The sequence below is a fragment of the Thetidibacter halocola genome, from assembly GCF_018224955.1.
GTDB classification, from domain to species: Bacteria; Pseudomonadota; Alphaproteobacteria; order Rhodobacterales; family Rhodobacteraceae; genus Thetidibacter; species Thetidibacter halocola.
The window spans coordinates 230,039-287,163 of sequence record NZ_JAGTUU010000002.1 but is presented as its reverse complement, the minus strand read 5'-3'; the positions used below and the strand labels follow the sequence as shown (position 1 = coordinate 287,163).

55 protein-coding genes (2 of these 55 running past the window's edge) are annotated in these 57,125 nt (G+C 66.8%); 26 read left to right on the top strand and 29 right to left on the bottom strand.

Annotation, left to right across the window (positions count from 1 at the left end):
• From pufC to KB874_RS05550, 12 genes are all read right to left on the bottom strand, one after another.
• Positions 1–762 carry the 5' portion of a photosynthetic reaction center cytochrome PufC gene (gene pufC, locus KB874_RS05605; protein ID WP_212535573.1) on the bottom strand. 372 nt of this gene lie to the left of the window's left edge, so the window shows 762 of its 1,134 coding nt (coding positions 1–762); it begins with the start codon at positions 760–762; the stop codon falls past the left edge of the window.
• A 2-nt stretch (positions 763–764) separates the two neighbouring features.
• Positions 765–1,754 (bottom strand): photosynthetic reaction center subunit M, encoded by a 990-nt coding sequence (gene pufM / locus KB874_RS05600; RefSeq protein WP_212535572.1) that lies wholly within the window; start codon positions 1,752–1,754, stop codon positions 765–767.
• Positions 1,755–1,757: 3 nt separating this feature from the next.
• Positions 1,758–2,597 carry a photosynthetic reaction center subunit L gene (gene pufL / locus KB874_RS05595; protein ID WP_212535571.1) on the bottom strand — a complete coding sequence of 280 codons (840 nt, stop codon included), beginning with the start codon at positions 2,595–2,597 and terminating at the stop codon, positions 1,758–1,760.
• 115 nt (positions 2,598–2,712) lie between these two features.
• Positions 2,713–2,868 (bottom strand): light-harvesting antenna LH1, alpha subunit, encoded by a 156-nt coding sequence (gene pufA, locus KB874_RS05590; RefSeq protein WP_212535570.1) that lies wholly within the window; start codon positions 2,866–2,868, stop codon positions 2,713–2,715.
• A 14-nt stretch (positions 2,869–2,882) separates the two neighbouring features.
• Positions 2,883–3,032, bottom strand: a complete 150-nt coding sequence (pufB, locus tag KB874_RS05585) for a light-harvesting antenna LH1, beta subunit (RefSeq protein WP_114509227.1) — start codon at positions 3,030–3,032, stop codon at positions 2,883–2,885.
• A 156-nt stretch (positions 3,033–3,188) separates the two neighbouring features.
• A complete protein-coding gene (gene pufQ, locus KB874_RS05580; RefSeq protein ID WP_212535569.1) occupies positions 3,189–3,413 on the bottom strand; it encodes a cytochrome PufQ in 225 nt (74 codons plus the stop codon).
• 3 nt (positions 3,414–3,416) lie between these two features.
• Complete coding sequence (gene bchZ / locus KB874_RS05575) at positions 3,417–4,874, bottom strand: chlorophyllide a reductase subunit Z (RefSeq protein ID WP_212535568.1); 1,458 nt, start codon at positions 4,872–4,874, stop codon at positions 3,417–3,419.
• Positions 4,874–6,439 carry a chlorophyllide a reductase subunit Y gene (gene bchY, locus KB874_RS05570; RefSeq protein WP_212535567.1) on the bottom strand — a complete coding sequence of 522 codons (1,566 nt, stop codon included), beginning with the start codon at positions 6,437–6,439 and terminating at the stop codon, positions 4,874–4,876. The genes bchZ and bchY overlap by 1 nt, the downstream gene beginning before the upstream one ends.
• 62 nt (positions 6,440–6,501) lie before the next feature.
• Positions 6,502–7,500, bottom strand: a complete 999-nt coding sequence (locus tag KB874_RS05565) for a chlorophyllide a reductase iron protein subunit X (RefSeq protein WP_212535566.1) — start codon at positions 7,498–7,500, stop codon at positions 6,502–6,504.
• Positions 7,497–8,438 carry a chlorophyll synthesis pathway protein BchC gene (gene bchC / locus KB874_RS05560; RefSeq protein WP_212535565.1) on the bottom strand — a complete coding sequence of 314 codons (942 nt, stop codon included), beginning with the start codon at positions 8,436–8,438 and terminating at the stop codon, positions 7,497–7,499. The genes KB874_RS05565 and bchC overlap by 4 nt, the downstream gene beginning before the upstream one ends.
• A 134-nt stretch (positions 8,439–8,572) precedes the next feature.
• A complete protein-coding gene (locus tag KB874_RS05555) occupies positions 8,573–9,715 on the bottom strand; it encodes a methyltransferase (RefSeq protein ID WP_212535564.1) in 1,143 nt (380 codons plus the stop codon).
• Positions 9,716–9,718: 3 nt separating this feature from the next.
• Entirely contained in the window at positions 9,719–10,585 is an 867-nt protein-coding gene (locus KB874_RS05550; protein WP_212535563.1) for a polyprenyl synthetase family protein, read from the bottom strand.
• Positions 10,586–10,728: 143 nt separating this feature from the next.
• Here KB874_RS05550 and crtD point away from each other — a divergent pair, with 143 nt between their 5' ends.
• Both crtD and crtC read left to right on the top strand, forming a co-directional pair.
• On the top strand, positions 10,729–12,264 hold the full coding sequence (gene crtD / locus KB874_RS05545; RefSeq protein ID WP_346346514.1) for a 1-hydroxycarotenoid 3,4-desaturase CrtD: 1,536 nt from the start codon (positions 10,729–10,731) through the stop codon (positions 12,262–12,264).
• The gene (gene crtC / locus KB874_RS05540; RefSeq protein ID WP_212535853.1) at positions 12,252–13,088 is read left to right on the top strand and encodes a carotenoid 1,2-hydratase; all 837 of its coding nucleotides are present in this window, start codon (positions 12,252–12,254) and stop codon (positions 13,086–13,088) included. Before crtD ends, crtC begins: the two co-directional genes overlap by 13 nt.
• 52 nt (positions 13,089–13,140) lie before the next feature.
• Here the strand turns inward: crtC and KB874_RS05535 are convergent, their stop codons facing one another.
• Genes KB874_RS05535 through KB874_RS05505 form a run of 7 tightly spaced genes read right to left on the bottom strand, consistent with a single transcriptional unit; the run spans position 13,141 to position 21,447 of the window.
• Positions 13,141–13,680, bottom strand: coding sequence for a pyridoxamine 5'-phosphate oxidase family protein (locus KB874_RS05535; RefSeq protein WP_346346509.1), 540 nt, complete (start codon positions 13,678–13,680; stop codon positions 13,141–13,143).
• 2 nt (positions 13,681–13,682) lie between these two features.
• Positions 13,683–16,256, bottom strand: coding sequence for a DUF4175 domain-containing protein (locus tag KB874_RS05530; RefSeq protein WP_249200285.1), 2,574 nt, complete (start codon positions 16,254–16,256; stop codon positions 13,683–13,685).
• A gap of 39 nt (positions 16,257–16,295) precedes the next feature.
• Entirely contained in the window at positions 16,296–17,561 is a 1,266-nt protein-coding gene (gene lysA, locus KB874_RS05525) for a diaminopimelate decarboxylase (protein ID WP_212535561.1), read from the bottom strand.
• Between the two features lie 52 nt (positions 17,562–17,613).
• On the bottom strand, positions 17,614–17,856 hold the full coding sequence (locus KB874_RS05520; protein ID WP_212535560.1) for a MoaD/ThiS family protein: 243 nt from the start codon (positions 17,854–17,856) through the stop codon (positions 17,614–17,616).
• Complete coding sequence (locus KB874_RS05515) at positions 17,856–20,102, bottom strand: xanthine dehydrogenase family protein molybdopterin-binding subunit (protein WP_212535559.1); 2,247 nt, start codon at positions 20,100–20,102, stop codon at positions 17,856–17,858. Before KB874_RS05515 ends, KB874_RS05520 begins: the two co-directional genes overlap by 1 nt.
• Positions 20,102–20,584, bottom strand: coding sequence for a (2Fe-2S)-binding protein (locus tag KB874_RS05510; protein ID WP_212535558.1), 483 nt, complete (start codon positions 20,582–20,584; stop codon positions 20,102–20,104). Before KB874_RS05510 ends, KB874_RS05515 begins: the two co-directional genes overlap by 1 nt.
• A complete protein-coding gene (locus KB874_RS05505; RefSeq protein WP_212535557.1) occupies positions 20,581–21,447 on the bottom strand; it encodes an FAD binding domain-containing protein in 867 nt (288 codons plus the stop codon). The genes KB874_RS05510 and KB874_RS05505 overlap by 4 nt, the downstream gene beginning before the upstream one ends.
• Positions 21,448–21,572: 125 nt before the next feature.
• On the opposite strand from KB874_RS05505, the gene KB874_RS05500 reads away from it, so the two are divergent.
• Together KB874_RS05500 and KB874_RS05495 are read left to right on the top strand one after the other, a co-directional pair.
• On the top strand, positions 21,573–22,523 hold the full coding sequence (locus KB874_RS05500) for an amidoligase family protein (protein ID WP_212535556.1): 951 nt from the start codon (positions 21,573–21,575) through the stop codon (positions 22,521–22,523).
• Complete coding sequence (locus KB874_RS05495) at positions 22,520–23,236, top strand: gamma-glutamyl-gamma-aminobutyrate hydrolase family protein (protein ID WP_212535555.1); 717 nt, start codon at positions 22,520–22,522, stop codon at positions 23,234–23,236. Before KB874_RS05500 ends, KB874_RS05495 begins: the two co-directional genes overlap by 4 nt.
• 5 nt (positions 23,237–23,241) lie before the next feature.
• Here KB874_RS05495 and KB874_RS05490 read toward each other — a convergent pair whose 3' ends face one another.
• Genes KB874_RS05490 through KB874_RS05480 form a run of 3 tightly spaced genes read right to left on the bottom strand, consistent with a single transcriptional unit; the run spans position 23,242 to position 25,685 of the window.
• Positions 23,242–24,963, bottom strand: a complete 1,722-nt coding sequence (locus KB874_RS05490; protein WP_212535554.1) for a sensor histidine kinase — start codon at positions 24,961–24,963, stop codon at positions 23,242–23,244.
• 9 nt (positions 24,964–24,972) lie between these two features.
• Positions 24,973–25,524, bottom strand: coding sequence for an RNA polymerase sigma factor (locus KB874_RS05485; RefSeq protein WP_212535553.1), 552 nt, complete (start codon positions 25,522–25,524; stop codon positions 24,973–24,975).
• A complete protein-coding gene (locus KB874_RS05480) occupies positions 25,521–25,685 on the bottom strand; it encodes a NepR family anti-sigma factor (protein ID WP_212535552.1) in 165 nt (54 codons plus the stop codon). The genes KB874_RS05485 and KB874_RS05480 overlap by 4 nt, the downstream gene beginning before the upstream one ends.
• A gap of 90 nt (positions 25,686–25,775) precedes the next feature.
• Between KB874_RS05480 and KB874_RS05475 the strand changes: the two genes are divergently transcribed.
• Positions 25,776–26,585, top strand: a complete 810-nt coding sequence (locus KB874_RS05475; RefSeq protein WP_212535551.1) for a response regulator — start codon at positions 25,776–25,778, stop codon at positions 26,583–26,585.
• A 73-nt stretch (positions 26,586–26,658) separates the two neighbouring features.
• On the opposite strand, the gene KB874_RS05470 is transcribed toward KB874_RS05475, so the two are convergent.
• Entirely contained in the window at positions 26,659–26,820 is a 162-nt protein-coding gene (locus tag KB874_RS05470) for a DUF1328 domain-containing protein (RefSeq protein ID WP_212535550.1), read from the bottom strand.
• A gap of 86 nt (positions 26,821–26,906) precedes the next feature.
• Positions 26,907–27,086, bottom strand: coding sequence for a hypothetical protein (locus KB874_RS05465; protein WP_212535549.1), 180 nt, complete (start codon positions 27,084–27,086; stop codon positions 26,907–26,909).
• A gap of 148 nt (positions 27,087–27,234) precedes the next feature.
• Here KB874_RS05465 and KB874_RS05460 point away from each other — a divergent pair, with 148 nt between their 5' ends.
• Positions 27,235–29,415 (top strand): mechanosensitive ion channel domain-containing protein, encoded by a 2,181-nt coding sequence (locus tag KB874_RS05460; RefSeq protein WP_212535548.1) that lies wholly within the window; start codon positions 27,235–27,237, stop codon positions 29,413–29,415.
• Between the two features lie 4 nt (positions 29,416–29,419).
• On the opposite strand, the gene KB874_RS05455 is transcribed toward KB874_RS05460, so the two are convergent.
• Complete coding sequence (locus KB874_RS05455) at positions 29,420–30,073, bottom strand: GntR family transcriptional regulator (protein ID WP_212535547.1); 654 nt, start codon at positions 30,071–30,073, stop codon at positions 29,420–29,422.
• 133 nt (positions 30,074–30,206) lie between these two features.
• Here KB874_RS05455 and dctP point away from each other — a divergent pair, with 133 nt between their 5' ends.
• The 17 genes from dctP (at position 30,207) to KB874_RS05370 (ending at position 50,673) form a co-directional block, all read left to right on the top strand.
• Complete coding sequence (gene dctP / locus KB874_RS05450) at positions 30,207–31,184, top strand: TRAP transporter substrate-binding protein DctP (protein WP_212535546.1); 978 nt, start codon at positions 30,207–30,209, stop codon at positions 31,182–31,184.
• Positions 31,185–31,250: 66 nt separating this feature from the next.
• Positions 31,251–31,838, top strand: coding sequence for a TRAP transporter small permease subunit (locus tag KB874_RS05445; RefSeq protein ID WP_212535545.1), 588 nt, complete (start codon positions 31,251–31,253; stop codon positions 31,836–31,838).
• Positions 31,838–33,154: a TRAP transporter large permease gene (locus KB874_RS05440; RefSeq protein WP_212535544.1), complete on the top strand. Its 1,317-nt coding sequence runs from the start codon at positions 31,838–31,840 to the stop codon at positions 33,152–33,154. The genes KB874_RS05445 and KB874_RS05440 overlap by 1 nt, the downstream gene beginning before the upstream one ends.
• Positions 33,151–34,383: a malonyl-CoA decarboxylase gene (locus KB874_RS05435; protein ID WP_212535543.1), complete on the top strand. Its 1,233-nt coding sequence runs from the start codon at positions 33,151–33,153 to the stop codon at positions 34,381–34,383. The genes KB874_RS05440 and KB874_RS05435 overlap by 4 nt, the downstream gene beginning before the upstream one ends.
• A gap of 2 nt (positions 34,384–34,385) precedes the next feature.
• On the top strand, positions 34,386–35,903 hold the full coding sequence (locus KB874_RS05430) for a malonate--CoA ligase (protein WP_212535542.1): 1,518 nt from the start codon (positions 34,386–34,388) through the stop codon (positions 35,901–35,903).
• Position 35,904: 1 nt separating this feature from the next.
• Positions 35,905–36,888: an aldose epimerase family protein gene (locus KB874_RS05425; RefSeq protein WP_212535541.1), complete on the top strand. Its 984-nt coding sequence runs from the start codon at positions 35,905–35,907 to the stop codon at positions 36,886–36,888.
• A gap of 104 nt (positions 36,889–36,992) precedes the next feature.
• On the top strand, positions 36,993–37,607 hold the full coding sequence (locus KB874_RS05420; protein WP_212535540.1) for a DUF6931 family protein: 615 nt from the start codon (positions 36,993–36,995) through the stop codon (positions 37,605–37,607).
• 62 nt (positions 37,608–37,669) lie between these two features.
• Positions 37,670–39,247: a type VI secretion system-associated FHA domain protein TagH gene (tagH, locus tag KB874_RS05415; protein WP_212535539.1), complete on the top strand. Its 1,578-nt coding sequence runs from the start codon at positions 37,670–37,672 to the stop codon at positions 39,245–39,247.
• Between the two features lie 12 nt (positions 39,248–39,259).
• Positions 39,260–40,582 carry a type VI secretion system protein TssA gene (locus KB874_RS05410; RefSeq protein ID WP_212535538.1) on the top strand — a complete coding sequence of 441 codons (1,323 nt, stop codon included), beginning with the start codon at positions 39,260–39,262 and terminating at the stop codon, positions 40,580–40,582.
• Between the two features lie 118 nt (positions 40,583–40,700).
• Complete coding sequence (tssB, locus tag KB874_RS05405) at positions 40,701–41,210, top strand: type VI secretion system contractile sheath small subunit (RefSeq protein WP_212535537.1); 510 nt, start codon at positions 40,701–40,703, stop codon at positions 41,208–41,210.
• A gap of 34 nt (positions 41,211–41,244) precedes the next feature.
• Positions 41,245–42,747 carry a type VI secretion system contractile sheath large subunit gene (gene tssC, locus KB874_RS05400; protein WP_212535536.1) on the top strand — a complete coding sequence of 501 codons (1,503 nt, stop codon included), beginning with the start codon at positions 41,245–41,247 and terminating at the stop codon, positions 42,745–42,747.
• Between the two features lie 62 nt (positions 42,748–42,809).
• Entirely contained in the window at positions 42,810–43,307 is a 498-nt protein-coding gene (locus KB874_RS05395; protein ID WP_212535535.1) for an Hcp family type VI secretion system effector, read from the top strand.
• A gap of 128 nt (positions 43,308–43,435) precedes the next feature.
• On the top strand, positions 43,436–44,062 hold the full coding sequence (locus KB874_RS05390; RefSeq protein WP_212535534.1) for a type VI secretion system baseplate subunit TssE: 627 nt from the start codon (positions 43,436–43,438) through the stop codon (positions 44,060–44,062).
• Entirely contained in the window at positions 44,059–46,041 is a 1,983-nt protein-coding gene (locus KB874_RS05385; RefSeq protein WP_212535533.1) for a type VI secretion system baseplate subunit TssF, read from the top strand. The genes KB874_RS05390 and KB874_RS05385 overlap by 4 nt, the downstream gene beginning before the upstream one ends.
• The gene (tssG, locus tag KB874_RS05380) at positions 46,038–47,447 is read left to right on the top strand and encodes a type VI secretion system baseplate subunit TssG (RefSeq protein WP_212535532.1); all 1,410 of its coding nucleotides are present in this window, start codon (positions 46,038–46,040) and stop codon (positions 47,445–47,447) included. The genes KB874_RS05385 and tssG overlap by 4 nt, the downstream gene beginning before the upstream one ends.
• Positions 47,448–47,478: 31 nt before the next feature.
• Positions 47,479–50,181, top strand: a complete 2,703-nt coding sequence (gene tssH, locus KB874_RS05375) for a type VI secretion system ATPase TssH (RefSeq protein WP_212535531.1) — start codon at positions 47,479–47,481, stop codon at positions 50,179–50,181.
• 24 nt (positions 50,182–50,205) lie between these two features.
• Positions 50,206–50,673 carry a hypothetical protein gene (locus tag KB874_RS05370; RefSeq protein ID WP_212535530.1) on the top strand — a complete coding sequence of 156 codons (468 nt, stop codon included), beginning with the start codon at positions 50,206–50,208 and terminating at the stop codon, positions 50,671–50,673.
• A 130-nt stretch (positions 50,674–50,803) separates the two neighbouring features.
• Here the strand turns inward: KB874_RS05370 and KB874_RS05365 are convergent, their stop codons facing one another.
• Genes KB874_RS05365 through KB874_RS05350 form a run of 4 tightly spaced genes read right to left on the bottom strand, consistent with a single transcriptional unit; the run spans position 50,804 to position 55,908 of the window.
• A complete protein-coding gene (locus KB874_RS05365; RefSeq protein WP_212535529.1) occupies positions 50,804–53,158 on the bottom strand; it encodes a peptidoglycan DD-metalloendopeptidase family protein in 2,355 nt (784 codons plus the stop codon).
• A gap of 23 nt (positions 53,159–53,181) precedes the next feature.
• Positions 53,182–53,940 carry a hypothetical protein gene (locus KB874_RS05360; RefSeq protein WP_212535528.1) on the bottom strand — a complete coding sequence of 253 codons (759 nt, stop codon included), beginning with the start codon at positions 53,938–53,940 and terminating at the stop codon, positions 53,182–53,184.
• 45 nt (positions 53,941–53,985) lie between these two features.
• Positions 53,986–55,416, bottom strand: a complete 1,431-nt coding sequence (locus KB874_RS05355) for a hypothetical protein (protein WP_212535527.1) — start codon at positions 55,414–55,416, stop codon at positions 53,986–53,988.
• Positions 55,417–55,449: 33 nt separating this feature from the next.
• Positions 55,450–55,908 carry a DUF1036 domain-containing protein gene (locus KB874_RS05350; RefSeq protein WP_212535526.1) on the bottom strand — a complete coding sequence of 153 codons (459 nt, stop codon included), beginning with the start codon at positions 55,906–55,908 and terminating at the stop codon, positions 55,450–55,452.
• A gap of 54 nt (positions 55,909–55,962) precedes the next feature.
• On the opposite strand from KB874_RS05350, the gene KB874_RS05345 reads away from it, so the two are divergent.
• The 3 genes from KB874_RS05345 to KB874_RS05335 form a co-directional block, all read left to right on the top strand.
• Positions 55,963–56,454, top strand: a complete 492-nt coding sequence (locus KB874_RS05345) for a hypothetical protein (protein WP_212535525.1) — start codon at positions 55,963–55,965, stop codon at positions 56,452–56,454.
• Positions 56,455–56,555: 101 nt separating this feature from the next.
• Positions 56,556–56,990, top strand: a complete 435-nt coding sequence (locus KB874_RS05340) for a hypothetical protein (RefSeq protein WP_212535524.1) — start codon at positions 56,556–56,558, stop codon at positions 56,988–56,990.
• Between the two features lie 41 nt (positions 56,991–57,031).
• Positions 57,032–57,125, top strand: partial view of a MotA/TolQ/ExbB proton channel family protein gene (locus KB874_RS05335; RefSeq protein ID WP_249200284.1) — the 5' portion only. The gene runs 557 nt beyond the window's last position; only the first 94 of its 651 coding nucleotides appear in the window; it begins with the start codon at positions 57,032–57,034; its stop codon lies off the right edge, out of view.

The window sequence follows — 57,125 nt, the reverse complement described above, 5'->3', positions numbered from 1 at the left end:
ACCGTCCTGGTAGGGCTTTTCGTCCACATGCGCCTCGAGGCTGTGGACACCGATCACGCCGTAATCCAGCAGATAGGTCTCCAGCGCGTCGGAGGGCAGCGAGGTGAACTGCGACTGGACCGTGACGCGGTTCTGGTTGGCGCTCCAACCTTCCGCCGCACGGGCATGGACAGAACCCAGCTTGAACCAGATGTCCGACGGCACGTTCTGACCACGGTGGCAGGTAAAGCAGTTCACCCCCACCTCGGCATTCGCGTTCACGTGCCCGCCCCAGCCGTCGTTGATCGCCTGGGTCATCTGGATCATCTTGCGGGCAACGACCTTGGTATAGAGGTCGTCGTTGCCGTATTCCGCGATATCCACGTCGCCGTGGCAATAGGCACAGCCCTGATCGGGGGCAACCCAGTTGGTCATGGCGTTCATGACACGGTTGAAGTTGTCCTCGGTCAGATCGCCCAGCACCTGGACGTTCTGGTAGATGTCCTTGGCCAGCGGCTCTCCGCCGGCGGGAACATAGGGTTCTTCGGTGTAGTAGGCGTCGATCGTCGGATCGGGCGTTTCCACCTGGGCCACGAACTCGGGGACGGACATCCCCGTGCCGCGCGGGCCGGTCTGCATCGACTTGGTCTCGTAGGGCTGGCCGAACGTCATCAGGGCGATGAGAACGAACAGGGCCCCCCCGAGCGTGCCCACGAGGATCGCGGGCTTGTAGATGTCGACCGGGTTCTTGCTGTTCCAGTCATTGAACCACTTGGGTAGCATGGTCACTCTCCCTTGCCGATGAAGGCATCGTAGGAGCCGTATGCCTCGTAGCCGTAGCTGCCGTCATACATCGGAGCGAAACGATGCTCCTGCGCCCAGATGAACCAGTTGTCGACCACGGTGCCCGTCAGCAGGATCCCGATGCCACCGGTGATCGGCGTGAGCACGGCGAACCACCAGGCCCAGCGGTGAATCCCCTCCATCGTGGCGTTGAAGCCCATCGTCCAGCGCCAGAACAGGGCGGCGCGTTCGGATGCGGTGCCACGATCCACGATCTGTTCCAGTTCGCGGTCGCCGCCATAGCGGGTGACGGCCAGGATCGTCGCGCCATGCATCGCAAACAGCAGCACGGAGCCGTAGAGGAACACGATCGAAAGCGCGTGGAACGGGTTGTAATAGAGGTTGCCGTAGCGGATCGAGAAGGCGGTGGTCCAGTCGAGGTGCGGGAAGATGCCGTAGGGCACCGCCTCGGACCACGATCCCATCAGGATGGGACGGAACAGGCCCAGCACCAGGAACAGCCAGATGGCCGAGCCGAACGCCCAGAAGACGTGCTTGCCCATCTTGTGTTCCATCGCCAGCAGGTAGGTCCGCGCCCACCAGCTCATCACCGAGACCAGCAGGAAGAAGCTGGCAATGATGTACCAGCCGCCATCATAGAGCGGCGGGAAGCGCAGGCCGTATTCGGGCGACGGCGGCTCCAGCGCCAGCCAGAACAGCTGGCGGATGAATTCCGGGATCGACCAGTCGACCTGGGCCAGCATGTTCAGACCGATGATGTTCAGCGCCAGGATCCCGGTCAGGATCGAGACGATGCCGGTCCAGCCCAGGTAGACGGGACCCAACTGTGCGTTGCCCAGCCAACCGACCAGGACAGAGAACCGGGCCCAGGTGCCCCGTTCCTGACGGGCGGTCTCGGTCTCCATTCCCCATTCGGGATTGCCCTGGACCTGGACCTGCGTGAAGATGTTTTGATATTCAGGATACAGCATTGGTCACAGCCCCACGTTGGAGCCCCAGATGGGGAGCTCGAGCCACCAGTTCCACCACTCGGGCCAGCCCTTGGTCCAGACGGGGCCGGAGATGATGATACAGACGGCGCTGAAGAAGACGGCGTTGATCGCCAGCAGGAAACCGACGCGGTGGATGCCCAGCGTGCCCACCGAGTAGCCGATGAAATCGCGGAAGAACGTGTCCTCGTGATCCGGGGTCTTCATCTCCTCGCCCTTTTCGGGGTTGGCGGCGGACAGGATCAGGCCGCCATGCAGCGCAAGCGCCAGCGTGGTGGCAAAGAACAGGGACACGGCGATCATGTGTGCCGGGTTGTAGTGGAAGTGCAGGTAGGCGTAGCCGGTGTTGCTGACCCAATCGAGGTGGCTGAAGATGCCGTAGGGAAAACCATGCCCCCAGGCACCCATCAGAAGGGGCCGGAAGATGACCAGCGTGACATAGGCGAGGATCGCAAAGCTGAAGGCGAAGGGGACGTGATATCCCATGCCCAGCTTGCGGCAGATCTCGACCTCTCGCAGCGCCCAACTGATGAAGGCGCCGGTCGCGCAGATCGTGATGATCTGCCAGAGCCCACCTTCCATCAGGGGTGCCATGCCCAGACCGTAACTCAGGTCGGGCGGCGCGATGTTGATGAGCCAGGGGTTGAATGTGCCCTGATGCGCGGCGCCCCAAAGAATGAGGATCGTCCCGAGCAGGGCGAAAAAGGCGGTCGTGACCCCGAAGAAGCCGACATAGAATGGCCCCACCCAGAAGTCGAACAGATCGCCGCCGATCAGCGTCCCTCCGCGGACGCGATATTTCTTCTCGAAGCTGAGCAGCGCCATCTTCTCTCTCTCCGCGTTTGGCGGCGCGTCCTCGATTTCGAGGGGCCGTCATTTTCTTGTCCGTATGCTGCGGGCAACCCATGACGGGCCGCCCGCAGCTATCGCGCGGGCCGGCTTACATGCCGGCTGCGGCTGCCGTTTCGAACCAGTTGATGCCGTTGGACAGCACCACCATGTGGATCATCGCAGCCAGAAGGAACAGGAAGACGCCCTGGGCCACGAACACGCGGCGCGGGTCGAAAACCAGCCAGATCTTGTAGAACTTTGCCATTTTTCAGTGCTCCCTCAGAACCACGGACGCCAGATGAAGGTCGCCAGGTGTGCGACCACGGCAACCGCCGAGAACAGCCAAAGGCCGCTCATGTAGACGGAATGCAGTTCTTGCGCCTGCTCGTCTGTGAGACCCGTGAAGGACAGGTCGGAATTATCAGCCATGAACTTTCCTCCGGAATGTTAAGGACCGACGCCGCACACCCTGCGGCCGGGTTTCCCGTGGTCACACGGGATCTGTCCGCCGCCCTTCCGGGCAACGATCAGCTCTTGCTCCCCGTCTGTCGTCTCGCGTGGCCCACCCCGGCCACGGCGGAGAGGTCAGGCGGAGAAGATCAGCGGCGTGATCCGGTCAGCTTCGGCCCAGGCCCGGGCCAGCGGCCCGTGCAGCATCAGCGTCTGCTTCTGGAACACGTCCAGCACCCAGCCCACGGCGGCGAAGGGGATCGCCAGCACGAAGATGATGCTGAAGTAGACAAGGAATTCGGTTCCACGCTTGACGTGGTGCCCCCTGTGGCGCGGTACATTCGATGTGAAATCGGCCATCGGTCATCCTCCTTTTGAACGGTTCAGGGCCTGAACGGTCTCGAGCACGACACGCTCGGCCCCATCTTTCAGCGCGGCCGCCTCGGCGGCGTCGCGCAATTGCTTGGCTGCGGAAATCCGGGTCAGCACCGGATGCTGGGACACGATCCTGTCCAGCTCGGCCTGGGCATCGGTGTCCCACGGGAAGTCGCGGCGCAGCGGCGTCAGCGTCGCGTCGCCCGCATCCATCTGCGCGCCCAGCGGCAGAATGTGGAACAGCGCGTCGAACAGCCCGTTGCAGACCTCTTGCAGCATGTATGTTGCGCCGGCATAGCCCATGAAGGGCGTGCCGGTATGGCGCCGGATCGCGGCGCCGGGAAAGCCGGCCGGAATGAAATGCGGCTGCGGCCCGTGGCCGGCGCGCGTCTCGGCCAGGTACATCTTTTCGTTGATCGACCCCATCAGGATCAGCGGCCGCTTGTCGTGCACCATGGCGCGGACGCGGTCGTTATCCGTCTTTGTGCCGGCGCAGCGCGCCACGGCAAAGGCGCAAGGCAGGCCCAGGTCGGTTTCCAGGTAGTTGCGCACGCCGCGGGCATAGGTCTCGTTCGCGACAATACCGAAACTGGCGGTGGCAAAGAAATCCTGCGTCACGCTGCGCCACAGGTCCCAGACCGGCTTGAGCGTCGAATGCTTTTCCCGCTCGATGAACGGCTCGGGGTCAAGGCCCAGCATCTCGCCCAGCTTGCGCAGGAACCGCGTCGTGCTGTCCACGCCCATCGGCGCCTGGAGATAGGGCTTGCCCAGAACCTCGGCCAGGCCGCGGCCGAACTCGCGATACATCACGATGTTGACGTCGGCATTCACCAGGTTGCGCATCTCGGCCAGGTGCGCGCCCAGCGGCATGACCATGTTGACCTCGGCGCCGATCCCCTCTGCCAGGCGACGGATCTCGTGCAGGTCCGACGGCATGTTGAACGTGCCATACATCGGCCCGAGGATGTTGACGCGGGGCTTTGCCCCTTCCTCGCGCGGCTTCTCGGGCGGCATCCGGCCCTTGGTCATGCCGAACTCGGTGAAGATCCAGGTCATCGCGCGATCCGCGCTTTCCCACTGGTCCTCGTCGATGGTGCGCGGCAGGAAGCGCTGGATGTTGGTGCCCATCGGCGTCACGCCCCCGCCGATCATCTCGGCGATGGAACCCGTCACGACGACAGAAGGTAGAGCCGGGTCGAGCACACCCCAGGCGCGCTTCATCGCGCCTTCGGTCCCCTCCCGACCCAGCTCCTCCTCACCGAGGCCCGTGACCACGATGGGGAGTTCATGTGGTGGCAGTGCATCGGTGTAGTGCAGCACGGATGTCACCGGCAGGTTCTCACAGCCCACCGGGCCGTCGATCACCACCTGCAAACCCTTCACCGCCGTAAAGGCATAGACAGCGCCCCAGTATCCACCCGCGCGGTCATGATCCTGAATAAGCATCAGATCATCCTTTCCGCTTCGGCGGCGCGCCGCTGCTTGTCCAGTTTCTTCTGATGCTGGGCGCGGAAATCGGGGCGCAGGTTCGGCGACCCTTCCCAGATTCCGGCAGTGTCGCCTTCGCCGACACCGGCGAAGAAACCCTTCATCGTGTCCATCCGCGCCTTGCCAGCCATGGCGGCGTTCACCACCTCAGCGAGGCTGCCGGCACCGGCCGGACCCATCAACGGGCGGGCCGAGATCAGGTTGGTGTAATAGAGCGCCGGGATGCCCAGTTCCTTGGCCTTCTGCACGACCGGAGTCGTGCCGATGGCGAGGTCGGGGCGCACGCCTTCCATCGCGGCCAAGTCCTGTTCCAGACTGGCACGATAGGTCACCTTGATGCCGCGCGATTCAAGCCAGTCGCGGTCGGGTTCCGACCAGATCGTGCGCGGGCAGGCGGTGCCGACATAACGGACGTCCGCGCCGCTCTCGACCAGCAGGCGCGCCACCAGCAATTCGCTGCCCTCGTAGCCGGACAGGGTGATGACACCCTTGATCGGGTTCGCCGCCAGCGCCCCGGCGATCGCCCCGGCAAAGGCATTCTCGGCCGCCGAGATCCGCGCATCGGGAATGCCATAGGCGCGGCCCACCGCGCGCAGCCAATCGACGGTGCCATCGCGGCCCACCGGAGCGCTGCCGATCACCGTGCGGCCCGCCGCCTGGAACTCGCGGATGCTGGCTGTGTAGAATGGATGGATTGCCGCCACCACGTCGCTGTCCAGCGCGGCATACAGTTCGCGCCACTCGCGGCACGGCACCACAGGCCCTGCGGCCAGGCCCATCGGCGCCAGCATCGCGCCGATCATCATAGGATCGGCGGGGAACATCTCGCCCAGCAGCGTCACGGTCGGCCGGTCAGCCTTGCCACCATCGGGCGCCTGCACCGGACCCGCCGCCACTTCCTTGCGGGCATAGTTCAGCATCGCACCCGCCAGGATGTCCTTGGCCTCGGCATGGGTCGGCACACCGAAACCGGGCACGTCGATGCCGACGATCCGCACGCCGTCGATCTCGTCCGGCAGCAGGCGCAGCGGCACACCCGAGGCGGTCGGCACGCACAAGTTGGTCACAACGATCGCGTCATAGCGATCCGGATCGGCCATCTGGTGCACCGCCTCGCGGATGTCTTCGAAAAGCTTGCCTGTCACCAGCGTCTCGGAGTTGAACGGAACGTAACCGACAGACCGCCGTGCGCCGTAGAAATGGCTGACAAAGGTCAGGCCGTAAACGCAGCAGGCCGATCCCGACAGGATCGTGCCCACCCGTTTCATCCGCAGCCCCACGCGCAACGACCCGAAAGCCGGGCACATGCTTTGCGGCTGGTCGTGCGGGCCCGTGGGATAGTCGGCGGCGTAGCGGTCGAGCAGTTCGGAATTGCCGGCCATGCGGGCGGCCTTTTCCATCTCGGACCCGGAATGACAGCCAAGCCCGTCGACCCCGGCCGGTGCGTCACAGGTCTCGGTCCGGGTCTCGCCGCGGATCACCTCGACCTCTGCCGTCTCGTCGTATGTCTGTTCGTTGCTCACGTCTGTCTCTTCATCTTGCAGAATAAACTCCGGGGTCCGGGGCAGAGCCCCGGCGCCAACCGTCAGGCGTCGTCGTAGACCACTTCAAGCGAGGCCTTCGGCACCGCGTTCTTGCCGCGCATGTCGATGTCCGTCGCAGGCTCCAGCACCACCCCGGCACCGGTCGCCGACCCGTCGAACAGGGCCAGCAGACCGTCTTGGTCCAGCGGCCTCGGCCGGATCGGCGGCGCTTCGGAGACGTTGAGCCCCAGATCGGCGAACAGCGCGCCCCAGGGCGAGGCATCGGTGCCGACGATCTGGTAATTCGCGGATTTCTTGCGCAGGTCGTCGTCCTGCGGGATCGAGGCGAGAACCGGGATGCTGACCGCCTCGGCAAAGGCCTGCGCCTCGCCCGAGCCGTCATCCTTGTTGATCACCAGCCCGGCGACGCCGACATTGCCGCCCAGCTTGCGGAAGTACTCAACCGCCGAGCAGACGTTGTTTGCCACATACAGCGATTGCAGGTCGTTGGAGGCGACCAGGATCACCTTTTGCGCCATGTCCCGCGCGATCGGCAGGCCGAAGCCGCCACAGACCACGTCGCCCAGAAAGTCGAGCAGGACGAAATCGAAGTCCCAGTCGTGGAAACCCAACTTTTCCAGCAGCTCGAAGCCGTGGATGATGCCGCGCCCACCGCAGCCGCGGCCGACCTCGGGGCCGCCCAGCTCCATCGCGAACACGCCGCCCCGCTTGAAGCAGACGTCGCCGATCTTCACCTCTTCCCCGGCCAGCTTCTTCTTGGTCGAGGTTTCGATGATCGTCGGGCAGGCCTTGCCGCCGAACAGCAGGCTTGTCGTGTCGGATTTCGGATCGCAGCCGATCAGCAGCACGCGCTTGCCCTGCTCGGCCATCATGTGGCTGAGATTGGCCAGCGTGAAGGACTTGCCGATGCCGCCCTTGCCGTAGATGGCGATGATCTGCGTCTTCTTCGTCGGCTCGGTGACGGGGATTTCCATGTCCTCGGCAGCCTCGTCGCGCAGACGCTGGTCGTAGCCCTTGAGGTTCGGCACTTCGTCTTTCATGCGGCTTGCTCCCAGTTGAGGATCATTTTCAGGCAGGAGGGGTCCTCGAACGCCGTCGTATAGGCGTCCGGCGCATCCTCGGCGCTGGCCTGGTGGGTAATCAGACCGTCGAGGCTCAGCGCCCCGTTCTCGACCAGCGCGCGCGTGGCGGCGAGGTCGCTGCGGTCCCATTCGGCGGCGACGCGGAACCGCGCCTCCTTCATGAAGGCAGGCGGAAAGGCGAATTGCAGCGGCTGGGTGTAGAACCCGGCCAGCACGATCTCGCCGCCCTTGGCGATACGGCCGACCAAGTCGTTCAGCAGACCGCCATTGCCCGAGGCGTCGTAGATCGCGCGGTAGTCGCGGCGCGTGTCGGCCTCGGGGTGCATCACCTCGTAGCCCATCGCGCCGCTCGCGCGGCTGGCATCGATTTCCCAGACGGTCGGCGCAGGCGCACCGGCGGCAACGGTCAGCCGCGCCAGCAGGCGACCCAGGACGCCATGACCGACGATCAGGTCGGGCACGGCCTTGTCGAGGCCCGCCATCGCGTGGCGCGCCGTGGCGGCCAGCGCCAGCAACGCGCCCTGCGCACCATGGCCCCGGTCGATCCGGGTGACGCGCGCAGCGTCGGTAACGACCCGTGCTGCGGCCCCGCCGAACAGTCCGAACGCGCCGTCGTAACAGTTCGCACCGGGCACAAAAACTTGGTCGCCAACGGCAAAACCCGACTCCGACCCGGCATCGACCACCTCTCCCGCGGCCTCGTATCCAGGAACGAGCGGATACCCCATGCCTGGGAAGGGCGGCATCTGGCCGGACCAGAACAGCTTTTCGGTGCCGGTCGAGATGCCGGAATGGCGAATCTCGACGACCAGATCGCGCGGGCCGGGATCGGTCAGGCCAAGATTGGCCACGATCAGATCCCTGGGTCCATTCAGGAGAACGGCCGTTGTTTCCATGATGAGAGCCCCTCCTCGATCCGGGCCGGACCCGCCGCGGCGACTCACCGCGGCGTCAATCCGGCGTTACATTCTGTGTGTCAGTTTACGATTACACGACAGGGTGTCAACTAAAATGGACATTCATTTGCCGATCATTCCGGCCCACGGCGCGCCGTAACCACGGATGTGACAAAGGGCCGGGCGCTGCGCGGGCAGTCGATCTGCTCAAAGCCCGCCTCGACCAGCAAGGCGGCGATCCGCGCCTGGCTGCGCACGGTGCCGGTGCGCATCGCCATACAGTAGAAGGCGAAATAGACATCGCCCGCCGGTTCGGGCCGGGAACCGCCCGACATGGGCTCTGACACGACCAGTCGCCCACCCGGGGGCAAAGCGTCTCTGACACGGCGAAACAGTGTCCGAACCGTGTCGTCCTGGTGGTCATAGAGCACCCGGATCAGCGCCATCGCATCAGCCCCTTCGGGCAGCGGATCGTCGCGGAACGAGCCCGGATGCAGGGCGATGCGACCGCGCGCGGGTGACGTCTCCAGCCGCCTGCCGGCGGCCTCCATCACCGGCGGCAGATCGAACAGAGTCACACGCAGATCCGGCGCGGACAGCGCCGCCGCCTCGGCAAAGGCGCCAGAGCCGCCGCCTATGTCAACCAGGTGTGACACATCTTTCAGCGAGACCGCGCGCAGCGTGTCCTGCGCCACCAGCCCCTGGCTTTGCGCCATCAGGTCGGAATAGGTCGCCGTCACCTGCGGGTCGGACGCCCCGCCCGCGCCAAAGACGTAGGGCCAGAAATCGGCCAGCTCGGTCTGCACCTCGCCGCGCAGGAAGGCGACGGGATCGGACAGGTCGCGATACAGCACGTCGTGATGCCGGATCATCTGCTCCAGCCCGGGGACTCCCAGCAGCGCCGCGCCCTTGCGGGTGATGCCATAGCCTTCGCCGGACCGGCGGAACAGGCCCAGCGCCGCAGCGGCCTGCGCCAGCCGCGCCATGCGGTCGGGCGTAATGCCGGTGCCCTGCGCCAGCTGTCCAACCGTCAACGGACCGTCCACCAGGCGGTGCAACAGGCGCAATTCGACCACGGCGAACAGGACCTGGCTGGCGACAAAGCCCTGCACCAGGTCGAACAGCGCCTCGCCCTCTTTCCGGGCGATGCGGCGGGCAAAGGGGAAACCGGCGGCCCAGCGTTGAAACCCGGGGCTGGCGGCGATGCGGGCCAGTCGCGTGCGCAGGCCGGGGCGGTGCCGCCGTGCCTGATCCGATCCGTCCGCGGCCAGAGCCATGGCTCAGACCCGGGCCTTGACGGCAGCGGGGGTCAGGCGATCGGCATAGGCGGTGACCATCTGGGCCAGCTGCGCCTCGCCGGGACAGGAGGGGATCGAGGCGATGGCGCCGCCGAGGATGTCCTTCAGCCGCTTCACCGCGCCATCGACGCCCAGCAGGCTGACAGCGTTGGGGCGGCCATGCAGATCGTCCTGCCCCGCGGGTTTGCCCAGCTCTTCCTGCGAGCACAACGCATCGCGCAGGTCGTCGGCCACCTGGAACGCCTCGCCGATGCGGGCGCCCAGTTCATACCAGGGCTCAGCCTCCTGCCCGGCGGCCACGGCGCCCATCTGAGTCGCGGCAATGAACAGTGCGCCGGTCTTGGACCGGTGATAGGCGCCCAGGTCGATCTTGTCCTCGCTCTCCCAGCCCTGCCCGGCACAGATGCCATGCGGCATCCCGGTCTGGCGAGCCAGCAGGCGGATCAGTTCGATGGCGCGCTCGGGCGCGGCATGGGCCGCCCGCGCCAGCACGTCGAAGGCGAGGATGATCAGGGAATCGCCCGCCAGAACCGCCAGCGGCTGCGAATAGGCGCGATGAACCGCAGGCTTGCCGCGCCGGATCTCGGCATCGTCGAAACAGGGCAGGTCGTCATGCACGAGGCTGGCGCAATGGATCAGCTCCAGCGCCGCCGCTGCCGCATCGGCGAGGCCCGGCCGATCGTCGCCGCAGGCCATCGCGACAGAGACGAGGATGGTCGGCCTGATCCGCGCCCCACCGGGCGTGCAGGCGTAATGCAGGGCCGAGGCCAACCGGGCCGGCGCAGCGCCCCCCTGCCCCAGCGCAATAGCGCGTTCTACGGCGGAATCGATCCGAGTGTGCAATCCCATGTGACGCTCCTGCGCTGCGGCTGTCATGTTTGTTTGACAACAATGTGTAAATCATACTGGACAGTTCGCCATCACGAGTCAACTATCGCCTTATGGAAACTTCGCCCCAAGCCGCGCAGAGTCGCCGTCTTGAACCCGTCGTCGTGATCGGCGCCGGAATCGGTGGGCTGGCCGCCGCCCTGCCGCTGGCCCATGCCGGGCTGGACGTCACCGTGGTCGATGCCGCCGCCAGGCCCGGAGGCAAGATGCGGCAGGTCGACGGGGTTGATGCCGGGCCAACGGTGCTGACCCTTCGGACGGTGTTTGACGCGCTGTTCGAGGGGGTGGGCGAGCGGCTGGACGATCACGTGACGTTGCACCGCCAGGCGGTGCTGGCGCGGCACTGGTGGCCCGATGGCAGCTCGGTGGATCTGCATGCCGATCCTGCCCTGAACGCCGAAGCGATAGAGACCTTTGCTGGCCACCGCGCTCGCCGGCAATTCGAGGCATTTTGTGCAAGAACAGAGACGCTTTTTGCCGCCTTTCGCGCCCCGATGATGGAGGCGGCCGAACCGGACGTGGCGGCGATGACCCGGATGGTTCTGGCCCACCCCACCCTGTTGCGCGCCATGGCGCCAGGCCGCACGATGGCAGGCCTGTTGCGCGCCAGTTTCGAAGATCCGCGACTGCGCCAGTTGTTCGGCCGCTACGCCACCTATGTCGGCGGCTCGCCCCATCGCGCGCCCGCGTTGCTGTCGCTGGTCTGGCGCGCAGAGGCCGCGGGCGTCTGGGTGCCCGAGGGCGGCATGCACGCGCTGGCCCGCGCTATCACCGGGCTGATCGAGGCACGCGGCGCGCAGTTCCGCATGCACAGCATGGTCACAAGAATCCTGACCGACTCCGACGGCGTGTCGGGCGTCGCCCTGCGCGACGGATCGGTCCTGCCCGCGCGAACCGTGATCTTCAACGGTGATCCGCGCGCTCTGGCACTGGGCAAACTGGGTGACGCCATGCGCCCGGCCGCGCCCCGCGCCGCCCGGGCCGCGCGCAGCATGTCGGCCCATGTCTGGGCCTTTCGCGCCCGTACCACGGGACTCGACCTGGCGCATCACAACGTGTTTTTCTGCGCCGACGCGCAGGCCGATTTCCGGGCGCTCGAAGCCGGGCGCTTGCCCGCCGATACCACGCTCTATCTTTGTGCCGAGGATCGCGGGCATCCAACCCCGCCGGCGCATGAGGAACGGTTCGAGATCATCCTGAACGCCCCGCCCCTGACCCAGAGGCAACCCGATGACAAGGAGCACGCAACATGTCACCAACGGACATTCCCGACGCTGGCGCGCTTCGGCCTGACCTTCGACCGGCTTCCGGGCAAAGCTGCGCTGACGACACCAGGCGGATTCGAAACGCTCTTTCCCGGCAGCGCCGGGTCGCTCTACGGGCAGAGCCCGCATGGGACCTTCGCGGCGCTGAGCCGGCCCCGGGCACGGACGCCGGTGCCGGGCCTGTATCTGGCCGGCGGCGGCTGTCACCCGGGGGCGGGGGTGCCGATGGCTGCGCTCTCCGGCCGGCACGCGGCCGAGGCGATCTTGACGGACCGAACTTCCACCTCGCCGTCCCGCCGGACGGCTATGCGTGGTGGTATGTCGATGCGGTCTCGGATTGCGGCACCCGCGCGCTCTCCGTCATCGGGTTCATAGGATCGGTCTTTTCACCCTGGTATGCGTGGTCGGGCCGCAAGGACCCGGAAAACCACGTCTGCATCAACGTTGCCACCTACGGGCCCGGCGGGCGGTTCACCATGACCGACAGGGGGCGTGACGCGTTGCGGCAAAGCCCGCGCAAGTTCGAGGTCGGCCCCTCGTCCTTGACGTGGGAACGCGGCGAGCTGGTGATCGACATCAACGAGATATCGGCCCCGCCGGTGATTGGACGGGTGCGCGGCAAGATCCGCGTGACGCCCAGCGCCATCACGGGCGTCGAACTGCCTCTGACGCCGGATGGCGCGCATGTCTGGCGGCCCTTCGCCCCGGTCTCGACCGTGACCTGCGATCTCGAGGCGCCCGGCTGGCAATGGACCGGCCACGGCTATTTCGACGCGAATTTCGGCACCCGTGCGCTGGAGGCGGACTTCGCCTATTGGACTTGGGGCCGCTATCCCACCGCCAGCGGCGCCACCTGTTTCTACGACGCGACGCGGCTGGACGGGTCGGAACTGGGCGCGGGATTTCATTTCGACCGGGACGGCAGCGCGCGGGCGATCGACCTGCCGCAAAAGCGCGCCTTGCCGCGCTCATTGTGGCAGGTCCGGCGCGAGACGCGCGGTGACGGACCGGCGCGCCAGGTGATGCCGATGCTGGACGCGCCTTTCTACACCCGGGCGATGGTGGAAACGCAACTCGAAGGCCAGCCCAGCATAGGCGTGCACGAGGCGCTCGATCTGCGACGCTTTCGGTCTCCGCTTCTGAAGCCGATGCTGGCGGTACGGGTGCCGCGCCGGGCCAGGTGGAACTTCGGCATCTAGACCGAGGCGACACCGGAACAGCCCGACCTGGCAAACTCAGGCATGCGAGAGTCTAGGGCGCGACCCAACCGCCGGTCCAGCCGTCCGCGCCACGGCCCAGGATTGCCCGACGGTGCATGTCGGCCCCCAAGTGCACCAGGTCGGCGCGGGTAATCGAAAGGCGCAGCACCGCGAAGCGCCCGAAATCGCGCCCGGGCCGGAAATCCTCGGCCGCGTGCAGCGGCACGCCCGGGGTCGGATCGCCGCCATAGACGATGCGTGCGCCCTCGGGGATGCGCGTCCAGCGGTCAGCATCGTTCAGGACGATCCCGACCGTGGCGGACAGCCGGATCTGCATGTCCTGTTTCGGCAGCCAGACATGGAGCGCGGCGCGCGGATCGGCGCGCAGTTCCGCCAGCTTGGCCGAGGCGGCGTCGGTATGCACCTCGGCCACGTCACCGGCCCAGCCGCGCAGCACGACCGTTCGCGCCTGCGGCCCGTCCGGGCCGATCGTGGCCAGGGTCGGATGCCGCGCGGGGCTGCGCCGGTCGGCAACGCCGCGCGCCATGGCCTGCCAGGCGGCGGCCCGCATCGCCTCGGGGCTGTCGAACACGGTCAGAACCGGTCGAGCAGGCGTTCGAGGTAATCCAGTTCGGCGGTCGGGCGTTCGCCCTCGCCCGAGCGGCGGCGGATCTCGTCCAGCAACTCGCGGGCGCGGCGATACACGTCCTCACCTTGCAGCAGCGACTCGTCCGTGCCGACCTGGCCGTTGGACCCCGCGTTGCGGCCCAGCGGGTCGCGCTGCTCGGTCGGGTCGCCGCCATCGGCCATGCCCTGCTGGCCCTGGTTCTGTTGTTGCTGCTGCGCCAGGGCCTCGCCCAGGTTTCGCATCCCCTCGCGCAGCGCCTCCATCGCATCGGCCTGGTCGCCGATGGCACCCGGCAGGTCGCCGTCGCGGAGCGAGCGTTCGGCGCGGTCCATCGCGCCCTCGGCCCGACCCAGCGCCTCGGCGGCGCGGTCGCCCGCCTCGGAACCTTGTCCGGGAAGGTTCTGCCTTTGGCGGTTCAGTTCGTTGCGCAGGGCACGCTGACGGTCTGAAAGGCTGTCTTCGAGGCTCTGGCCGTCCTGACCATTCTGCCCTTGCTGCTGGCCTTGCTGACCTTGGCCCTGTTGACCCTGCCCTTGCTGTTGACCCTGTTGCTGACCCTGGCCCTGCTGCTGGCCTTGCTGGCCGGGGTTGAACTGCTCCTGAAGGTCGCGGAACGCCTCGTCGGACAGGCCCTGCTGCTCGCGCAGTGTTTCCGACAGGCCCTCCATCGCCTGTTCGCCGGGCGACTGGCCCTGACCGCCCTGGCCCTGCGTGACCTGCATGTTCTCCATCATTTCCTGGAGCTGGCGCAGCGCTTCCATCGCTTCGGCCATGCGGCCCTGCTCCATCAGTTCCTGGATGCGGTCCATCATGCGCTGAAGGTCGTCCTGCGACATCTCCATCATGTCCTGCGGATCGCCCATCTCGGGGTTCTGCTGGGCCTGCTGCTGTTGCTGGCGGGACAGTTGGCGCAGGTAATCGTCCGTCGCCTCGCGCAGTTCCTGCATCAGTTCGGCGATTTCCTGGTCGGAGGCGCCGTTCTTCATCGCCTCTTCCAGCCGCTCCTGCGCGCGGCGCAGGCGTTCCATGGCGTCGGCGAGGTCGCCCTCTTCCATGGTGATCGCCAAGTCCCACAGGTCCTGGGCGATGCCGTCGCGCAGATCATCCGTCATGCTGTCAAAGCGCGCCAGCGTCTCGATCTTGCGGGTGATCGCCATCAGCTGCTCGCCGTGGATCTGCTTGCGGAACAGGGCGTCTCCCTCATGCGCCACGGCGCGCAGGATCAGCGCGACCTCGGCGGCGTTCGCGCGGTTCCAAAGCAGCGCCTGCCGCTGTTCGATTACCGCCGCGGCGATCGGATCGAAAAACCGGCGACCCGGCAGGGTCAGCAACTCCGGCTGCGTCAGGCCACGTTGTCCGCGGGCATCCTCGACCTCGAGTTCCAGTCGGACGGGGAGGTTGGCCCAGGGATGCAGCGAGAAATTCTCGACCATGTTTTCCGAGAAATCGGCCCGGTCGCCCGAAATCGGCATCGGCAGCGGAACCTCGAGCGCGGGCAGCGGCTCCGGGTCGATCAGGCGATGATAGCGGCGATCGACCTGATCGAGTGCCAGAACGATGCGCGCGGTTCCGGCGACCACGCCATGATCGTCGCTGGCGGCGTAGGGAATCGTCGCCTCGCCGTCATAGGTGACGTCGATATCGCCCTCGCGCAGGACCTCCGGCGCCTGGTCGGGGATCATCGCGATCTCCCAGATCCGGCCACCCGGCCCGTCGATGGCGATGCGGCCGGATTGCGCCACGGCGAATTCCTGCGCCGTTTCCTGCGCCTGACCTTCGTCCAGCGGACGACCCGACACGGATTCCTCGACGCTGAGCGCGCCGACCTCGCCATACATGCGCAAGGTGATCTGTGCGCCCTCGGGCACATCGAACCCCGGCGCGATGATGTCGTTCAGGTAGACCGACGGCAGACGGGTGTAACCCGGCGGTTCCATCCAACCTTCCCAGGCTGGACCTTGTGCCAGTTCGTTGCCGCCGACGCCGATATTGGTGATCGACTCGACCCGCATGAAGGAGCCGAAGAGAAAGGCCGTCGACAGCATCAGCAGCGCGACGTAGCGCAACGCGAAAGGATCGGCGCGGGACACGCGCAGGTCAGGCTCGACCGCCCGCGCCTCAGCCAGGCGGGCGCGCATCCGCGCCTGGTGGGCCTGCCACACGGCGTTCGAAGCCGTGTCGCCCGCGCCCACCGCCTGCCGGTCAAGCGCCGCCTGGATCGGGTTGCCCTTCATCGTGGAATCGAGACGCACCAGCGCCTCTTCAATCCGGGGAAGGTGAAAGCTGCGGATGCCGCGTGCCAGTGCCCAGATTCCGAGCAGACCGAAGCCGGCCGCGATGGCCCAGACCCATTCGACGGCCATCATGTCCTGCACGCCCAGCATCAAGAGTGCCAGGGTCGCGAAGACAACCGACCAGAGAGGCCAGAAGGCGCGCGTCACGCGTTCTGCCGCCATGCCCCACAGCGTCAGCCGAAGGGGCCAGCGGATTTCGCCGTAAACACCCGAGATATCGCTGTTTTCCCTGTCGGCGCGCGCCATGCATCGCTCCTTGTCAGCCGGGGCTGCAAGGAGGATGCCCTACAACCATTGCGGAATGGTATCCCGATTGATGATTTCGTCAAAGGTCGGTCGCGCACGAATAACCGCGAATTGATCGCCCTTCACGAGAACCTCGGGCACCAGCGGGCGCGTGTTGTATTCGCTGCTCATCACTGCGCCATAGGCGCCCGCCCCTCGGAAGGCCAGCAGGTCGCCCTCGGCGGTTGGCGGCATCAGGCGGCCCTTGGCGAATGTATCGCCCGTCTCGCAGACCGGGCCGACGATGTCGAAAGGTGCGAGATCCACCCCGGCATCGGGTTCGACCACCGGCACGATCTCGTGGTGGGCGTCATACATGGCGGGGCGGATCAGATCGTTCATCGCGGCGTCGAGGATCAGGAAATCCCGTCCCTCGCCCTGCTTCACGTAGATCACCTGCGACACGAGAATGCCCGCGTTGCCGACGATCAGGCGGCCTGGCTCGATCTCGATCTCGCAGCCCAGGTGGCCCACGGTCTCGCGGATCAGGTCGCCGTAATCGGATGGCAGCGGCGGCGCCTCGTTCGAGCGGGTATAGGGGATGCCGAGGCCGCCGCCCAGGTCCAGCCGCGTGATCTGATGCCCGTCGGCGCGCAGCTGTTCGGTCAGTTCCGCGACCTTCTGATAGGCTTGGCGGAAGGGCTCCAGCTGGGTCAGCTGGCTGCCGATATGCACGTCGATGCCGATCACCTTGAGACCCGACAGGGCGGCGGCCTCGGCATAGACGGCGCGGGCCTTGGCGATGGGGATGCCGAACTTGTTTTCCGACTTGCCGGTGGCGATCTTGGCGTGGGTCTTTGCGTCGACGTCGGGGTTCACACGGATCGTGATCGGCGCGACCACGCCCAGCGCCGTGGCCACCTCGGAAATCGCCCGCATCTCGGGTTCGGATTCGACGTTGAACTGGCGGATTCCGCCGATCAGCGCGGCGCGGATTTCCTCATGCGTCTTGCCGACGCCGGAAAAGACGATCCGCTCTCCCGGCACGCCCGCCGCCCTAGCCCGGGCATATTCGCCGCCCGAGACCACGTCCATGCCCGCGCCCGCCTGCGCCAGCGTCTTCAGGATCGCCTGGTTGCTGGCGGCCTTCATCGCGTAACAGACAAGGTGCGGACCCCAGTCCAGCGCATCATCGAACAGCGTGAAATGGCGCAGCAGCGTGGCGGTGGAATAGACGTAGAACGGCGTGCCGACCGCGGCCGCGATTTCGGCCACGGGAACATTCTCGGCGTGAAGCCGGCCGTCGCGATAGATGAAATGATCCAAGACCGCCTCCGCGCTGGGTTTGCTGCGCCTTAGCGCAAGCAGGGGGTCTGGGCTAGCCCCCCTTGAGCCGCTGCATCAGGTAGACCTCGGCGCCGTCAGGGACAGGCGTGTGCAGGCTGGGGGCGATGGCGTCGTCGATGACCACCGACACGCCCCCGTCCAGCACCGGGCCAAGACCGGGATAGGCGGCCTTGAGCCCGGACAGGAGTTCGCCCGCCGTCACGCCCGGAACCTCAACCACCCGCTTCCCGTCGGTAAAGCGGGTGAGGCTCGACCAGAGGTGCACGGCGACCATCAGCCCGCCTTCGCCGCCTTGATCGCCGCCAGCACGCGCGGCGGGTTCATCGGCAACTCGGTCAGGCGGGCGCCGGTGGCCGCCTGGATCGCGTTGGCGATGGCGGGTAGCGGCGGGGTGATACCCGTCTCGCCCACGCCGCGCACGCCGTAGGGGTGGCCGGGGTTCGGCACCTCGACGATCACCGTGTCGATCATCGGCAGGTCCGAGGCGACGGGCACGCGGTAGTCGAGGAAGACCGGGTTCTGCAACCGGCCGTCCTCGCCGTAGATATACCCCTCGTTCAGCGCCCAGCCGATGCCCTGCGCCGCGCCGCCTTGGTATTGGCCCTCGACGTAAGAGGGATGGATCGCGCGGCCCGCGTCCTGCACCACGAGATAGCGCAGGATCTTGACGCCCCCGGTTTCCGGATCGACCTCGACATCGACGACGTGACAGCCAAAGCTTTCGCCCACGCCGCCCGGCACCGATTCATGGTGGCCGGAGATCGGACCGCCCGTGCTGCCCATCTTGCCCGCGATCTCGGCAATGGTCATGGGCGGAAATTTACCGGCATTGGGGCCCGCAGGCTGCGCGGCACCGTCGACCCATTCCACCGCTTCGGGTTCGATCCCCCATTCGGCGGCGGCGCGGCGGCACATTTCCTTGATGGCGTGCTGCGCCGCCTCGACTGCGGCCTTGCCGCTGGCAAAGGTGGCGCGGCTGCCATGGGTCGGCTCGTTCACGCCCAGCGCGCCGGTCTCGACCACGTTCACGCGCACGTCCTCGTAAGGAATGCCCAACGTTTCCGCCGTCATCAGCGCGATGGAGGCGCGGCTGCCGCCGATATCCGGCGTGCCGACCGAGACCTGCGCGGTGCCGTCCTCGGAAATCGCCATGCTGACCGAGGTCTCTCCGCCATGGTTGAACCAGTAACCGCTGGCGATGCCGCGCCCCTGGTTCAGACCCAGCGGGATCGACAGGTTCGGATGCGCGCGGGTTGCCTCCAGCACCTCGACCAGCCCGATCGAGCCGAATTTCGGCCCGTAGGCGGCGCGGTCGCCCTCGCGCACGGCGTTCTTCATGCGCATGTCCATCGGGTCGATGCCCAGCTTGCGGCACATCTCGTCCAGCAGGCTTTCGACGGCAAAGGCCCCCATGGGCGAGCCCGGCGCACGATAGGCGGCGCATTTCGGGCGGTTGGCCAGCACGTCGAAACCCTCGCACTCGACCGCCGGCATCTTGTAGGGCGCAAAGGCGCAATACAGCGCCATGTCCACGGGCGCGCCGGGAAAGGCGCCGCCCTGCATGCGGAACGTGGCCTTGCCGGCGGTGATGGTGCCGTCCTTCTTCATGCCGATCTTGACGTCCATCGACGCGGACGCGGTCGGCCCGGTGGCGCGCAGCACCTCGGACCGGCTCATCACGATCTTGACCGGGCGCCCGCCCGCCTTGCGCGACAGCGCGAGGCTGAGCGGTTCCATGAAGATCGTCGTCTTGCCGCCGAACCCGCCACCGATCTCGGAGGGGGTCACGCGCAGTTGCGCGGCCTCGATGCCCACGACGGCGGCGCACATGCGGCGGATGAACCACTGGCCTTGGGTGCAGACCCACATCTCGCCCTTGCCGTCAGAGCCAAGCTGGCCAAGGCAGGCATGCGGTTCGATATAGCCCTGATGCGTCGCCTCGGTCTTATAGGTGCGCTCCATCACGAGGTCGGCCTGCGCGAAACCCGCCTCGACGTCGCCGTGATCGAAGGCAAAGTACTTCACCACGTTGGGATGCATGCCTTCCGGCACGGTCGGGTCGGCGGCACCCTCGCGGATCACCGGTGCGTCGGGGGCCATCGCGGCGTCCACATCGGTGACATGCGGCAGCACCTCGTAGTCTACCTCGACCAGCCGCGCGGCCTCCTGCGCGATCAACGCCGAGGTGGCGGCGACGGCGGCGACCGCGTGGCCGTCATACAGCGCCCGCTCGCCCGCCAGCGTGTTTTCCTGCAGGTCCCAATCCTCGCCCGTCAGGCCGGTGGGCAGGTCGGCGCGCGTCACCACGGCCTTCACGCCTTCCAGCGCCTCGGCCTTGCTGGTGTCGATCTTCACGATCCGCGCATGGGCATGCGGGCTGCGCACCACTGCGCCCCACAGCATCCCCGGCGCGGTCATGTCGGCGCCATAGCGTGCACGGCCCGTCACCTTGTCGAGTCCATCGGGTCGGTCGGGGCGCGTGCCGACCAGCCGGAATTCGCGATACTCGTCCTTCGCCATCACGCAGCCTCCCCGCGCAGTTCCGCCGCCGCATCCATCACGGCGCGAATGATCTTGTCATAGCCGGTGCAACGGCAGAGATTCCCCGCCAGCCAATAGCGCACCTCGGTCTCGGTCGGGTCCGGGTTCGTCTCCAGCAGCGCCTTTGCCGCCACGAGGATTCCCGGCGTGCAGAACCCGCATTGCAGCGCGGCATGTTCGATGAACTTGCGTTGCAGCGGGTGCAGGTCTTCGCCCTGCGCCATGCCCTCGATGGTTTCGACGGCCTTGCCCTGCGCCTCGACTCCCAGCACGAGGCAGGAACAGACCAGACGCCCATCGAGAATGACGGAACAGGCACCGCAATCACCGGTGCCGCAGCCCTCTTTCGACCCCGTGAGGCCCAGCCGGTCGCGCAGGCAGTCGAGCAGCGTCTCGCGCGGGTCTGCGAGGAATTCGACCGGGTCGCCGTTGACCTTGGTGGTGACGTGGATCTTGCTCATGCGGTGTCTCCCTTGGCGCGGGCGAATGCGATACGGGCGGCGCGCTTGGCCAGCACGCCCGCGACCTCGCGCCGGAACTCGGCGGTGCCGCGCTTGTCGCTGATGGGCTTGGCAGCAGCGGTGGCGGCCTGCGCCAGCGCCTCTTCGGCGGCGGCGTCCAGCGCGGTGCCGACGATGGCGGCGGCGGCCTCGGGCACCAGCATCACGGTGGGGGCCACGGCGCCCAGCGCGACACGGGCCTCGGCGATCACGCCGCCCTTCAGCCGCAGGTTCACGGCGCAGCCGACCACGGCGATGTCCATCTCGGTGCGCGGGATGAAGCGCAGGTAACAGTCGCCACCATAATCCCCGCGCGGCGGCAGGATGATGGCCGAGACCAGCTCTCCGGGCTTCAACGCGGTGCGGCCCGGCCCCTGCGGCACATCCTCGACCGGCAGGGTACGGGTGCCAGCGGGCCCGGTGATCTCGACGACGGCGCCGGCAGTGATCAGGCCCGGCACGCTGTCGGCGGCGGGCGAGCCGTTGCAGAGGTTCCCCGCCAGCGTGGCGCGGCCCTGGATCTGGGTCGAGCCGACCAGTTCCATCCCCTCGACCACGCCGGGCCAGTCGGCGCACAGCGCCTCATGCCCGCCCAGCGCGATTCCCGGCACGGCGATGCCGATGCGCCAGCCGCCGTCCTCGGTGCGGGCAATGTCTTGCGTGCCAGGAATGTGTTTCAGGTCGATCAGATCGTCGGGCTGAACCATGCCGGCCCGCATCTGCACCAGAACGTCAGTGCCCCCCGCCAGAAAGCGTGTCACGCCCTGCGCCGCCGCCGCGATGCGGGCGGCATCCTCGAATGTCTGCGGTGTATGGTATCGCATCGGATGCCCTTTTGTCGTGTTTCGCCGGATTGCTCGCAGGCTGATCCTTTGCGCGGCAAAGGTCAACCGATGCGCCGCGCACTGTGACGCGGGAACTCTTTCGCTTCGACAGAGGTTCCCTCTGCATGACACAGTTTTCCCCTTTTCCGCGGCTGGACACCGCGCCGCGGCTTTGCGGCGTCGAGATCGAGTTCTCCGGCCTGACCGAAACGCAGACCGCCGAGATCGCGCAGCAGGCGCTCGGCGGTCAGATCGCCCGTAGCGGCCCACATGACCTGCGCCTGACCGACAGTGCCCTGGGCACGCTCGGGATCGAACTGGATACCGCCCTGCGCAAGGCTGATGGCCTGCCGGGGCTGGACAAGGGACTCGACTTGGCGCGCGGGCTGGTGCCGGTCGAGATCGTGACCGAACCGCTGCCGCCCGGCCGGATGCCACAACTCTCGGCCTTGTGCGACGCGCTGCGCGAGGCGGGGGCCGAAGGGTCGCGCGCCGGGCTCCTGCTGGGCTTTGGCGTGCACCTGAACCCGGCCCGGATCGAGGGCGACGCGACACATCCGGGCCGCATCGCACTGGCCTATGGCCTTTCCGAGGACTGGCTGCGGCGCGACGGGCGCATCGACCCGACCCGCCGCCTGCTGCCCTTCGTCGATCCCTGGCCGCGCGGCCTGACCGACGCGCTGGAGCGCGAGCGGCCTGCCGACACGGATGCGCTGGCGCAGGTCTATGCCGAGCATACCCAAAGCCGCAATCACGGGCTCGACCTGCTACCGCTGCTCAAGGATGCCGATCCCGAATCCTTTGCCCGGCTGTTCCCCGATGGCGGCGCGATCAAGCCACGCCCAGCCTATCATTTCCGCCTGCCCGATTGCCGGATCGACGAACCCGACTGGTCGCTGGCGCAGCCTTGGCGCGACTGGATGGCGGTCGAACGGCTGGCCGAGGACACCGACCGGCTGGAGGCGCTGTGCGCCGAATGGGCCGCACATCGTGACCGGCTGCTGGGCGGATCGCGCGACGGCTGGACCGGAATCGTGGCCGGGCACATGGAGGCAGGCGCGGAGGTCACGGCATGACCCGCCCGACCATTGCCGTCACCACCTCGACCCGGTCGGGCTGGCGCATCTTTCCGCTGGTCGCGCTGAACCTGTGGCTGGCCGGCGCGCGCGCCGTGCGCTGGGGCGTCGGGCGGCCGGCCGACCTCGACGCGGTCGACGGCCTGATCATCGGCGGCGGCGACGACATCTCGCCCGAGCTTTACGGCATGACGCTGCGCGTCGCTGCCCAGCTGGACCCTGACCGCGATCGTTTCGAACGAAAGCTGGCAGAGGCGGCGCTGGCGCGCGGCATGCCGGTTCTGGGCATCTGCCGGGGCGCACAGATGCTGAACGTGGCGCTGGGCGGCACGCTGGACCAGGACGCCTGGGCCACCTTCGGGATGGAGCGCAAGGTCAAGACCATCCTGCCCCGCCGCAGCGTGGCCGTGGCGCCGGACACCTGGCTGGCCGGGATCACCGGCACCGCGCCGATGCGCGTGAACGCGCTGCACAGCCAGGCGGTGGATCGCCTGGGCGCGGACCTGCGCGTCGCCGCGCGGGACGAGGGCGGCATGATCCAAGCTATCGAACGCCAGAGCGCGCCGTTCGCGCTGGGTGTCCAGTGGCATCCCGAACACCTGTTCTATGCCCGCCGCCAAAGGGCGCTGTTCCGGGCGCTGGCGCAGGCGGCCTGCCTGCATTCCGAAGGCCGCAAGGCGGACCCGGACAAGGCGCTGGCGCGCCCCGCCTGAGCGGCTCAGTCCGCACCCGGCTCGAAGTCGCGCCGCTCGAAGCGCAGGCTGTAGACATAGCGGTCGGGCAGGTCCTCGACGGTCGAAACGCCACCCAACTGCCGTTCGAAGGCGGTCATCAGTGTCTGTCCCAGCCCATCACCGATTGACGCGTCGTCATCATTGGGCATCAACGGGCGGCCGCGCGTGTTCTCGATCCGCAACTCGACCATCGCGCTGGCGGGATCGCAGGCCAGCGTCACCGCGATGCGGGCCGACGAACCGTCTCCGGGACGGCCGCAATACTTGACCGCATTGGTCATCGCTTCGGCGAGAATCATCGACAGCGGCACCGCCTGGTCCGGGAACAGGTCGACGGGGCACAGATCGCTTTCCACGGTCAGATCGCGCATGCGGGTGCCCTGCGTCACGTCGCCGATCAGGGCGCGCAGCATCTCGGCGCCGTCGACCGTGGTCATCTCGGGCGTGGTGTAAAGCGTGCGGTGCAGCATGGCGAGGCCGCGCACCCGTCGTTGCAGGCTCTCAAGCATGCGCCGCGCCTCGGGGGTGCGGGCGTTGCGCGCCATCATGTTCATGATGGATCCGACAAGCTGGAGGTTGTTCTTGACCCGGTGATGCACCTCGCGCAGCAGCACCTCCTTGTCGCGCAGGTCCTGTTCCTGCTGGGCCTCGGCCTGCGCCAGCAGCAGAACCATCCGATTGAAGGCGCGTTCCGTCTCGCGCAGTTCCTCGGGCGGATCGTCCATCTCGATCCGGCCACCATGCAGCGCGCCCAGCGCATACTGCCGCATCGCAGAGCGCAGTTGCGTGATGTGGCGGATCACCAGGCGCTGCACGCCGAAATAGGCGACCAGCATCCCGGTCAGCCACATCACCACCGGAAAGGTCAGCGGCGCCCAGGCCCGCAGCCTCGACCCGCCGTCCAGCGCCACCTCGGCAGGCCAACTGCCCACCACCACCGCGCTGCCGGAGATCATCGTGCCGACGGCGAAGATCCGCGGCTCTCCCGTGCCCGAGTCAGCCTCGAAGGTGCGCCCCTCGAGGTTGGCCAGCGCGGCGGGGCCAATGCTGGCCGGCAGGAAATCGACCGCCTCGCCCGCCCCGCCGGTCGCGGTCAGGATTGCGCCATCGGTATTGATGACGGCCAGGTGCAGGCCGTCTGCGCGCTCGGCCTCGCCGATCAGGTCGTTGGCCAGGTGCAGCGGGATCGAGATGGCCATATAGCCCAGCCTGACGCCCGCGCGATCGACCGGGTAGAACACGATCACCACCGGCTGGCCCGTCACCGCACCCGAGGCGGTGACCTGCACCGTCGGCCCTTCGGCGGCGATGGCGCGGCGGAACCGGTCCTGCCCCGACAGGTCCATCGTCACCCCGCGTGATGAACAGCGCAACTCGCCGCTGGCCAGCGTGTAGCCGACAAAGATGAAATCGTCCTGGCTGTCGATGAAGTCGCGCAGCGCCTCAGTGCAGGCCGCCTGCGGGATCGACTGGACGACGGCGCCCAGCGCCCGCGCCGCGCCCAGCGCGTGCTGGATCAGCTCGCGTTCCTCGGCGGCGGCGGCGACGGTGCGTTCCATCAGCGAGGCGCGGTTGATCATGCGCGCCTCCTCCAGAAGCTTGTCGGTCTGATACAGCGCGATCAGCCCCAGCGGAAACAGCGCGAGGCTGAGAAGCGCGATCAGCCGGACGGGCAGACGCCGGAATTGCGCGCGCAGTCGGTCCAAGGGGCGTCCTCAGGCAGCGCTGGGTTTCGAGGCGACAAGCGCCTGCGTCACGGCGTCGGTCGCCTCCAGCGGGCCGTCGCCGTCGATCTGCATCAGTTCGGCCAGGCGGGCACGCGCGCGGTTCACGCGGCTCTTGATGGTGCCCACGGCGACGCCGCAGGTCTCGGCCGCCTCCTCGTAGGAAAAGCCGCCCGCGCCGATCAGGATCAGCGCCTCGCGCTGTTCCTCGTTCAGCTGGTCGAAGGCAGCGTTGAAATCGCGCATCTGAAGCCGCCCGTCATGGTCGGGCTTGGCTGCCAGCTGGGCGGAATGCACACCGTCCACGTCTTCGACCTCGCGGCGGCGCTTGCGGTAATGCGAGTAGAATGTGTTGCGCAGGATCGTGAACAGCCAGGCGCGCATGTTGGTGCCGGGCGTAAAGCTGTCGATGTTGGACCACGCCTTGATCAGCGCGTCCTGCACCATGTCGTCGGCCAGCGCCGAGTTGCGCGTCAGGCTCATGGCGAAGGCGCGCATGGAGCCCAGGTGCTCGACGATCTCGTCGCGCGGATCGACTGTCATTCCGCGTTGCTCCCCCGTTTGCCGCTGTCGGCGGCCTTCAGCCGTGCCAGCAAATCGGTGAAACGATCGGGAACCTGTTCGTCCGCGACATCTTGATAGACTCGCCGCAAATTCGCGTCGATCTCGCGCTCGATCCTTGATGCGTGTTTATCTTGCGTCATTTGGTCTACCAGTTTTGTGCGTGTGCCCGGGAACCGAACGCCCCTTTTCGAGTTTGGTTCCCGGAGACGCAAAAAAAAGGATAAAAGGACATGACGGACGCAATTGGCGCAGACCTGTCGGCCGACGTGGGCGCGAACCTGCCATACCTGCGGCGCTATGCGCGTGCCCTGACCGGATCGCAGGCGCGGGGCGATACCTATGCCATGGCCACGCTCGAGGCGATCCTGAACGATCCCGACAGCTACAGTCGCGCGCTGGCGCCCAAGGTCGCGCTGTTCAAGGTGTTCCACGGCATCTGGGCCAGTTCGGGCGCACCGCTCGACGCCGAGGATGGCGGGCCGGCCGCCCGCGCGCAGGAACATCTCGGCCGCCTGACCTTCGGCACGCGCGAGGCGCTGCTGCTGCACACGATCGAGGAGATGAGCTTTGACCAGATCGGTGAGGTGATGGAACTGACTGCGACCGAGGCCGGAGAACTGGTCGACATCGCTTATGCCGAGATGGCCAAGTCGGTATCGGGCCGGGTCATGATCATCGAGGACGAGGCGATCATTGCCGTCGACCTCGAGGCCATCGTGAGCGAGATGGGCCATCGCGTGACCGGCGTGGCGCGAACCGAAAAGGGCGCGCTGGACCTGGCCGCGCGCGAGGTGCCCGACCTGATCCTGTCCGACATCCAACTTGCCGACAATTCCAGCGGCATCGACGCGGTGAACGGCATCCTGCAACAGACCCCCGGCATCCCGGTGATCTTCATCACCGCCTTCCCGGAGCGTCTTCTGACCGGCGAGGGGCCGGAACCGGCCTTCCTGATCTCGAAACCCTATACGGAAGAACAGGTGCGCTCGGCCGTCAGCCAGGCGATGTTCTTTGCCTCGACCGAGACGCTGCGCGCCTGAAAAGGAGAGCGTTGCAAAAAGAAACGGCTCCGATCGTCGGAGCCGTTTTTCCTGTCTTGCTCGTGTGTTTCACTCATTGCCTGACCAGCCGCGCCAGCACCGCGGCGACGAACAGGATGAGGAACAGGAAGAACAGGACCTGCGCGATCCCGGCAGAGGTGGCGGCGATCCCGCCAAAACCGAAGACACCGGCGATCAATGCGACGATCAGGAATACGGCAGCCCAGTAAAGCATGGTCGATCCTTTCCGTTTGGCTGTGATGGGAGGAGAACCGGGGTGGGCCGGAAAGGTTCCGGCTTTCCCCGTGCGGATGATCCGCGTCAGTTCGTGGCTGGCGCCGTGATGGCAGGTTCCTCGCCCGGCGTGTTGCCACGCTCGGCCAAGATGATAAGGTAGCCAGCCAGCATGAGGCCCGCGACGGCCACGGCCAGCGCGATCCCGGCCAGTGCGGGACGGTGACGGCGCGTTTGCTTGTCGAGATTGGTGTCGGGTGCGGACATCGTGATCTCCATTCATGGTTGCTTCGGTTTATCAACGCCGCGTCACCGATGGCGTTCCATCACGACACTGTTTGCGCGGCTGCCACCTTGCCCGGGAACCGCATTCCCGGTGACGCGTTGCCCGCGAAACGAAAGGACCGAAGACCCGATGACCCTGCTTTCCCGCCTTGCGGCCGCCTTCCTCGTCGTTCTGATGATGGGGTTGTCCGGACCCGGATCGGCGCAGACCATGCAGAGCCCGCCAGCCGAGACCGTGTCGCAGGATGCCGCCGTTCAGGCGCTGTTGGACGTGCTGAACGATCCCGCCGCGCGCGAGGCGCTGATCGCCCGTCTCCAGGCAACAGAGACCGCAGCGCCAGAGCCAGAGCCGGAAACCCCGCCCACCTTTGCCGAGCGCCTGGCGACGGCGACCTCGGGCGCTGCCGGGCTTGCGATTGACGAAATTGGGCGACTGTTCCAACTGATGACCAACCTGAATGGCCTTGCCGAGGTGGTTCAACTGGCCGGTGTCGACCGCGCCGCGCTGCTCGACTTGTTGATGACCATCGCCGCGACACTGGGCGCCTATGTCGTGCTGGGCGGTGTCGGACGCAGCCTCGGCCGCCGCTGGCGTCAGCCGCGCGCATCCGGCCTGGCGGCGACGCTCTGGCCGCTGGCGGGACTGACGGCGATCCGGCTGGTGGTGGTGATCTTCAGCTGGGCGATCGGCTATCTCGTCAGTTCCACCCTGTTCAGCGACGGGTCGGGGCCGTCGCGGGCTCAGGGCCTTTATCTGAACGCCTTCGCCGGTTTCGGGCTGTTCCGCGTGGTGCTGCGAGCGATCTTCACCCCAGACGCCGAGCATGAGCCCGGGCTCAGCGATGCCGCGCCGCGCGCGCAGGAACGCATCTACCAGGAATTGCGCCTGCTGGGTGGGCTGACGATCCAGACCACGCTGTTCATCGTGCCGCTGGTGCAACTGTGGATCGGCTTTGTCGAGGCGCGCTCTGTGCGGGTGATCCTCGCGACTGTCACCGCCCTCCTTGCCATGCGCGCGATCCAGGCGATCCGCCACGTCCTGCGCGCCTCGCGCGGGCATCGCGGCACCGGCACCGGCGACACGGCGGGAGACCGGGTGGCCCGGGGCGCGCAAACCCTGTGGCTGGGCGTCTGGCCGCCGCTGGCGATGCTTTATGTCGGCTTTGCCTGGTTCATCGCCCTGACCCGGCCGTTGGCGTTGACCGACACGATCCTCGGCGGCACTGCCTTTACCCTTCTGGGCCTCGGGTTGATGTTCGTCGCGGCCCGGCTGGTGCACATGGCCGGCAAGGCGAAAAGCCCGCTGGCCGGCTGGTTCGGCGGCCTCGTTCCGCAACTGGGCAGCCGGGCGGCCAACATCGTCGCTTCGGTGGTCTGGGGCGTGGCCGTGGCTTTGTTCCTGGCCGCTTTCGGGACGATCCTGCACGGCTGGGGCATCGTGGACATGACCGCCGTCATGGCGCGTGAGGGTGTGCAAACAGTGCTCTGGGGCCTGATTTCGGCAGCGCTGGTGGTGCTTCTGGCCGCCATCGTCTGGGCCGTCGTGGCCTCGTGGATCGACTACCAGCTTGCAGCGACCCTGACCGGGGCTGACAGCTCGGCCCGGCGCCGGACGCTGCTGGCGCTGTTCCGGTCGGGCTTTGCCATCGTGCTGATCACCATGACGGTGATGGTCGTGCTCAGCCAGTTGGGCATCAACATCGGCCCGCTGATCGCCGGTGCAGGGGTCGTCGGCCTGGCCGTCGGCTTTGGCGCGCAGAAGCTGGTGCAGGACGTCATCACCGGCATCTTCATCCAGGTCGAGAACGCCATGAACGAGGGCGACGTGGTCGGCGTCGCAGGCATCACGGGCTCGGTCGAGAAGATCTCGATCCGGTCGGTCCGCCTGCGCACCATCGACGGCGCGGCGCATGTGATTCCATTCTCGTCCGTTGATCTGGTCAGCAACATGACCCGCGACTTCGGCTATCACGTGGCCGAGATCGGCGCCGCCTACAAGGAGAACGTCGAGACCGTCAAGGCCGCCATGTTCGAGGCCTTCGACCGGGTGAAGGAGGAATACGGCAACGACATCCTGGAACCGCTGGAGATGCACGGCGTCACCATGTTGGGCGACAGCGCCGTGGTCGTCCGGGCGCGAATCAAGACGCGCGCCGGCAAGCAATGGGGCATCGGCCGCACCTATACCCAGCGGGTGAAAGAGGTGATGGACGAGCGCGGGATCGAGATTCCCTTCCCGCATCGCCAGCTGATCATCAGCCAGCCAGAGGCAAAGCCGCTGCTTGAGCCGCCGAAACCCGCGGGGGCGTGACCGGCTATTCGGCGGCCTTCAGGCTGGCGATCAGGTGGTGGAACTTTTCGCCCTGCACCGCCACGTGCTGCCGCGCCTCGCGCGCGGCAGCGTCTGCATCGCCGGCGGCCAGCGCCGCGATCACGGCGCCATGCTCGGTCAGAGACTGCCGCATCCGGCCCCGCAGGCGCAGCTGCAAGCGTCGGAACGGCTTGAGCCGGCGTTGCAGGCGGCGGCACTCGCCTTCCAGAAAGCTGTTGCCGGAGTCGTGATACAGCAAATGATGAAAGCGTTCGTTTTCAGCGTAATAGCCGTCTGAATCGCCGTTCTCCATGGCCTCGGCGCAACGGGCGTTGGTGTCACGCAGGGCTGCCAGCGCCTTGTCGCTGATGCGCGATGCGGCCAGCCGGGCGCAGGTCGCCTCAAGCTCGGCCATGACCTCGAACATCTCCAGCAATTCGACCGGGCCGGGCTGTTTCACGAAGACGCCGCGGCGGGGTTGCTGCTCGACCAGGCCGGACAGGATCAGGCGTTGCAGCGCCTCGCGCAGCGGCGTCCTTGACACGCCGAACCGTGCCGCCAGTTGCACCTCGTCGAGGCGGGCGCCGTCGGCGAAAGTGCCGTCAAGGATCATCGCCTCCAGCTCGTCAGCGATGATATCGGCGCGTTTTCTTTCCATGACGACTGCCCTGTATGGCTGGCGCAGCCTACAAGACTGCCATTCTTGTATACAAAACATTTGACCTGAAACACAAGCCATGACAGCAAGGGGCAGCATCCGAATCCGAATCGGACTGCCAAGGGAGGTAGATATGAAAAACGTGCTTATGGCGGCCGCGGCTGCCCTGATGGTGGGTGGTGTCGCCAGCGCCGAGGAATTGCGTCTGTCGCACCAGTTCTCGACCAGCGACGTGCGCCACAAGGTGGCCCAGATCGTGGCCGACGAGGTTGCCGCCGCGGGTGTCGATCTGGAGATCCAGATCTTCCCGTCCGAGTCGCTCTTCAAGGCGCGCGAGCAATACAAGCCGCTGTCGCGCGGCCAGGTCGACATGATCGTGTTCCCGCTGTCCTACGCGGGCGGCCTGCGCAACGCCTACAACCTGACCCTGATGCCCGGCCTGGTGAAGAATCATGACCACGCGGCGCGCCTCAACGAGTCGCCCTTCATGGAAGCCGTCGAGGGGATCATGGCCGAGGACGACATCATGGTCCTGGTGCACGGCTACCTGGCAGGCGGTTTCGCTGGCAAGGACAAGTGCATCGCGTCCCCCGCGGACGTGCAGGGCCTGCAGATGCGCGCCGCCGGCAAGTCGTTCGAGGAAATGCTGGCCGGTGCCGGCGCCTCGATCGCGTCGATGGCCTCGTCCGAAGTCTACAACGCGATGCAGACCGGCGTTCTGGACGCGGTGAACACCTCGTCCTCGTCCTTCGTCAGCTTCCGCCTGTATGAGCAGACCAAGTGCTTTACCCCGGCGGGCGACTATGCGCTGTGGTTCATGTATCAGCCGCTGATGATGAACAAGTCCAAGTTCGAAAGCCTGACCGAGGCGCAGCAGCAGGCCCTTTTGGCCGGTGCCGCCAAGGCCGAGGCCTTCTACCTGGAAGAGGCCAAGAAAGAGGACGCCGAGGCGGCCAAGGTCTTTGCCGACAATGGTGTCGAGATCGCCCAGATGACCGAAGAGCAGTTCAACGCCTGGCGGACGCTGGCGCAGGAAACGGCCTACAAGTCGTTCCTCGAAGGCGGCGCCGAGGGCCAGGCCCTTCTGGATCTCGCGCTGAGCGTCGAGTGATCCGCGCGCGGGCCGGGGAACACCCTGGCCCGCATCCCAATTCCCCGCACCGACCGAGAGGCACCGATGTCCGGTTCCGTCCATGCCACCGCCGCCGCGAAACACGGCGGCAACCCGGTTCTGCGCGCAATCGGCTGGCTCAGCCAGCTGTGCGGGATCGTGTCCGCGACGATGATCGTCGCCTCCGTCGCCATCACCTGCCAGATGATCTTCATCCGCTTCGTGCTGGAAGGATCGACCGTCTGGCAGACCGAGGGCGTCACCTACCTGATGATCGCCGCGACCATGCTGGGCCTGCCTTACGTCCAGTATCTGCGCGGCCACGTAAACGTCGACCTGCTGCCGCTGATGCTGCCGCCGCGCCTGCGCATGGCGCTGGCCGCCCTGGTGCTGACGCTGACGCTGGCGGTGGTGGGCCTCATGCTGTGGCACGGCTACGAGTTCTGGCACGAGGCCTGGGACTGGGGCGAGACCTCGAACACGCCGTGGAACCCCAAGCTCTGGGTGCCCTACCTGGCGCTGCCCGTGGGCTTTGGCATCTACGCACTGCAACTGGCCGCTGATTTCTACGCCATGGCCACCGGCATCGACCACCCGTTCGGGCTCGACCCTGACACAAGCCTGATCGACCACACCGCAGAAAGGGCCGACTGATGGATCCGCTGGTTCTGGGCGCGCTGGTCGCGCTGTTCACCATCCTCGTCCTGTTTTCCGGGATTTCCGTCGCCGCCGGCCTGCTGGTCGTTTCGGCGGGCTTCCTGATCGTCTTCGACGGGCTGCGTTCGCTGTCGCTGATGCCCGAGATCTTCTTCGGCAAGCTGGACAATTTCGCGCTGCTCTCGATCCCGATGTTCATCATCATGGGCGCGTCCATCGCCTCGACCCGCGCGGGCGCAGACCTCTATGAGGCGCTGGAGCGTTGGCTGACCCGCGTGCCGGGCGGCCTTGTCGTGTCGAACCTCGGCGCCTGCGCCCTGTTCGCCGCGATGAGCGGATCCAGCCCCGCAACCTGCGCCGCCATCGGCAAGATGGGCATCCCCGAGATGCGCAAGCGCGGCTATCCCGACGGCGTCGCCGCTGGGAGCATCGCGGCGGGCGGCACACTGGGCATCCTGATCCCGCCCTCGGTGACGATGATCGTCTACGGCATCGCGACCGAAACCTCGATCGGCCGGCTGTTTCTTGCGGGCGTGATTCCCGGCCTGCTGCTGGTGGGCCTGTTCATGGCCTGGTCGCTCTATTCGACGTGGCGCTCGGGCGACGCGCATGTGCTGTCCTCGGGCAGCTACACCTGGCGCGAAAAATTCGAGATCCTGCCGCGCGTCGTGCCCTTCCTGCTGATCATCATCGGCGTGCTCTATGCCATGTATGGCGGCATCGCCACGCCATCGGAAACCGCCGCGGTGGGCGCGCTGCTGTGCATCGTCATCGCCGTGGTGATCTACCGGCTGTGGAACCCGCGCGACCTGTGGGTGGTTCTGCGCGACAGCACGCGCGAGTCGGTGATGATCCTGTTCATCATCGCTGCCGCGGGCGTGTTCAGCTACATGCTGTCGAGCCTGTTCATCACCCAGGCGATCGCCGAATGGATCGGCACGCTTGACGTGAACCGCTGGGTTCTGATGGGCGCGATCAACCTCTTCCTGCTGGTTGCGGGCTTCTTCCTGCCGCCGGTCGCGGTGATCCTGATGGCTGCGCCGATCCTGCTGCCGATCATCACCACAGCCGGTTTCGACCCGATCTGGTTCGCGGTGATCCTGACGATCAACATGGAAATCGGCCTGATCTCTCCGCCGGTCGGCCTGAACCTCTATGTGATCAACGGCATCGCGCCGGACATCTCGCTGCGCACGATCCTCGTCGGCTCGCTGCCCTTCGTGCTGTGCATGGTTGTGGCGATCGTTCTGCTGTGCTTCTTCCCGTGGCTGGCGACCGGCCTGCCCGACATGGTGATGGGCCCGGTGCAATGAGCCTGTTCGCAGACATCCTGTCCACCGTGTTCGAGCGGCGTTACGTGCCGTTCGGCCTGGGCCGGGTGGACAGCCGCCCGTTGCCCGACCTGACCGCCGAACTGATCGGCGCCTCGGGCGAAGTGACGGGGCAGGCGGCGGCGCGCGCCATCCTGGATCGCTATGCCGGGATGGACGACGCGGCCAAGCGCGCCTTCTTCACCCACTTGGCAAGGGAACGCACCATCGACCCCGCTGCCCTGCGCGCCGCGCTAGAGGTCTATGAAAAGGGCGAGGACAAGGCGAGTTACCGCGCCCTGATGCAGGCCGCAGAGCCGCCCCGGCAGGAACTGATCCGCCGCCTCAATCAGGTGCCGGGCGCGACCCGCGCGCTGGTCGCCATGCGCGCCGACCTGCTGCGGCTGGGGCGGGGCGACGATGCGCTGATGGCGCTGGACATGGATTTCCGACACCTCTTTGCCAGCTGGTTCAACCGCGGCTTTCTGGTGCTGCGGCCGATCAGCTGGGAAAGCCCGGCGCATATCCTGGAAAAGATCATCGCCTACGAGGCCGTGCACGCCATCGACAGCTGGGACGACCTGCGCCGACGCCTGCAACCGGCGGACCGGCGCTGTTTCGCCTTCTTTCACCCCGCCATGCCGGATGAACCGCTGATCTTCGTCGAGGTCGCGCTGACCGACGGCGTGCCCGGCTCGATCCAGGCGCTGCTAGCCGAGGATCGCAAGGCGATGCACGCGAGGGACGCGAAATGCGCCGTGTTCTACTCGATCTCGAACTGCCAGGCGGGGCTGGCCAGCATCTCGTTCGGCAATTCGCTGATCAAGCAGGTCGCGGCCGACCTGTCCGCCGAACTGCCGGCGCTGAAAACCTTCGTCACGCTTTCGCCCATCCCGGGCCTGTCCCGCTGGATGGAGGCCGAAGGGTTGAAGGCCAAGGACGACGAGGCGCTCCGCCGCCTCGCTGCGCGCTACCTCGTCAAGGCCAAGCGCCCCGACGGCTCGCCGCTGGACCCGGTGGCGCGGTTCCACCTGGGCAACGGCGCGCAGGTGCACGCGGTCCATGCCGGGGCCGACACCTCGGACAAGGGGCGCAAGCAGTCTGGCGGGGCGATGGTGAATTACCTATACGACCTGTCGAAAGCCGCCCAGAACCATGAACGTTTCGCCACCGCGCAGGAGGTCGCCCAGTCGGCCGAGATCCGCGCGCTGGCCGCCGAAAAGGGACAGTGACGATGCCCAACCCGCTTTACGACCGCCTCTTTGGAAAACATGCCGGCCGGCAGGACGCCTTCCTGCACCGGCCGGGTGCCGAAGCGATCAGCTATGACGCCTTCCTGAAGATGGCCGCGCGGATCGCCCATGCGCTGACGGAATGCGGCTTGCAGCCCGGTGATCGCCTCGCCGTGCAGGTGCAGAAATCGCCCGAGGCGCTGGCGATCTACGCCGCCTGCGCGCAATCCGGCGTGATCTTTCTGCCGCTCAATACCGCCTACACCGTTGATGAACTGACCTATTTCATCGAGAACAGCGGCGCGAAACTGGTGGTCTGCGACCCCTCGGGCGCCGACGGGCTGCGCCCGGTGGCCCAAGGCCTTGGCGCACGGCTGGAGACGCTGGCCGCCAATGGCTCGGGCAGCCTGACAGACATCGCGGCGGGCCAGTCCGACGCCTTCGACACGGTAGATCGCAGCGGCGGCGACCTGGCCGCGTTCCTCTATACCTCCGGCACCACGGGGCGGTCCAAGGGCGCGATGCTGACGCAGGACAACCTGCTGTCCAATGCCGAGACGTTGGCGGAACACTGGCGCTTTTCCGACGCTGACATTCTGCTGCACGCGCTGCCGATCTTCCACACGCACGGGCTGTTCGTGGCGACCAACGTCACGCTGTCGGCGGGCGGGTCGATGATCTTCCTGCCGAAATTCGACCTCGACACGATCATCGCCGAGATGCCCCGCGCCACGACCATGATGGGCGTGCCGACCTTCTACACCCGCCTGCTGGACGATCCGCGCTTTACCCGCGATTTGACCGGTCACATGCGTTTGTTCATCTCGGGGTCCGCGCCGCTGCTGGCCGAAACGCACATCCGGTTCGAGGAACGCACCGGCCACCGCATCCTCGAACGCTACGGGATGACGGAAACCAACATGAACACCTCGAACCCCTATGACGGCGAGCGCCGCGCGGGCACCGTGGGCTTCCCGCTGCCGGGCGTTGACCTGAAGATCACCGACCCGCAGACCGGGGCGACCCTGCCGCAGGGCGCAGTCGGCCAGATCGAGGTGCGCGGCCCCAACGTGTTCAAGGGCTACTGGCAGATGCCGGAAAAGACCGCCGCCGAACTGCGCGCGGACGGGTTTTTCATAACCGGCGATCTTGGCCGGATCGACGAGGACGGATACGTCGTGATCGTCGGCCGCAACAAAGATCTCATAATCTCGGGCGGCTACAACATCTATCCCAAGGAAATCGAACTGGTTCTCGACGACCAGCCCGGCGTGATGGAATCCGCCGTGGTCGGCGTGCCGCACCCGGATTTCGGCGAAACCGTGCTGGGCGTATTGGTGGCGGAACCGGGTGCGACGCCCGACCTGGACGCGATCCAGAAAGCCGCCTCGCAGAGGCTTGCGCGGTTCAAGCATCCCCGCAAGCTGATCGTGGTGGACGAGTTGCCGCGCAACACGATGGGCAAGGTGCAGAAGAACATCCTGCGCGACCGCTACAAAGACCTGTTCGCGCCCGCCTGACATGACTGATCGCTTCGGCACCGCCCCCGATGGCAGCCCGGTTCAGTGCGTGCAATTGCGCGCGGACTGGGGAAATGCGGCGGTGATGACCTGGGGCGCCAGCCTTCAGGACTTCCGGCTAAGCGCGGTCGATCGCAGCCTGCTCCTGGGCAGCCCTGACTTCGACGCCTATCCGCAGGCGATGCGCTATTACGGCGCCATTGTCGGCCCGGTGGCGAACCGCATCGCGGGCGGGCGCTTTACACTGAACGGGCAGGTTTGCGAGCTGGACCGCAACGAGGGCGGCGCCACCACACTGCATGGCGGATCAACGGGCCTCTCACAGCGGAACTGGCGGATCACCGAGGCGTCCGAAACCAGCGTGACGCTGGAGATCGACCATCCGTACGGGCTGGGCGGCTTTCCCGGCCCGATCGCGGTGTCGGCGACCTATGCGCTGCGCGACGAGGCCACGCTGGAAATCACGATTCGCGGGCAGGCGGCCGCGCCCTGCCTGTTCAACCCGGCGTTCCACGGATACTGGAACCTCGACGGCACGGCAGACCTGTCGCGCCACAGGCTGACGATCCATGCCGACCGTTACCTGCCCGTCGATGCGCGGATGATCCCGACCAACCCGGTGTCGCTGGACGGCAGCGACTTCGACCACCGCCAACCTCGCGCGCCGCATCCCGACGTCGATCACAACTTCTGCATCGCCGAAACGCGCGGGCCTCTGCGGCCCCACGCGGTGCTGGAGGCAGGTGGCATCCGGATGGACCTGCAATCGACCGAGCCGGGACTCCAGGTCTATTCCGCCGCCCGGATGGACACCGCGCCCTGGCCCGGCCACACGGGCCGCCCCTATGGCCACAACGCCGGGCTGGCGCTTGAACCGCAGGGCTGGCCCGACGCGCCGAACCGCGCCGATTTCCCCCCGGTCCGGCTGGAGCCCGGTGCGAACTATATCCAGCAAAGCCTGTTCCGCTTTTCTCGCACCGCCTGACGGCCCTTTTCCGCCTCATATCTTTGACAGCGAACAGTCGCGGGGCTTGATCCGGACCCGCAGAAGCTGTTGACCTGATGTCAAACAGCGGAAACAGTCATGTCATGGCCAGCGAATTCGACGATCAGGCCGCCTTGGCGGACAACGAGGACGGCGGCGAAAAGACCCAGCCGCCCGTTTCGGCCCTGCGTTTCGACACGCCGGCCGAGCTGTATGCCGGATTGCCCCGCGTCCGCGGCATGACCCAGCACCGCCCGCGCGAGGGCGAACGCAACATCGACTACCTGCAGCGCCTGCGCGGGTCCACCACGCCGGAAGAGGCGGTGACCTTCACCGCCTTCGCGCTGGTGCCCAAGATGGCGATCTGGTGGGGCTATGAATGCCTGCGCCTGTCGAGCGACGACCTGTCGGCGGCGGATCGCGAGCTGATGGAACTGGTGGCGACCTGGATGACCAACCCGGATTCGGAAAACCGCTTTCGCGCGATGCGCACCGCGCTTTACGCGAGGTCGCGCACGCCGCAGGTCTTCCTCGGGCTGGCGGTGGGCTGGTCCGGCGGGCCGATCGCGCCGAACGATCCGGCGCAGGTGCTGCTGCATCGCGCGCCACAGGCGATCAACTCGGCCGTCCTGTCCAGCCTCGCCCGGGCAGACATGAGCCAGCGCCCGGTCCGGCTGGCGCGCTTCATCGACCAGGCCGCGGCCTTGTTCCGGTTCTGAACAGACGACGGACCCTCGCCGGGAAAGGCCAACCCGGCGCCCGTCATGCACAACGAGCGGCGATGACACTTGTATTGAGAATCGAGAACTTCGACCAGCTGGACAACGGCGGACCCACCTGGATCCGGCTGGAGTATCATGGCGCCAGCGTCGGGCGACGCGGCGGGATGGACTGGGTCCTGCCCGACCCGTCCAAGACCATCTCGGGGCACCATTTCGACATCAGCTACCAGGACGGCGCCTACTGGATCACCGATGTCTCGACCAACGGCACCTATCCGCATGGCCAGCGCCACCGGCTGGCCGGGCCGCTGCGCCTCGGCGGGGGCGAACGCTTTGTCGTTGGGCATTACATCATCCTCGCCGAACTGCATGTCAGCAATCTTGCGCCCGAGCCCGAGCCGGAACCGATCCCGGTCGCGCCCGCGATGCCCTATGCGCCAGAGCCGCCCATGCCCATGGACGAGCCCGAAGACCCGTGGGACGCGGTAGGCGGCCCCCTCGACCCGGTCGAGACGAAGCAGCGCCCGGGCGGCCTGTCGCGCCCCCGGGTCGATGACGCGGGCAGCGCCTTCATCCCCGTGCAGCGCCCCGGCGTGCAGAGCGCCCCGACGCAGGGTGGCACTTCGGGCCTCCAGGTGCCGCGCTTTCCGCAGGGAGGCTTGCCTCGCCATTCCGGCATCCAGGCGCCGGAATGGACATGGGGGCCCGCCCCGTTGGAACCGTCCACGCCGCAACCGCCCTTCGTTCCCGAACCGCCGCCGGCACCGTCGGAACCGCCCTATGTGCCGCAGTCGATCCCGCAGGCGCCGGCACCGCCGAACGACCCATACGCCCGCGACCCCGCACCCGATCACCGCTCGATTCCGCCGCAGCCCCCCGCGGAACCCCGTGCGGTGCCGCAACCCTCGCTGGAACCCTACCGGCCCGCACCCCGCCCGCCCGAGGTTTCGGCCCCGCCTTACAGCCCACCTCCGGCACCGAGGCCGCGACCGGAGGCCGGGCAACCACAGGCGCCGCGCCCCGGTGTCGGCGGCGGCGATGCGCAGGCCGCGTTGCGCGCCTTTTGCGAGGGCGCCGGCCTCGACCCGTCACTGGCGGCAAACGCCAACAGCGCTGAGGTGATGTTCGACCTGGGCCGCAGCCTGCGCGGAGCGGTCGACGAGATCATGCTGATGCTGCGCTCGCGCGACGACGTGAAGGCCTTCACCCGTGGCGGCACCCGCACCATGCTGAGTGCGACGGCCAACAACCCGATGAAATTCCTGCCCGATAGCCTCGAGGCGCTGGAGGCGATGTTCTTTTCGCCGCGCCCCGGTTTCATGGACGGGCCCGAGGCCTTTGACGACGCGCTCAAGGACGTGCGCCTGCACCAGGAGGCGATCTTTCGCGCCCTGCAACCGGCGCTGCGCGAGGTGTTCAAGGGCCTGTCCCCGGACGAGATCGAGGCCGCCGCCGAAGGGTCGGGCAACCTGCTGGGCGGCGGGCGCAAGGGGCGTCACTGGGGACTGTATGTCGAACGCTGGGACGCCAAGGCACAGGTTGGCGAGAACGGCATCCTCGATGCGTTCCTCCAGGCCTTTGCCCGGACCTATGCGCAGGCCAGCGCCCGCGACGGCAGCGATGGCAAGAAAGGCTGAGGAGGCAAGGGCATGAAGATCGAACCCCTTCTGGAACCCGTCTCGGCCGAGGCGCCCTGCGGCGAGGACCTCAAGAAAAGCCGCGATGCGGGCTTCATGGACATCTACCTCGCCTCGAACGGGCGCCTGCCGAAACAGTATGTCATGCGCGGCGGGGTCGGGAACGAGGTCGGCGATACGTTGCTCGACCGGTCCGAGATCAACTTTCGCACCGAGGCAAAGTCGCTGGACGATCTGCTGCTGCGCAGCCGCGACCTGCGCTACCTCGTGCTGCGGGCGCAATGGGCAGCGCTGACCGCGAACCTGCCCGAACTGGCCGACACGATCGCGGCCTGCGCTGCGCTGCTAGAGACCTTCGGCCCGGCCGTGCAGCCGGAAAAGCCCGACGAACGCAAACGCGCCCTGAACGGGCTGAGCAACCTGCACACGATGGTCCTGCCGCTGCAATTCCATGGCCTGACCGGCACCACCGACGTGACCCTGCGCAAGATCCGCGTCGCGCGCGAGGAATCCACGCCGTTCAGTTTCGAGGAAGACATCAAGCTGCAACCGCTGCTGGATGCGCTGCGCTCCGAGGCGAATGCAAAGGCCGTCACGCAAACGCATGAACAACTCGTCCGGTTGCGCGACGGACTGACCCGACTGGCAGCAGCCTGCAAGTCAGAGGGCGGCGGCAATTTCACGCCCGACCTCTCGGGCGTCGCCGATACCGTCCGCCAGATGCTGGCCGCCATCTCGGAGGTCCGCAGCGACCTGCATGCCGCGGCACCCGAACCGCAGGCCGACGCCGGGCCCAGGGACGAGTCCAGGGCGGACGCGCCCGGCGACGCGCCGGCGGCCGCCCCGGCCAGGGTGGCCGACCTGCCCGGCCCCAAGGTCGTCAGCCAGGCCCATGCCCGTCGCCTGCTGGAGGCCTGCGAAGCCTATTACCGCCGCAACGAGCCCTCGTCGGCGGCGCTTCTGCTGGTCACGCAGGCGCGCCTGCTGATCGGCCGCCCGCTGATCGAGGCGATCGAGACCCTGATGCCGGAAAAGGCCGGTTCGGCGCGCATCAGCCTCGGCCCGGGCGGCTTCCTCCTGGGCATGGACCGGCTGCGGGGACTGACGAGCGCCGCCGACGAGGCGCAGGACGCGGCGCCAGAGCCCGATCCCGGCCCCGAAATCAGCGTGACCAGTTCGACCGAGGCCGCCGCGGCGCTGCGATCCGTCGAGGAGTGGTTCCGCGCCGTGGAACGGTCCAGCCCCGTGCCGATGCTGCTGGCGAGGGCGCGCGGATACCTGAACCGCGATTTCCAGTCGATCCTGGACGAGCTTCTGCCCGACCCCGAGGGATGAGGCGCGGCGCGGAGCACTTAGGGAATCCCTGACCCTACCCCTCAGGATCGTTGACTCAAGGTAAAATTGGCGGTTTCATTCCTTTAGATTGAGAAATTTCCGACTTCAGGAGTTACGCATGGCCGCCGATTCAGGGTCTGGATACATCAAGCGCAACCGGCCGCCGCGGGTCCAGATCGCCTATCAGGATCCCTATGACAGCGAAAAGATGGTCGAACTGCCGTTCGTCATGGGCGTCATGGCGGACCTGTCCGGTAACAACCCCGGCGTCGACAAGGAAGACGTGGGCGAACGCGAATTCCGCCCTGTCACCAAGAACACGCTCGACGATCTCATGGCCTCGGTCGAGCCCGGGCTCAGCCTGACGGTCGACAACCGCATCGACACCGAGGCCGGCGACAAGCTGGGCGTGGAACTGCGGTTCTCCAGCATGAAGGATCTCGAACCGACGCAGATTGCCCGGCAGGTTCCGGCGATGAAGAAGCTGCTGGAAGCGCGCGAGCACCTGGCAGAACTGAAGCGCTACCTGAACTCGAAGCCCAAGGCGCAGGCGCATGTCAAACGCCTTCTGGAAGACCCCGAGTTGCTGCGCGCGCTCGCCGGACCGGCCGACAAGGACGCGGAATAGGATCGCCCGGACGGGCACAGGGAGACGATAGACCATGGCGAACGATGCCCTGAAAGACCAGCAATCCACCGCGGCGAGCGTTCAGGAACAGGTCCGCGACCTGTCGGAATTCGCGGATATCCTCAAGCAGGAGATCAAGCCCCGCACCGACGAGGGCAAGAAGGCCGTCGACAGCGCCCTTGCCGCCCTGGTGGGAGAGGCGATGGCCGACCAGGTCGAGTTCGACGGCAACGTGCTGGCGCGCATCGACTCGATCCTCGCGCGGCTCGACAAGAAGCTGACCGACCAGACCAACGCGATCCTGCACGACCCGACCTTTCAGGAGTTCGAAAGCACCTGGCGCGGCCTGGCCTACACGCTGCGCAACTCGGAAACCGACGCCAGCCTTCAGGTCAAGGTGCTGAACATCTCCAAGGAAGAACTGTCGGACATGGCCATCGACTATGCCGACGACGACTGGGAACAGTCGCCGTTGCACAAGCTGGTCTATGAACAGAACCTCGGCACGCTGGGTGGCATGCCTTTCGGCACGCTGGTCGGCGACTACTATTTCGACCATGGCTCGGCCGACGTGAACACGCTGCGCTTCATGGGCAAGATCTCGGAGGCGTCGCTGGCGCCGTTCATTTCGGGCACGGCGCCGACTCTGTTCGGACGTGACAGCTGGAACGAACTGACCGAGATCCCCGACCTTGGGGAGTTGTTCATCAACGCCGAATACGCCCAGTGGAACAGCCTGCGCGACAGCGAGAACGCGCGGTTCCTCGCGATGGCCATGCCGCGCGCGATGGCGCGCCAGCCTTATGGCCCGGGCTCGACCTCGGTGGTCAAGGAGTTCGACTTCGTCGAGGAAACCGACGGCCACGAGGGCAACATGTATGGCTGGATGAACGCGGCCCACGCGATGGCCGTGAACATCAACCGCGCCTTCAAGGAACACGGCTGGACCGTGCGCATCCGCGGCGTCACCTCGGGCGGCGAGGTCACGAACCTGCCGATCCACCTTTTCGACAGCGGCGATGGCACCAAGGACATGAAGTGCCCGACCGAGATCTCGATCACCGACCGGCGCGAGGGCGAACTGTCGAAGGCCGGGATCATGGGTCTGATCCACCGCAAGAACACCGACAAGGCAGCCTTTATCGGCGCCCAGACACTGTACAAGCCCAAGCAGTATGTCGACGACGCGGCAACCGCATCCGACAACATGTCGTCGCGCCTGCCCTACATCTTCGCCGTCTCGCGCTTCAGCCATTATTTGAAGGCCATGGTGCGCGACAAGATCGGTCAAAGCCCCACCCGCGCCCAGCTGGAAAGCGATCTTCAGGCGTGGATCAACAAGTATGTGACCGGCAACCCCGAAAGCGCGACCGAGATGGAGAAGGCGAAGAAGCCGCTGGCCGGGGCCAAGGTGCAGGTGATCGAGGACGAATTGAACCCCGGTTACTACACCGGCAAGTTCTATCTGAAACCGCATTTCCAGATGGAGGGCATGGATATCGGGATGAGCCTGGTTTCCAAGCTGCCTGCCAAGTGAATTGATACTACCGTCCGAAGGACAGCAAAGGACGGGACAAGGCGCCAAGAGGAGAGTGAGCCATGGCAATTGATTGTTTTCTGAAGCTGGACAACGGAATCAAGGGCGAGTCGCAGGACGACAAGCACAAGGAATGGATCGATGTGCTCAGCTGGAGCTGGGGCATGAGCCAGTCCGGCACGACGCACATGGGCATGGGCGGCGGCGGCGGCAAGGTCGACGTCGCGGACATCGCCCTGACCAAGTATGTCGATGCCGCGACGCATGATCTGATCAAGCGCTGCTGCTCGGGCGAGCACATCAAGTCGGGCCAGCTGATCGTGCGCAAGGCCGGTGGATCGGCGCCGGTCGATTACCTCAAGATCGATATCGAGGACATCATGATCACCTCGTATCAGACCGGTGGCATGAAGGACGGGCTCGACCGCGTGCAGGAAAGCCTGACGCTGAACTTCCGCCGGTTCGAGGTGACCTACACCATGCAGGACGCCAAGGGCGGCCCGGGCCCCGAGAGCCAGGCCGGCTGGGAAGTCGCAGAGAACAAGCCCTGGAGCGCATGAGCGTCCCAAGGCAGGCCGCTTGAAACTGGGCATGGGGTGGTTCCGGCCACCCCCTGTCCGTGCCGACATTCGGCCCCGCGGGCGCGTCCAGTGCCGCGCCCGTCCGGCCACGCTGCAAGGGCGCGCGCATGGCAGAGAAGGACGTCGCAGAGACCGGCCCCGACCGCAGGCTCTGGCGCAAGGAAGATCGCGCCAAGGTCTCGATCATGCAGATCTTCCGCTCGCGCTATGACGAGAACCGCCCGCTGGACGGCGACACGACGATCACGCCGCGTATCCGGCTGGCCGACGGCGTGACAGAGGAGCAACTGCGCGATCACATCGAGGCCGATCTCAGCGCGCTTTTGTCCACGGTCCGGCTGGATGCATGCTATCAACTGAAGGAAACCGACGAGGGGCGCACGCCCACCCGGTTCGAGGCCAAGACCCCCTGGGACAAGACCTATCCCGAGCTGGCCCGCTCGATCCTGAACTACGGGTTCTGCGATCTCAGCGACATCACCCAGCACGACTTGCAGAAACAGGACATCGTCAAGCTGATCCGCCAATCCCTGGTCGACCACGAACCGCGTCTGCTGGCCGATTCGATCCGCATCAAGGTGACGACCGAGGATGGCGGCCGCGCCCAGCGCCTGTCCCTGTTCGTCGAGGCCGACCTGATGGGCGATCCCGTGGACATCCCGCTGGATTTCGATGCCGAGGTCGATCTCGGCGCCGGCAAGCTGCGCATGTCCAAGCTGCGGGTGCAGATGTGAAGAAGGCCTTTCGAGACGCCTATAACCGCGAACTGGCCCTGCTGCGCGAGCGGGCCGCCGAATTCGCCCGCGACTATCCCGGCCTTGCCGACCGGCTGGGCGGGCTGCTGGAGGAGAACCTCGATCCGACGGTCGCCGGCCTGCTGGAGGGCAGCGCCTTTCTGGCCGCCCGCGTCCAGCTGAAGCTGGAGGAGGAATTCCGCGGCTTCACGCGCGAGATGCTGGACCAGCTCCTGCCCGGCCTGATGGAGCCCGTGCCCCCCGCGATGATGGTCGTGGCCCGCCCTCCCCACGCCGATGCCGACCTGGTCAACGGCGTGCACTTCAAGCGCGGCGACCTGATCGAGGCAGTCTATCGTGTCGAGGAAAAGCGCGTCCCGGTGCGGTTTTCCCTCTGCGCGCCGCTCAGCCTGTGGCCGCTGGCGCTGACCGAGTTGCGCTACCTGACGACCAAGGGACAGATCGGTGTCTACCGCCCGGAGGTGCTGGACAAGGCGCGCGCCGGCCTGATGCTGGAACTGGCGCGCGTCGGCCTGACCGGCGAGGCTGACGACAGCGCGCCCCTGACAGACCTGCGCGCCGATGCGCTGACCTTTCATTTCGCCGGTCCGATGGAAGAGGCGGTGCCGCTGTATGAACAGATCCACGCCCGCCGCCTGCGCGTCACGCTACGCTGGGATGGCGGGCAGGGCATGGTGCACCAGACCCTGCCGCCCGACGCGATCGAGGCCGTGGGGTTCGGCCCGCGCGAGGGGCTGTGTCCGCAGGACGCCATCCGCACCGACCTGGACACAGAAGACGAGGCCCTGCTGCCCCGCGACGACCGGCTGTTCCGTGGCTTTGCCCTGCTGCGCGAGGCCTTCATCTATCCGCGCCGTCTGCTCGGCTTTCGCATCAAGGGCCTGCGCGAGATCTGGCCACGCCTCCGCGCCGCCCGCGTTCAGATCGTGGTCGAGTTCGACGCGCTCGACCACCGCCTGCAATCGCAGCTGGAAGCCTCTGATATCGTGCTGCATGCCGCGCCCGCGGTGAACCTGTTCATCGAGGATGCCAGCCCGAAGCGGCTGGACCGGGCCTCGTACGAGTTCAACATCACGCCGCTGTCCAGCCCGCTGACGCACTATGAATTCCACCGCGTCACCGACATCTGGGCGCATTACCAGGGCGCCCAGACCCGCCGCCGGGTGAACCCGCTCTACGGCCTGCCGGAAGGGGCGGAAAACCCGCGTCATGCGTTGTATTTCACCCAGCGCCGCAAGCCCCGACGCCGCACCGAAAGCGAGATCCGGCAGGGCGTCTCGCGCGAGCAATACCTTGGCACGGAAACCTTCGTCTCGCTCTACGAGCCGCCGGGCAGCGGCACGGTGCAACGGCTCGAGGCGCGCGGCTGGTGTTCCAACCGCCATCTCGCCGATCCGCGATCCAAGGTGATCCGGCAGGGACGCGACGATTTCTATTTCTGCGACCAGCGGGAAATCGCGCTGGCCTGTTTCGATGGCCCGACCCAGCCGCGCGACTCGCTGGCCGATCTCGAAAGCGGCGCACCGCACCGCACCCGCGCGGGCGACATCTATTGGCGGCTTTTGAGCCACCTGTCGCTGAACGCCTATGGCGTGACCGGCAGACCCGGCGCTGCCCCCGCCGCCGCGCTGCGCGAGATGCTGATGCTCTTCGCCGACCTGTCCGACAGCGTGACCGAAACCCAGATCGCCGGCATCCAGGACATGACGACAGAGCCCGAGACGGGTTCCATCCCGCATCCCGAAGGCTACCTGACCGCCCGCGGCCTGCGCATCACCGTGACCTTCGATGAAGAGGCGTTCGACGGATCGGGGATCATGCTGCTTGGCACGGTGCTGGATCGGTTCTTTGCCGATTACGCGGCGGTCAACAGTTTCACGCGGACGGTGATCCGCAGCCTGCAACGGGGCGAGGTGCATGCCTTTCCCCGCCGGCTCGGCAACGGGCGCGTGTTGTGAGCGGCGATGACGACATGATCTGGCCGGGCGAGGCACCCGCGCCCGAGGACGACGACAAGACCGTCATCCTGCCAATGCCGGTGCTGCCCGACCCACCCGTCGCGCCGACATCGGGCACACCCGAGGATGAAGGGCCCGAGGACCCCTTGTTCCTGCACGGCTTTGCCGGGCTCTTGCGGCAGGCCGCGCGGCACATGGGCGACGGCCCGCTGCATCCCGCGACGCTGGCGCGCCTGGCCACCGACACCGCATCGCTGCATCGTTATCCCGAACGCGCCCTACCCACGCCCGACCTGCGCGCGCTCTATGAATCGCTGATCGCCGATACTGACGATCTGGCGGAACCGATCTATGTCCCGCCCCTGCCCGAAAAGACGCCCGACCGCGAGGCGCAGGAACGCGCGGCGCGCGGCATCGGCCTGTTCGCGCTGCTGCGGCATTACGAACGCCACGCCGGCGACAAGCCGCGGATCGGACGAAACCTGCGCCTGCGCGATGCGCTGGTGGCGCTGGGCCAGGACCCGTTCCTGATGACGCCCGCGGGCGACCTGGCGCGGTTCGATCCCGGCGCCGCCCCGCCGATGGTGCGGGCGCAGGTCCTGGGCTTCTTCGGCCCCTTCGGCGCCCTGCCGCTGAACTGGAGCGAGGAGATCGCGCGCTGGTTCCGCAACGGGGACGAGGCCTTTACCGCCTTTGCGGACATCTTCACCGCCCGCTTCCAGGAGTTGTTCTTTCGCACCTGGTCGGACGCCCATGCGATCACACAGTTCGATCACCCGACCGATGACCGGTTCAGGACCTACCTTCTGTCGGTCATGGGTAACGGCACGGCGGCGATGCGCGACCGCGACGGCCTGCCCGACACGCTGCGCGCGGGCATGGCCGGGCTGGCGGCGGGCGCGGTCAAGAGCCCGGTGCGCCTGCAACAGATGCTCTCGCGGCATTTCCGCGGCAAGGCGCAGGTCGATATCGAGGAGATGGTGCCCAGCTGGCTGGAGTTCGAGTCCGACGCACAGAACCGTCTCGGGATGCGCTCGGCCACGCTGGGGCGCGACATGTTCCTGGGCGCGCGGGTTCGGTCGGTGTCGGAACGCATCCGCCTGCACCTGCATGTCGCGCGGATCGAGGACTACTTCAACTTCCTCCCCGGCAAGCCGGATCACGAGCATCTACGCGCCATCGTCTTCTGGTATCTCGGCCTCGCCTTCGAGGTCGAGCTGGTGCTCTGGCTGCCGCGCCCACAGATCAGCCCCGCCGTTCTGGGCAAGACCGCGCAGCTGGGCTGGATGGCCTGCATCGCGCCGCAGCCGGGAAACCCGGATCACCTGGTTCGGGCCACCGCCTTCGTTTTGAAACCGCCCCCGCCCGACGATGGCGAGGGCGCCGCATTCGACCGGGCGGCCTGACACGCCCGGCATACCCAAGGACGACAGGGACATGCAGACCATTCCGATCACCACATTCGTCTACAAGATGAACAAGGTGGGGTTTTCCGCCTTCGAGGGTGCGATCCGCCGCGCGCGCGACGACGACCGCAGCGAATACGTGGAACTCGGCCACTGGCTGTTCGAGGCGCTGTCAGATCAGGACAGCGACCTCTCCGCCACGCTGCGCGGCATGGGCCATGACCGGGGCACCGTGCTCAAGGACATCGCCGACGCGCTGCGACGCTTGCCGAAACGCGAAGGCGGCAAGCCCGGGATTTCCTCTGTCATGCGCGATGCGTTCGAGGCGGGATGGGTGCAGGCCACGCTGACCTTCGGCGAGGTGCAGTTGCGCAGCGGCCATATCCTTGTCGCCGCCCTGTCCGACCCGCGCCTGCGCAACGAACTGGAGGGCTACAGTCCCGTCTTTGCCCGGCTCGACCCCGAACAGATCGCCGCCGAGGCGCAGAGCCTGTGGAAGGAGACGATCGAGAACACGACCCGCCCACAGGACGCAGGCGACCCCGGTGCACCGCGTGCCGCGCAGGGCTCGGGCGCGCTGGATCGCTTTGCCGTCGACATGACGGCGCAGGCGCAGGCGGGCAAGTTCGACCGCATCGTCGGCCGCGACGACGAGATCCGGCAGGTAATCGACGTTCTGCTGCGCCGCCGCCAGAACAACCCGATCCTGACGGGCGAGGCCGGGGTAGGCAAGACGGCGGTGGTCGAGGGCTTTGCCCAGCGCCTGGCCGAGGGCACCGTGCCGCCCAAGCTGCACGGCACGAAACTCTACATGCTGGACATCCAGGCGATGCAGGCCGGTGCGTCCATGAAGGGCGAGTTCGAGCAGCGGCTGAAATCGGTGATCGACGACGTGCAGGCCAGCGCCACACCGATCATCCTGTTCATCGACGAGGCGCATACGTTGATCGGCGCGGGCGGCGCCGCCGGAACGGGCGACGCCGCGAACCTGCTGAAACCGGCCCTGGCGCGCGGCACGCTGCGGACCATCGCGGCGACGACATGGAGCGAGTACCGCCAGTATTTCGAAAAGGACCCGGCCCTGACCCGCCGTTTCCAGCCCGTCACAGTGGATGAGCCCAGCGTGGATCGCTGCTGCTACATGCTGCGCGGCGTCATGGGCCCGATGGAGGCGCATCACAACGTGCGGATTTCCGACGAGGCCATCGTCGCCGCCGTGTCGCTGTCGCACCGCTATATCCCCGCGCGGCAACTACCGGACAAGGCGGTGTCGCTACTCGACACCGCCTGCGCCCGCGTCGCCGTCAGCCAGGCAGCACTGCCCGCCCGGATCGAGGACACGCGCGAGGCCATCGCCGCGCTGGATGCCGAGATCATGGCCAAGCAGGCCGAACGCGACCTCGGCGAGACCAACGAGGACCGCATCGCCGAAGCGCAGGCGGAAAAGTCGGAACTGGAGGTGAAGCTCGCCGATTTGGAGGCCAGCCACGCCCGCGAAAAGGCGCTGGTCGACCAGGTGATCGCCCTGCGCAAGGCCATCGCCGTGGCCGAGGGCCGGGCGCCCGAGGCCGTAGCCGATGCCCGGCCCGCCGAGCAGGAAGAGGCCGCCGACGCGCTGGCCGAGGCCCAGGGCGACAGCACCGACCCGGAAAAGGCGCGCGCAGAAATGCGCGCCGTCATGGCCGATCTCGAAGCCGGCAATCCGGACGACCGCATGGTTTACGCCCATGTCGACGCACAAGCGGTGGCCAGCGTCATCAGCGACTGGACCGGTATCCCGGCGGGCCGGATGGTGCAGGACGAATTGCAGGCGGTTCTGAACCTGTCGGACCACCTGCGAGAGCGCGTCATCGGCCAGGACCACGGGCTTAAAGCCATCGCCAAGCGGATCGAGACGAACCGCGCGGGGCTCTCGAACCCCGAGAAACCCATCGGCGTCTTCATGCTCTGCGGCCCGTCGGGCGTCGGCAAGACGGAAACCGCGCTGGCACTGGCCGAGCAGCTGTATGGCGGGCAGGACAACGTCATCACCATCAACATGAGCGAATACCAGGAGGCGCATACCGTCTCGCTGCTCAAAGGCGCGCCTCCGGGCTATGTCGGCTTTGGCGAGGGCGGGCGGCTGACTGAGGCGGTGCGGCGCAAGCCCTACTCGGTCGTGTTGCTGGACGAGGTCGAAAAGGCGCACCCGGACGTGCACGAGCTGTTCTTCCAGGTTTTCGACAAGGGCGTGATGGAGGACGGCAACGGCCGCCGGATCGATTTCCGCAACACGCTGATCCTGCTCACGTCCAACGTCGGCACGGATGTCATCATGGACATGGCCGAAAGCGGCGAGAAAGAGGTGGGTGTCGACGCGCTGGAAGCGGCACTGAAGCCCGAGCAACTGCGCGTCTTCCCGCCCGCGCTGCTGGGCCGGATCGTCTCGATCCCCTATTTCCCGCTGTCGAAAGAGGTGCTGGGCGGCATCGCCCGTCTGAAACTGGGTTCTGTCGCGCGGCGGCTGAAAACGGCGCATGACGCGGCGCTGGTTTATGACGACGCGGTGATCGACCACATCGTCAGCCTCTGCCGCGACCCGGATTCGGGCGGGCGGATGATCGACAACGTCATCACGAACTCCATCCTCCCCGAGATGTCACGCCAGGTTCTGGGCCGCATGGTCAGCGGAGAGGCGCTGCGCGAGGTCAAGGTTTCGGTGACGGACGGGGTGTTCGGGTATGAGTTTGGGTAACCCTGCATTGGAGGTTTAGGAACAATGTCCAATTCTGACATGATGGAATGGATCGAAGTCACGAAATTCCAGAGAAAGATTGGTGCAATCGGTTTTCTCGAGGGTAAGGCCGTCGCGGTTGTCGCCTACTACGACGATCGCGATGGAAACATGGACGGCAAGGTATCCATCGGTGAGCGGATTGCATCCTTCGTTTCGCCCATCAGCATCGAAGGCTCGGCTGTCACCGAGGTCGCCATGTCCGCACGCTTTGACATGGATGTTATCGAGAGGGATGCATCCTTCGGAAACATGGCCGTCAACATGTGGCTGAATTTCGCGCGCGGCCTCGTCCTCGACGGTATTTATGCCGTCTATTTCTCACGCGGAATCAAGACGGTTGGCAAAGGGGTCGCGTCCACCATCACGAAGAACGCAGTCAAGGAGTTCGTCATCCGCAAGGGTTTCGAGAAAGCGGTCAAGGAAGCCTTCCAGGAAGCAGTGAACCGTTGAGCTGCAGGGCACGACGTTCCAAGGGAAATCAGGCTTGCGCGGCAACAACGAACGTCACGGCCAAAGCGTGCTGACAACGATTGACGGTTGTTGAACGCAGCCAGGTCTTTGGCCGCCTCAACCGAGCCCGCTAGACCCCCTCCAACACCGCATCCACCGCTTCCCTGAACGCCTTCGCCTCCGCCGACACCACCACCGGCGCGGCAACAGGCCCGTTCGTCACCGCGACCGCGCCTTTCTTGCCCGACATCTTGCGGTCCGACCATGCCACCATGTCGGCCACCGTCATGTTGCGCAGGAAGGGGTTGGCGTTGACCACGCCCGCGCCCATGACCTCCAACACAGAAGCATTGGGATCGGCGCCCAGCGCCGTCGCAGCCCCGGCAGGTCCCAGGAAATGCGCGAGATACAGCGTGCCGGCGCGGATCGGGCGGCCCCGAGCGCGCAGGAAAGACTCGTTCTCGCGGGCGAGGTTGCGCACCATCTCACGGCTCAGCGCCGGGTCGAAGCGCAGGTTCAGCAACTCGGCCTGCGACATGCTGCGGAACAGGTCGGGCCGGTAGTCGCGCATCATCCGCAGCCAGGTCGAGTTGATGAACTGCCCCAGACCGGTTGCCGAGGACAGCGGGTTCTTGGCCGTGGCGTTGCCGCCGCTCTCGACCTTGATGATCTGGTTGACCAGCGCCTCGACTGCCTCGCTGCCCGCCTGCCCGCCATCGGATACCACCCCCACCGCCCGCCAGGTCAGCGGATCGACCGGCGCACCGGCGATGTGCAATTCGAAATGCAGGTGCGGGCCGGTGGAGCGACCCGTCGTACCGACGAACCCGATCACCTGCCCGGCCTGCACCGCCTGCCCCTGCTTCAGCCCCTCGGCAAAGGCGTTCAGGTGGGCATAGCGCGTCTGCGCCCCGTCGGCATGGTCGATATAGACCACGTTTCCATAGGCCCCGCCGTCGCCGACGAAACGAGCCGTCCCGGCCAGAGCGGCGCCCACCGGCGTGCCCGTCGGCGCCGCCCAGTCGACGCCGTTGTGGTTGCGCACCTGTTTCAGGATCGGGTGATGCCGCGGGCCAAAGCCCGAGGTCTTGACCCCCTTGACCGGCACCACCATGCCACCGCCCAGCCCGCCGACAGCGCCGCCACCGCCCCGCCCGGAAAAGTCGAAACAGGCGAACCCGCCCCGGTTCGGCAGCGGCAGGACGTAACAGGGCATCTCGCCAGACGGCCCTTCGAGACCGGCGAACAGGATCTGGCCCACGCCCTGCCCTTCCGACCCCGGCTCTGACGCATAGAGCAGGGTCAGACGGTCGCCCGGATTGGCGAAACGGTCTAAATCGTAGGGCTTCGACAACGCGACGATCAGCTCGCCCACCAGACGCGTCGAGAGCCCGGCTGACAACCCGGCGGAATAGACCGCGTCGATCAGGCGGATATCGGTGCGCGTCGCCTTTTCCTGACGCATCCGCCCGGCATGGTTCAGCAGGTTGTCGGCGAACCACGGATCGGCGCCGGGCTCGTACCGGCCGAACCCCGTCTGCACCAGCGTGCCGAGATACCCCTCCAGCCGGTAGAGCGACATCTGCAACAACACGCGCCCCTCGGGGTCGGGGCGGCTGCGCAGCGCCAGCACGGCGCCCGCATCCAGCGTGGCGGGCGCGGCGATCAGGCGGGCGGCGGCGGCGGTGATCTCGGTCGCGGCCTCGGGCGAAAACCCCGCCTCGACCACCAGTTCGGCCAACTGGCGCTCGTGGGTGACTGCGATGATGTCATCCTCGTACAGCGCGCTGCGCCGTTCCTCACGCAGGGCCAGCGCGGTGCTGGTGGTGTTTTCGATCCGAGTCTCGACATAGACGGCGGTGCCCGCCTCGGCACCTGTCTGCACATCGGCATCGGCGTCGGCGGAGATGAAATCGCCCCAACTGCTGTCCTCGGCCACGGCGATCGTTGTGCCCGCATCCACCGGCGCCTGTGGCAGCGCGGGAAGGCCCTGCTGCATTGCGGCGATGCCCTGGCTGCGCTGTGCCTGGAAAAGGGCGAAATCCGCGCTGCTGGAGGGCAGGACCACCTGCACCCGCTGATCCCGCGCGATCAATTCGCTGCGCAGTACGGTCAGCCGCTCTGGCCCGGGCAGGCCGACGCGGGCGGGCTCGAACCCCTCGGCGGGGCCGGGCAGGCTGCGGGTCTGGCCGGCATCGCCCTCGCCCAGCCGCAGGATCATCGGATCGGTCTGGATGTCGGCCGAGGGCAGCGGCGCCAGCCGTTCGATCCCGACGCTGTCAGCCTCTTCGGTCTGGATCATCGCGAAATCGTCATCCGGCAGATCGGCCTCGGGCGCGCCACGGCCCAGCACCAGCCAACCGCCCAGGCCCGCCGAGACCACGATCGCCGCAAGCGCGATCCCGCGCCGGATCCGCCTCTGGCGCTGGCGCCGCCGCGCGGTCGCGCCGCTGTTGCGAAAGGCTGGGTCGACCTCGATTGCCATGCCCGGACGCCGCGCCCCGCCCGTTAGCGCGACACGCCGATACCGACGCCGCCGAAGGTCAGGCTCAGGCCGGTACGCGGCGCCGGTTGCGGCGCAGGGGCCGGAGTGGGAGCCGGTGTGCGGGTGGCGGTGGTCTGTCGCGGTGGCGTCGACCGCGTCGAGTTGGTGCGGGCAGGCTGCGTCACCCGCGCCGGGGCGGCAACGGGCGCCGGACAGCGGATGTCGTCCCGCTGGACGATCTGGCGGAACAGAGCCATGTCTGCGGTCAGCGTCACCGGATCCTGACCGAGCTCATCGAAATACCGCCGCGCCGCCGAAACAGAGCCATTGCCCCATTGCCCGTCGATCCGCAGGCTGTAGCACCCCATCAGCTGCAATTCCTCCTGAAGCGCAAAGGCCAGCCGTGCATCGGGAGGATCGAACACCCCCGCCTCCAGCAGGGAGGCGAACAGGTCCGGGTTCTGATCGCGCACCGCGCGCCGCGCCTCGCGGTCGTCCCAGGCGATGATCGGCACCGGGTCGTCAGGTTTCGACAGGACCTGGCCCGGTTCATTAACCCCCTCGATCAACCCCACAAGGACCGAGGGCTGAGGCAAGCCGCTGGTCAGCGGCATCACTGCCCGCCGCGCCGGCGGCACCTGGGCAAAAACCACCGCCTGCACATCGGGCGCGAGGGCGGTCGCGGGCGGCGGGGGAAGTTCGACCGGCAGCAACAAGGGCCCGTCCTGCGCCGTCACCGCGGCGGGCAGGGCGATCAGCAGGGCGAGAGCGGCCTTGCGCATGGGATCCTTCCTTGTTGCAGGGGCGGAGCGAACCGCCCCGGCCGGTCACCGCAAGCCGATGCCGACCCCGAATTTCGTCGTGGGCTTGGCAGCCGGTTTCGGCTCTGCCCGTGTCACGACCGGCTTCGGCGCGGGCTTGGGTGTTGCACGGCTGCCGGTGTTCGCGCGGTTGGTGACTGCCGGGCGCGGCGTACGCACCGTCGCCGCAGCGACCACCGGGCATTCGACGTCGTCCCGCCGCACAAAGGTGCGGAACAGGTCAAAGGTCGGCTCCAGCGCGGGCTGTGGCATGTCCGCGGCGTCAAAATAGCGTTTGACACCATCTTGCGACCCCTTACCCCAATCGCCGTCGATACCCCGATTGTAGCACTGCATCCGGGTCAGTTCGGTCTGCAACGCGACCACCAGTTCGCCCTGTGGCGGATCGAAGGCGCCACCATCGACCAGCGTCTGGAACAGCGCGGCATTCTCGGCCCGCAGCAGACGGCGCGTGTCAAGATCGTTCCAGGTGATCGAGGGCTGCCTGTCATCCTCGGCGGGCGGCGGGGCGTCATCTTTCAGCGCGGCATCGGTCAGACCGGGCACCAGGCCCACCATGATCGATGGCTGCGGCAGACCAGAGGTCAGGGGTTGCGCCACCAACTGCGTCGCGGGCAGCGATGCAAACACGATCACCGCCTCGCCTTGCGTCGGGTCGGCGAGGTCAGGCTCTGGCGGCGGCAGCTCGACCGGCAACAGAAGCGGACCAGCCGACGCCTCGGCGACAGGCAGGATCTGCGCGCTCGCCGGTTCGCGCGGCGCACCCAGCAGCAGCGGCCCTGCATCGGCGCCGACGCGCGGAAAACCGTCGAGCAGAGCCAAAACATCCTGTCCGGCCAGGTTCTGCCCGGACAACGTCGCCAGCCGGTCGGTCAGGCGCGCACCGTCACCGGGGCAGGCGCCGTCAGGCGACGCGCTGGCAACGACCGTCACGGCCAGCCCCTCGGGCGGTTGCGGAACCACGGGAGAGGATGGGTCTGCCGCGCGCTTGGCGCAATTCTCCAGCAGGATCACCAGGTCTTGCGTGCCTCCCTCGGCCAGCGCGGTCAGCACCGCCTCCATCGGCAGCGACCCTTCCGCCAGCCGCAGCCGCCCTGCATCGCCGGGACCGGCATGGTAGAGAAGGACACGCGGCGCGCCCTGCGCGGCCGCGAGGCCCGCCTCGAACGCTGCGGGATCGCTGTCGCGCAGCATGGCGCGCGGTTCTACGCCGCCCTGTTCCAGGAAGGCACCGGCATGAAAGGCATCGGAAAACGCGCTTTGCGCGCCCGGCCCGGACTGGCCGGAGACAAGAGCAACCCATGCTTCCGTCGGCTGGGCGTGCACCGACGCAGCGGAAAGACCGACAAGGAGGACAAAGGGCGCAAGACCGCGCATGGAACACCTATCGAACAACGCAATGACCTTGGCCGCATCATAGCCCGACTGGCTCTGCATGTTGAGTCATACTTACCCGACCCGAGCAACGGATCACGACGGCGGGTAGATGAACAGCGTCCAGCGCTCGCTTTTCAGCGTGTCGACCTCGTGGAACCGCGCCTCGAGATAGCCGCGCACCAGGCAATCCGCCTCTCCGACAATGTCGAATCGGTTCGGCGCAAGGCACATCGGCACCGACCCGGACAGCACCACGTTGCCGAAAACGTCCTGCGCAAAGACATAGACAAAGCGCACGTCCAGCTGCTCCTGGATGACGTTGGCGCACTGGTTCGGTCCCACCGTCCACCAGCCCGCGGTGGCGAAGGCATCATACCGGAACCGGCCGATCGCGATGTTGAGGACGTTAAGCGTCTGGTTGCACACAGCGAACTGCGCTCGCGCCTCGGAGGGCGCCGCGACGGACAGCGCGCAAAGCGCAGCCGCAAGCACGAACTTCCACGGTCGGTTGAGCGAATCGGTGGGTTTTCGCCGATCTGGCGCCAAAGTCATCTTTTCGCCACTTTTCCGCCTGAACGTGGAGTCGAACTGTGATAGGGTCTTCTCATGATCAAACTCGTGTCAACAGCCATCGCCGCCACCGGCCTTTCCGTCCTCGCAGGGTTCGCCCTGTTCTCGGGACACGGGGCCATTGCGCACGGCGCTCTCCTGCCCGACCAACCTTTTGTGTCGTCGTCGGCGCTCGCGCCCGCGGCACTGGTTCAGGCCGACGTTGTGACGCCGACGCCGGCGGTTTCGCTGGCCGGTCTCGTGGCGCCCGTGACAGTCGCGGGGCAGTCTCATGCCCCGTCCACCTCGCCGCGCCCGGAACAGCGCCCGATCCTGGTGGCAGAAGCAACCGACCTGTTCGACGAGCAGCGGACCGAGTTCTCGATCGAACGGCTCTTTGGCGAGCCTGGTCGCAACGCCGGAACTGAGGGCGGATCGAACGTGACCACGCCACGCATCGTGCGCGCCACCCAGCCCGCGACGCCGGACAACCAGCAGGCCGCCCGCAAGAAGCTGTTCCTGCCCTACATGATCGGCATCGCCCGGTAAGGGCGACACGCCCGACAAGGGCTCGATTCCCTGTTGACTCGCAAGGCCGCTTTCTAACCAATGGTTGAAAATGGCTTTGAATTCATTGGACAGGGGAACCCATGGCTTTTGATCGCTTGGCATGTCTGATTGCCATTGCTCTTCTGTCGACCGGCACCGCCCAGTCGCAAGAAGCGAACTCTTTCGAGCTTGAACTCAACAAGGCCACGGATACCGAAACGAACGACGGGCCGGCCTGCAGCATCGTGTTCCGCGCGACGAACAGCTCGACGACGGGGCTGGAGTCCGTCTCGCATGTGGTATCGATCGAAGACGCGAACCGGGAATTCAAACGGTCACTGCTGCTGGATTTTGGGGCCTTCGACGAGAAGGACACCCGCTATCTCCAGTTCCTGGTGCCACAGACGACATGCGCGGATATCAGTGGCATCGTCGTCGACAAGGTCGAGTCCTGCATCGAGAGCGGCACCAAGGCGACGATGGATCACTGCAAGAAAAACCTCTCCTCACGCACAGCCATCCGCTTTTACGACTGACCCCGCGCGGCGCCATGCGCCCGCCGCCCCAGGAGGTAGGAATGGACTCCCTTCGCATGCAAGCGTTCGATCCCCTGACGCTCGCTGTCTTTGCCGCGCTCGGCTTTCTGTCGGTGCTGGCGATCACCGTGGCGC

Coding starts and splice junctions, on each gene's coding strand:
- pufM (WP_212535572.1), bottom strand. CDS start 1,754: ATGCTGTATCCTGAATATCAAAACATCTTCACGCAGGTCCAGGTCCAG.
- pufL (WP_212535571.1), bottom strand. CDS start 2,597: ATGGCGCTGCTCAGCTTCGAGAAGAAATATCGCGTCCGCGGAGGGACG.
- pufA (WP_212535570.1), bottom strand. CDS start 2,868: ATGGCAAAGTTCTACAAGATCTGGCTGGTTTTCGACCCGCGCCGCGTG.
- pufB (WP_114509227.1), bottom strand. CDS start 3,032: ATGGCTGATAATTCCGACCTGTCCTTCACGGGTCTCACAGACGAGCAG.
- pufQ (WP_212535569.1), bottom strand. CDS start 3,413: ATGGCCGATTTCACATCGAATGTACCGCGCCACAGGGGGCACCACGTC.
- bchZ (WP_212535568.1), bottom strand. CDS start 4,874: ATGCTTATTCAGGATCATGACCGCGCGGGTGGATACTGGGGCGCTGTC.
- KB874_RS05565 (WP_212535566.1), bottom strand. CDS start 7,500: ATGAAAGACGAAGTGCCGAACCTCAAGGGCTACGACCAGCGTCTGCGC.
- bchC (WP_212535565.1), bottom strand. CDS start 8,438: ATGGAAACAACGGCCGTTCTCCTGAATGGACCCAGGGATCTGATCGTG.
- KB874_RS05555 (WP_212535564.1), bottom strand. CDS start 9,715: ATGGCTCTGGCCGCGGACGGATCGGATCAGGCACGGCGGCACCGCCCC.
- KB874_RS05550 (WP_212535563.1), bottom strand. CDS start 10,585: ATGGGATTGCACACTCGGATCGATTCCGCCGTAGAACGCGCTATTGCG.
- KB874_RS05530 (WP_249200285.1), bottom strand. CDS start 16,256: ATGGCGCGCGCCGACAGGGAAAACAGCGATATCTCGGGTGTTTACGGC.
- KB874_RS05520 (WP_212535560.1), bottom strand. CDS start 17,856: ATGGTCGCCGTGCACCTCTGGTCGAGCCTCACCCGCTTTACCGACGGG.
- KB874_RS05515 (WP_212535559.1), bottom strand. CDS start 20,102: ATGGCGAAGGACGAGTATCGCGAATTCCGGCTGGTCGGCACGCGCCCC.
- KB874_RS05510 (WP_212535558.1), bottom strand. CDS start 20,584: ATGAGCAAGATCCACGTCACCACCAAGGTCAACGGCGACCCGGTCGAA.
- KB874_RS05505 (WP_212535557.1), bottom strand. CDS start 21,447: ATGCGATACCATACACCGCAGACATTCGAGGATGCCGCCCGCATCGCG.
- KB874_RS05500 (WP_212535556.1), top strand. CDS start 21,573: ATGACACAGTTTTCCCCTTTTCCGCGGCTGGACACCGCGCCGCGGCTT.
- KB874_RS05495 (WP_212535555.1), top strand. CDS start 22,520: ATGACCCGCCCGACCATTGCCGTCACCACCTCGACCCGGTCGGGCTGG.
- KB874_RS05485 (WP_212535553.1), bottom strand. CDS start 25,524: ATGACAGTCGATCCGCGCGACGAGATCGTCGAGCACCTGGGCTCCATG.
- KB874_RS05480 (WP_212535552.1), bottom strand. CDS start 25,685: ATGACGCAAGATAAACACGCATCAAGGATCGAGCGCGAGATCGACGCG.
- KB874_RS05475 (WP_212535551.1), top strand. CDS start 25,776: ATGACGGACGCAATTGGCGCAGACCTGTCGGCCGACGTGGGCGCGAAC.
- KB874_RS05470 (WP_212535550.1), bottom strand. CDS start 26,820: ATGCTTTACTGGGCTGCCGTATTCCTGATCGTCGCATTGATCGCCGGT.
- KB874_RS05465 (WP_212535549.1), bottom strand. CDS start 27,086: ATGTCCGCACCCGACACCAATCTCGACAAGCAAACGCGCCGTCACCGT.
- KB874_RS05460 (WP_212535548.1), top strand. CDS start 27,235: ATGACCCTGCTTTCCCGCCTTGCGGCCGCCTTCCTCGTCGTTCTGATG.
- KB874_RS05455 (WP_212535547.1), bottom strand. CDS start 30,073: ATGGAAAGAAAACGCGCCGATATCATCGCTGACGAGCTGGAGGCGATG.
- dctP (WP_212535546.1), top strand. CDS start 30,207: ATGAAAAACGTGCTTATGGCGGCCGCGGCTGCCCTGATGGTGGGTGGT.
- KB874_RS05445 (WP_212535545.1), top strand. CDS start 31,251: ATGTCCGGTTCCGTCCATGCCACCGCCGCCGCGAAACACGGCGGCAAC.
- KB874_RS05440 (WP_212535544.1), top strand. CDS start 31,838: ATGGATCCGCTGGTTCTGGGCGCGCTGGTCGCGCTGTTCACCATCCTC.
- KB874_RS05435 (WP_212535543.1), top strand. CDS start 33,151: ATGAGCCTGTTCGCAGACATCCTGTCCACCGTGTTCGAGCGGCGTTAC.
- KB874_RS05430 (WP_212535542.1), top strand. CDS start 34,386: ATGCCCAACCCGCTTTACGACCGCCTCTTTGGAAAACATGCCGGCCGG.
- KB874_RS05425 (WP_212535541.1), top strand. CDS start 35,905: ATGACTGATCGCTTCGGCACCGCCCCCGATGGCAGCCCGGTTCAGTGC.
- KB874_RS05420 (WP_212535540.1), top strand. CDS start 36,993: ATGGCCAGCGAATTCGACGATCAGGCCGCCTTGGCGGACAACGAGGAC.
- tagH (WP_212535539.1), top strand. CDS start 37,670: ATGACACTTGTATTGAGAATCGAGAACTTCGACCAGCTGGACAACGGC.
- KB874_RS05410 (WP_212535538.1), top strand. CDS start 39,260: ATGAAGATCGAACCCCTTCTGGAACCCGTCTCGGCCGAGGCGCCCTGC.
- tssB (WP_212535537.1), top strand. CDS start 40,701: ATGGCCGCCGATTCAGGGTCTGGATACATCAAGCGCAACCGGCCGCCG.
- tssC (WP_212535536.1), top strand. CDS start 41,245: ATGGCGAACGATGCCCTGAAAGACCAGCAATCCACCGCGGCGAGCGTT.
- KB874_RS05395 (WP_212535535.1), top strand. CDS start 42,810: ATGGCAATTGATTGTTTTCTGAAGCTGGACAACGGAATCAAGGGCGAG.
- KB874_RS05390 (WP_212535534.1), top strand. CDS start 43,436: ATGGCAGAGAAGGACGTCGCAGAGACCGGCCCCGACCGCAGGCTCTGG.
- tssH (WP_212535531.1), top strand. CDS start 47,479: ATGCAGACCATTCCGATCACCACATTCGTCTACAAGATGAACAAGGTG.
- KB874_RS05370 (WP_212535530.1), top strand. CDS start 50,206: ATGTCCAATTCTGACATGATGGAATGGATCGAAGTCACGAAATTCCAG.
- KB874_RS05365 (WP_212535529.1), bottom strand. CDS start 53,158: ATGGCAATCGAGGTCGACCCAGCCTTTCGCAACAGCGGCGCGACCGCG.
- KB874_RS05360 (WP_212535528.1), bottom strand. CDS start 53,940: ATGCGCAAGGCCGCTCTCGCCCTGCTGATCGCCCTGCCCGCCGCGGTG.
- KB874_RS05355 (WP_212535527.1), bottom strand. CDS start 55,416: ATGCAGAGCCAGTCGGGCTATGATGCGGCCAAGGTCATTGCGTTGTTC.
- KB874_RS05350 (WP_212535526.1), bottom strand. CDS start 55,908: ATGACTTTGGCGCCAGATCGGCGAAAACCCACCGATTCGCTCAACCGA.
- KB874_RS05345 (WP_212535525.1), top strand. CDS start 55,963: ATGATCAAACTCGTGTCAACAGCCATCGCCGCCACCGGCCTTTCCGTC.
- KB874_RS05340 (WP_212535524.1), top strand. CDS start 56,556: ATGGCTTTTGATCGCTTGGCATGTCTGATTGCCATTGCTCTTCTGTCG.